Origin of the sequence: Klebsiella sp. WP8-S18-ESBL-06, from assembly GCF_014169755.1 — a bacterium.
Lineage (GTDB): Bacteria > Pseudomonadota > Gammaproteobacteria > Enterobacterales > Enterobacteriaceae > Kluyvera > Kluyvera ascorbata_B.
Genome location: NZ_AP022256.1, coordinates 4872499 through 4930169, shown reverse-complemented (window position 1 = coordinate 4930169; position 57671 = coordinate 4872499). Strand labels below are relative to the sequence as shown.

50 protein-coding genes and 3 rRNA genes (2 of these 53 only partly in view) are annotated in these 57671 nt (G+C 53.5%); 33 read left to right on the top strand and 20 right to left on the bottom strand.

What is annotated here, in order from left to right; genetic code table 11:
- The 3 genes from mnmG to asnC all read right to left on the bottom strand — a co-directional run.
- Positions 1–1112 carry the 5' portion of a tRNA uridine-5-carboxymethylaminomethyl(34) synthesis enzyme MnmG gene (gene mnmG, locus H7R76_RS23530; protein WP_106930099.1) on the bottom strand. The gene continues 778 nt to the left of window position 1, outside the view, so only the first 1112 of its 1890 coding nucleotides appear in the window; the start codon lies at positions 1110–1112; the stop codon falls past the left edge of the window.
- 381 nt (positions 1113–1493) lie between these two features.
- Positions 1494–1934 (bottom strand): FMN-binding protein MioC, encoded by a 441-nt coding sequence (gene mioC, locus H7R76_RS23525; protein WP_182966625.1) that lies wholly within the window; start codon positions 1932–1934, stop codon positions 1494–1496.
- 88 nt (positions 1935–2022) lie between these two features.
- Positions 2023–2481, bottom strand: coding sequence for a transcriptional regulator AsnC (gene asnC, locus H7R76_RS23520; RefSeq protein WP_035893632.1), 459 nt, complete (start codon positions 2479–2481; stop codon positions 2023–2025).
- A 151-nt stretch (positions 2482–2632) separates the two neighbouring features.
- Here asnC and asnA point away from each other — a divergent pair, with 151 nt between their 5' ends.
- A complete protein-coding gene (asnA, locus tag H7R76_RS23515) occupies positions 2633–3625 on the top strand; it encodes an aspartate--ammonia ligase (protein ID WP_106930095.1) in 993 nt (330 codons plus the stop codon).
- 6 nt (positions 3626–3631) lie between these two features.
- Here asnA and viaA read toward each other — a convergent pair whose 3' ends face one another.
- Positions 3632–5083, bottom strand: a complete 1452-nt coding sequence (gene viaA / locus H7R76_RS23510; protein WP_106930093.1) for an ATPase RavA stimulator ViaA — start codon at positions 5081–5083, stop codon at positions 3632–3634.
- Complete coding sequence (gene ravA / locus H7R76_RS23505) at positions 5083–6579, bottom strand: ATPase RavA (RefSeq protein WP_182966623.1); 1497 nt, start codon at positions 6577–6579, stop codon at positions 5083–5085. The genes viaA and ravA overlap by 1 nt, the downstream gene beginning before the upstream one ends.
- 219 nt (positions 6580–6798) lie before the next feature.
- On the opposite strand from ravA, the gene kup reads away from it, so the two are divergent.
- The 7 genes from kup to rbsR all read left to right on the top strand — a co-directional run bounded on the left by kup (position 6799) and on the right by rbsR (position 14699).
- Positions 6799–8667 carry a low affinity potassium transporter Kup gene (kup, locus tag H7R76_RS23500; protein WP_106930089.1) on the top strand — a complete coding sequence of 623 codons (1869 nt, stop codon included), beginning with the start codon at positions 6799–6801 and terminating at the stop codon, positions 8665–8667.
- A gap of 173 nt (positions 8668–8840) precedes the next feature.
- Positions 8841–9260: a D-ribose pyranase gene (gene rbsD, locus H7R76_RS23495; protein ID WP_106930087.1), complete on the top strand. Its 420-nt coding sequence runs from the start codon at positions 8841–8843 to the stop codon at positions 9258–9260.
- A gap of 7 nt (positions 9261–9267) precedes the next feature.
- Positions 9268–10773: a ribose ABC transporter ATP-binding protein RbsA gene (rbsA, locus tag H7R76_RS23490; RefSeq protein WP_106930085.1), complete on the top strand. Its 1506-nt coding sequence runs from the start codon at positions 9268–9270 to the stop codon at positions 10771–10773.
- A 5-nt stretch (positions 10774–10778) separates the two neighbouring features.
- Positions 10779–11744 (top strand): ribose ABC transporter permease, encoded by a 966-nt coding sequence (gene rbsC, locus H7R76_RS23485; RefSeq protein ID WP_106930083.1) that lies wholly within the window; start codon positions 10779–10781, stop codon positions 11742–11744.
- Between the two features lie 27 nt (positions 11745–11771).
- A complete protein-coding gene (gene rbsB, locus H7R76_RS23480; RefSeq protein WP_182966621.1) occupies positions 11772–12662 on the top strand; it encodes a ribose ABC transporter substrate-binding protein RbsB in 891 nt (296 codons plus the stop codon).
- 111 nt (positions 12663–12773) lie between these two features.
- Positions 12774–13703, top strand: coding sequence for a ribokinase (gene rbsK, locus H7R76_RS23475; RefSeq protein ID WP_106930079.1), 930 nt, complete (start codon positions 12774–12776; stop codon positions 13701–13703).
- 3 nt (positions 13704–13706) lie between these two features.
- Positions 13707–14699: a ribose operon transcriptional repressor RbsR gene (rbsR, locus tag H7R76_RS23470; protein ID WP_106930077.1), complete on the top strand. Its 993-nt coding sequence runs from the start codon at positions 13707–13709 to the stop codon at positions 14697–14699.
- A 2-nt stretch (positions 14700–14701) separates the two neighbouring features.
- On the opposite strand, the gene mdtD is transcribed toward rbsR, so the two are convergent.
- Positions 14702–16090 (bottom strand): multidrug transporter subunit MdtD, encoded by a 1389-nt coding sequence (gene mdtD, locus H7R76_RS23465; protein WP_182966619.1) that lies wholly within the window; start codon positions 16088–16090, stop codon positions 14702–14704.
- Between the two features lie 10 nt (positions 16091–16100).
- A complete protein-coding gene (locus tag H7R76_RS23460; protein WP_106930073.1) occupies positions 16101–16805 on the bottom strand; it encodes a FadR/GntR family transcriptional regulator in 705 nt (234 codons plus the stop codon).
- 474 nt (positions 16806–17279) lie between these two features.
- Between H7R76_RS23460 and H7R76_RS23455 the strand changes: the two genes are divergently transcribed.
- The 3 genes from H7R76_RS23455 to rrf all read left to right on the top strand — a co-directional run bounded on the left by H7R76_RS23455 (position 17280) and on the right by rrf (position 22169).
- Positions 17280–18819: ribosomal RNA gene (locus H7R76_RS23455) — 16S ribosomal RNA — on the top strand.
- A 233-nt stretch (positions 18820–19052) separates the two neighbouring features.
- Positions 19053–21959: ribosomal RNA gene (locus H7R76_RS23450) — 23S ribosomal RNA — on the top strand.
- A 94-nt stretch (positions 21960–22053) separates the two neighbouring features.
- Positions 22054–22169, top strand: a 5S ribosomal RNA gene (gene rrf, locus H7R76_RS23445).
- The 16S, 23S and 5S rRNA genes sit together here, the layout of an rRNA operon.
- 148 nt (positions 22170–22317) lie before the next feature.
- Here rrf and mobB read toward each other — a convergent pair.
- Complete coding sequence (gene mobB, locus H7R76_RS23440) at positions 22318–22827, bottom strand: molybdopterin-guanine dinucleotide biosynthesis protein MobB (RefSeq protein WP_106929242.1); 510 nt, start codon at positions 22825–22827, stop codon at positions 22318–22320.
- Positions 22824–23351, bottom strand: a complete 528-nt coding sequence (mobA, locus tag H7R76_RS23435; protein ID WP_374956753.1) for a molybdenum cofactor guanylyltransferase MobA — start codon at positions 23349–23351, stop codon at positions 22824–22826. The genes mobB and mobA overlap by 4 nt, the downstream gene beginning before the upstream one ends.
- Positions 23352–23477: 126 nt before the next feature.
- On the opposite strand from mobA, the gene H7R76_RS23430 reads away from it, so the two are divergent.
- From H7R76_RS23430 to dsbA, 3 genes are all read left to right on the top strand, one after another.
- Positions 23478–23747 carry a YihD family protein gene (locus tag H7R76_RS23430; protein WP_035892297.1) on the top strand — a complete coding sequence of 90 codons (270 nt, stop codon included), beginning with the start codon at positions 23478–23480 and terminating at the stop codon, positions 23745–23747.
- 75 nt (positions 23748–23822) lie between these two features.
- A complete protein-coding gene (locus H7R76_RS23425; RefSeq protein WP_106929246.1) occupies positions 23823–24809 on the top strand; it encodes a serine/threonine protein kinase in 987 nt (328 codons plus the stop codon).
- Positions 24810–24836: 27 nt separating this feature from the next.
- Positions 24837–25460, top strand: a complete 624-nt coding sequence (gene dsbA / locus H7R76_RS23420; protein WP_106929248.1) for a thiol:disulfide interchange protein DsbA — start codon at positions 24837–24839, stop codon at positions 25458–25460.
- A 15-nt stretch (positions 25461–25475) separates the two neighbouring features.
- Here dsbA and yihG read toward each other — a convergent pair whose 3' ends face one another.
- The gene (gene yihG / locus H7R76_RS23415) at positions 25476–26384 is read right to left on the bottom strand and encodes a 1-acylglycerol-3-phosphate O-acyltransferase, YihG family (RefSeq protein WP_106929250.1); all 909 of its coding nucleotides are present in this window, start codon (positions 26382–26384) and stop codon (positions 25476–25478) included.
- 396 nt (positions 26385–26780) lie between these two features.
- Between yihG and polA the strand changes: the two genes are divergently transcribed.
- Both polA and spfP read left to right on the top strand, forming a co-directional pair.
- Positions 26781–29582 (top strand): DNA polymerase I, encoded by a 2802-nt coding sequence (polA, locus tag H7R76_RS23410; RefSeq protein WP_182966617.1) that lies wholly within the window; start codon positions 26781–26783, stop codon positions 29580–29582.
- A 165-nt stretch (positions 29583–29747) separates the two neighbouring features.
- Positions 29748–29795, top strand: a complete 48-nt coding sequence (gene spfP / locus H7R76_RS25315; protein WP_071892919.1) for a small protein SpfP — start codon at positions 29748–29750, stop codon at positions 29793–29795.
- 159 nt (positions 29796–29954) lie between these two features.
- Here the strand turns inward: spfP and yihA are convergent, their stop codons facing one another.
- Positions 29955–30590, bottom strand: coding sequence for a ribosome biogenesis GTP-binding protein YihA/YsxC (gene yihA / locus H7R76_RS23405; RefSeq protein ID WP_106929254.1), 636 nt, complete (start codon positions 30588–30590; stop codon positions 29955–29957).
- A gap of 592 nt (positions 30591–31182) precedes the next feature.
- Between yihA and yihI the strand changes: the two genes are divergently transcribed.
- Both yihI and hemN read left to right on the top strand, forming a co-directional pair.
- Positions 31183–31701: a Der GTPase-activating protein YihI gene (gene yihI / locus H7R76_RS23400; RefSeq protein WP_106929256.1), complete on the top strand. Its 519-nt coding sequence runs from the start codon at positions 31183–31185 to the stop codon at positions 31699–31701.
- Between the two features lie 188 nt (positions 31702–31889).
- Complete coding sequence (gene hemN, locus H7R76_RS23395) at positions 31890–33263, top strand: oxygen-independent coproporphyrinogen III oxidase (protein ID WP_106929260.1); 1374 nt, start codon at positions 31890–31892, stop codon at positions 33261–33263.
- 69 nt (positions 33264–33332) lie between these two features.
- On the opposite strand, the gene H7R76_RS23390 is transcribed toward hemN, so the two are convergent.
- From H7R76_RS23390 to glnA, 4 genes are all read right to left on the bottom strand, one after another.
- On the bottom strand, positions 33333–33440 hold the full coding sequence (locus H7R76_RS23390; RefSeq protein WP_106929262.1) for a YshB family small membrane protein: 108 nt from the start codon (positions 33438–33440) through the stop codon (positions 33333–33335).
- A 113-nt stretch (positions 33441–33553) separates the two neighbouring features.
- Positions 33554–34966, bottom strand: a complete 1413-nt coding sequence (glnG, locus tag H7R76_RS23385) for a nitrogen regulation protein NR(I) (RefSeq protein WP_106929264.1) — start codon at positions 34964–34966, stop codon at positions 33554–33556.
- A 9-nt stretch (positions 34967–34975) separates the two neighbouring features.
- Positions 34976–36025: a nitrogen regulation protein NR(II) gene (gene glnL / locus H7R76_RS23380; RefSeq protein ID WP_106929266.1), complete on the bottom strand. Its 1050-nt coding sequence runs from the start codon at positions 36023–36025 to the stop codon at positions 34976–34978.
- Positions 36026–36231: 206 nt separating this feature from the next.
- Positions 36232–37641: a glutamate--ammonia ligase gene (glnA, locus tag H7R76_RS23375; RefSeq protein ID WP_064540489.1), complete on the bottom strand. Its 1410-nt coding sequence runs from the start codon at positions 37639–37641 to the stop codon at positions 36232–36234.
- A gap of 380 nt (positions 37642–38021) precedes the next feature.
- On the opposite strand from glnA, the gene typA reads away from it, so the two are divergent.
- The 5 genes from typA to fabY all read left to right on the top strand — a co-directional run bounded on the left by typA (position 38022) and on the right by fabY (position 42858).
- A complete protein-coding gene (typA, locus tag H7R76_RS23370; protein WP_106929270.1) occupies positions 38022–39845 on the top strand; it encodes a ribosome-dependent GTPase TypA in 1824 nt (607 codons plus the stop codon).
- A 133-nt stretch (positions 39846–39978) separates the two neighbouring features.
- The gene (gene yihX / locus H7R76_RS23365) at positions 39979–40578 is read left to right on the top strand and encodes a glucose-1-phosphatase (protein WP_182966615.1); all 600 of its coding nucleotides are present in this window, start codon (positions 39979–39981) and stop codon (positions 40576–40578) included.
- Complete coding sequence (locus H7R76_RS23360) at positions 40572–41438, top strand: virulence factor BrkB family protein (protein WP_106929274.1); 867 nt, start codon at positions 40572–40574, stop codon at positions 41436–41438. The genes yihX and H7R76_RS23360 overlap by 7 nt, the downstream gene beginning before the upstream one ends.
- A complete protein-coding gene (dtd, locus tag H7R76_RS23355) occupies positions 41435–41872 on the top strand; it encodes a D-aminoacyl-tRNA deacylase (RefSeq protein ID WP_106929276.1) in 438 nt (145 codons plus the stop codon). The genes H7R76_RS23360 and dtd overlap by 4 nt, the downstream gene beginning before the upstream one ends.
- A 44-nt stretch (positions 41873–41916) precedes the next feature.
- Positions 41917–42858: a fatty acid biosynthesis protein FabY gene (gene fabY / locus H7R76_RS23350; protein WP_181358030.1), complete on the top strand. Its 942-nt coding sequence runs from the start codon at positions 41917–41919 to the stop codon at positions 42856–42858.
- A gap of 23 nt (positions 42859–42881) precedes the next feature.
- Here fabY and H7R76_RS23345 read toward each other — a convergent pair whose 3' ends face one another.
- Positions 42882–43793, bottom strand: a complete 912-nt coding sequence (locus H7R76_RS23345) for an alpha/beta hydrolase (RefSeq protein ID WP_182966613.1) — start codon at positions 43791–43793, stop codon at positions 42882–42884.
- Between the two features lie 95 nt (positions 43794–43888).
- Here H7R76_RS23345 and H7R76_RS23340 point away from each other — a divergent pair, with 95 nt between their 5' ends.
- The 3 genes from H7R76_RS23340 (at position 43889) to H7R76_RS23330 (ending at position 45939) form a co-directional block, all read left to right on the top strand.
- Positions 43889–45109, top strand: a complete 1221-nt coding sequence (locus H7R76_RS23340) for an ISL3-like element ISKox3 family transposase (protein WP_000343760.1) — start codon at positions 43889–43891, stop codon at positions 45107–45109.
- A 213-nt stretch (positions 45110–45322) separates the two neighbouring features.
- Positions 45323–45571, top strand: coding sequence for a ribbon-helix-helix domain-containing protein (locus H7R76_RS23335; RefSeq protein WP_182968073.1), 249 nt, complete (start codon positions 45323–45325; stop codon positions 45569–45571).
- A complete protein-coding gene (locus H7R76_RS23330) occupies positions 45568–45939 on the top strand; it encodes a type II toxin-antitoxin system VapC family toxin (RefSeq protein ID WP_106929282.1) in 372 nt (123 codons plus the stop codon). The genes H7R76_RS23335 and H7R76_RS23330 overlap by 4 nt, the downstream gene beginning before the upstream one ends.
- Before the next feature lie 35 nt (positions 45940–45974).
- Here H7R76_RS23330 and fdhE read toward each other — a convergent pair whose 3' ends face one another.
- Genes fdhE through fdnG form a run of 4 tightly spaced genes read right to left on the bottom strand, consistent with a single transcriptional unit; the run spans position 45975 to position 51498 of the window.
- Positions 45975–46904, bottom strand: coding sequence for a formate dehydrogenase accessory protein FdhE (gene fdhE / locus H7R76_RS23325; RefSeq protein ID WP_106929284.1), 930 nt, complete (start codon positions 46902–46904; stop codon positions 45975–45977).
- Complete coding sequence (fdoI, locus tag H7R76_RS23320) at positions 46901–47536, bottom strand: formate dehydrogenase cytochrome b556 subunit (RefSeq protein ID WP_006179126.1); 636 nt, start codon at positions 47534–47536, stop codon at positions 46901–46903. The genes fdhE and fdoI overlap by 4 nt, the downstream gene beginning before the upstream one ends.
- Complete coding sequence (fdxH, locus tag H7R76_RS23315; RefSeq protein ID WP_106929286.1) at positions 47533–48435, bottom strand: formate dehydrogenase subunit beta; 903 nt, start codon at positions 48433–48435, stop codon at positions 47533–47535. Before fdxH ends, fdoI begins: the two co-directional genes overlap by 4 nt.
- Before the next feature lie 12 nt (positions 48436–48447).
- Complete coding sequence (gene fdnG / locus H7R76_RS23310) at positions 48448–51498, bottom strand: formate dehydrogenase-N subunit alpha (protein WP_182929733.1); 3051 nt, start codon at positions 51496–51498, stop codon at positions 48448–48450.
- Positions 51499–52157: 659 nt separating this feature from the next.
- Between fdnG and H7R76_RS23305 the strand changes: the two genes are divergently transcribed.
- The 7 genes from H7R76_RS23305 to H7R76_RS23275 form a co-directional block, all read left to right on the top strand.
- Positions 52158–53183 (top strand): YiiG family protein, encoded by a 1026-nt coding sequence (locus H7R76_RS23305; protein WP_182966611.1) that lies wholly within the window; start codon positions 52158–52160, stop codon positions 53181–53183.
- A gap of 493 nt (positions 53184–53676) precedes the next feature.
- Entirely contained in the window at positions 53677–54471 is a 795-nt protein-coding gene (fdhD, locus tag H7R76_RS23300) for a formate dehydrogenase accessory sulfurtransferase FdhD (RefSeq protein WP_374956754.1), read from the top strand.
- Positions 54472–54599: 128 nt separating this feature from the next.
- Positions 54600–54812, top strand: a complete 213-nt coding sequence (locus H7R76_RS23295) for a YdgH/BhsA/McbA family protein (RefSeq protein WP_106929291.1) — start codon at positions 54600–54602, stop codon at positions 54810–54812.
- A gap of 322 nt (positions 54813–55134) precedes the next feature.
- Positions 55135–55347, top strand: coding sequence for a YdgH/BhsA/McbA family protein (locus tag H7R76_RS23290; protein WP_106929291.1), 213 nt, complete (start codon positions 55135–55137; stop codon positions 55345–55347).
- Positions 55348–55739: 392 nt separating this feature from the next.
- On the top strand, positions 55740–56720 hold the full coding sequence (locus H7R76_RS23285) for a 6-phosphofructokinase (protein ID WP_182966609.1): 981 nt from the start codon (positions 55740–55742) through the stop codon (positions 56718–56720).
- An 11-nt stretch (positions 56721–56731) separates the two neighbouring features.
- A complete protein-coding gene (locus H7R76_RS23280; RefSeq protein WP_106929294.1) occupies positions 56732–57046 on the top strand; it encodes a PTS sugar transporter subunit IIB in 315 nt (104 codons plus the stop codon).
- On the top strand, positions 57039–57671 hold the start of the coding sequence (locus tag H7R76_RS23275) for a PTS sugar transporter subunit IIC (RefSeq protein ID WP_106929296.1). Its footprint extends 735 nt past the window's final position; the window shows 633 of its 1368 coding nt (coding positions 1–633); the start codon lies at positions 57039–57041; its stop codon lies off the right edge, out of view. Before H7R76_RS23280 ends, H7R76_RS23275 begins: the two co-directional genes overlap by 8 nt.

Genomic DNA, 57671 nt, shown 5'->3' with positions numbered 1-57671 from the left:
ATCTGGCCGGCAAAGAACAGGCCGTGGATATACTTGCTTTCCAGCGTTGGCTTCAGGTCACGCGGATCGAAGAAATCGTATTCAATGGCGTAGCCAGGGCGCACGATGCGCGCATTTTCCATCCCCTGCATGGAGCGGACAATCTGCATCTGCACATCGAACGGCAGGCTGGTGGAGATACCGTTCGGATAAATTTCGTTAGACGTCAGCCCTTCCGGCTCGAGGAAGATCTGGTGCTGATTACGATCGGCAAAGCGCATCACTTTATCTTCGATCGACGGGCAATAGCGTGGGCCGATCCCTTCGATCACGCCAGCATACATCGGGCTACGATCGAGGTTATTGCGGATGACGTCGTGGGTTTTCTCGTTGGTGTGCGTCACGTAGCACGGCATCTGACGCGGGTGCTGAGAGACATCGCCCAGGAACGAGAACACCGGCATAGGGTCGTCGCTGTTTTGCTGGCCCAGTACGCTGAAGTCGATAGTCCGTGCGTCAATGCGCGGCGGCGTACCGGTTTTCAGGCGGCTGACGCGCAGCGGCAGTTCACGCAGACGACGAGACAGCGGGATAGACGGCGGATCGCCCGCACGGCCACCGCTGTAGTTATCCAGACCGATATGAATTTTACCGTCAAGGAATGTCCCCACGGTCAGCACTACCGCTTTCGCGCGGAATTTCAGCCCCATCTGGGTGACAGCACCGACAACGCGATCGTTCTCGACAATCAGATCTTCTACCGCCTGCTGGAAGATCATCAGGTTTGGCTGATTCTCCAGTGCGGTACGCACCGCCTGACGGTAAAGCACGCGATCTGCCTGGGCGCGAGTGGCACGAACGGCCGGGCCTTTGCTGGCGTTTAGTATCCTAAACTGAATACCTGCATGGTCGATCGCCGTTGCCATCAGGCCGCCAAGCGCATCCACTTCTTTTACCAGGTGTCCTTTCCCAATGCCGCCAATCGCCGGGTTGCAGCTCATCTGCCCCAGAGTGTCGATATTGTGTGTCAAAAGCAGGGTTTGTTGGCCCATTCGCGCTGCGGCCATCGCGGCCTCAGTGCCTGCATGACCCCCGCCAATGATGATGACGTCAAAAGGATCCTGATAAAACATGGTGGTTTGCCTCGCGTACTGCGGTTTTTAAATGGATTGAAGTCCGGGCGTGGATTCTACTCAACTTTAGTCGATGGAGAAAGCGTCTGGATCCTGGGTATTAAAAAGAAGATCTTTTTATTTAGAGATCTGTTCTATTGTGATCTCTTATTAGGATCGGCAAGTCTTGTGGATAAGTACGATCCTGACATTAAGATCAACCGGTTAAGGCGGATCGTTTTCTGTGAATGATCGGTGATCCTGGACCGTATAAGCTGGGATCAAAGTGGAGGGTTATACACAACTCAAAAACTAGCCAACGGTTATTCTTTGGATAACTACCGGTTGATCCAAGCTTTTAACCAGAGTTATCCACATAAAAAAGTTCGATCTTTACAAATCTCAGAGCATTGGTTGCCACGATCGCAGCCATATTTCCGCCGGATCTTCCGGAATTTCATGTTCCAGTACGTTGATCCGCAGCGTCTCCCCGATCTGTTTTGCCCCGCAGGCTTTCAATTCGGCTTCCAGCTTATCGATCGCGCCGCAAAAGGTGTCATATTCGCGGCTACCGATGCCAATAGCCCCGAAGCGAATCTGAGAGAGATCCGGTTTTTGCTCATGCAATGCTTCATATAAGGGCAGAAGGTTGTCCGGAATGTCACCGGCACCATGCGTTGAGCTGACCACCAGCCAGATTCCTTCATGCGGAACCTCATCCAGCATCGGCCCGTGCAGTATTTCACTGGTCATGCCGGCGTCGTCCAGCTTTTCGGCCAGGTGTTCCGCGACATATTCCGCACTGCCAAGCGTGCTGCCGCTGATTAAAGTGATGTCTGCCATGCTCGCCCACCTTTATAGAGAGAGCGCATTGTACGCTGTGAGCGAGCTGGGATCTACCTGTGGAAAAATGTGGGATTAAAAAAAGCGATCAAGGCTTGATGGTACGCATGATCGGGTTCTGCAGAACGATCAGCGTTTCGGTGGACTGAATTTCATCAATTGTTTGGATCTTGTTGATAAGTACCTGCTGCAGCGCATCGATAGATTTACACATCACCTTAATAAAGATGCTGTAGTGGCCGGTGGTGTAATACGCCTCGGTGACTTCATCCAGGCTTTCCAGGCGTGCCAGCGCTGATGGGTAGTCTTTGGCGCTCTTGAGAATGATGCCGATAAAGCACCCTACGTCATAACCGAGTTGTTTGGGGCTGACGTCCACATGCGCGCCGGTGATGATCCCTGCCTGTTTCATCTTCTCTACGCGCACATGGATGGTCCCCGGACTCACGGCGAACTGTTTGGCCAATTCGGCGTAAGCGGTACGGGCATTGGCCATTAGCGCTTCCAGGATGCCGCGGTCCAGATTGTCGATCTGATAATTTTCCATAGGTTTTTCTTATGAAGATTAGTGATTCTTTCTATTCTAGCCTTTAATTTTGATGAATTAAAAGTGAGATGGGCTTTTTGTTGTTTGATTATTGAATTGTGGGCCGGTTTTGTTGCTTAATCAGTGGCAACAGGACGCAGGAGTAAAAATAATGAAAACCGCATACATCGCAAAACAACGCCAGATTAGTTTCGTTAAATCCTATTTTTCCCGTCAGTTGGAAGAGAAGCTAGGGCTCGTAGAAGTCCAGGCGCCGATCTTAAGCCGCGTGGGCGATGGGACACAGGACAACCTGTCTGGCTGCGAGAAGGCGGTTCAGGTGAAAGTGAAAACACTGCCAGACGCCCAGTTCGAAGTGGTTCATTCACTGGCGAAGTGGAAGCGTCAAACCCTGGGACAACACGACTTCAGCGCGGGCGAAGGGCTGTACACGCACATGAAGGCCCTTCGCCCCGATGAAGACCGACTTTCTCCGATTCACTCCGTTTACGTTGACCAGTGGGACTGGGAACGCGTGATGGGTGATGATGAACGCCATATCGGCACGCTGGAAAGCACCGTGAAGGCTATCTGGGCGGGTATTAAAGAAACAGAAACCGCCGTAAGCAAAGAATTTGGTCTGACGCCGTTCCTGCCAGAGCAGATTCACTTTGTACACAGCGAAACGCTGCTGAGCCGTTACCCGGGCCTGGATGCGAAAGGGCGCGAGCGCGCAATTGCCAAAGAGCTGGGCGCGGTCTTCCTGATTGGTATCGGCGGTAAACTGTCTGACGGCCAGCGCCACGACGTCCGTGCGCCGGACTATGATGACTGGAGCACTCAGGCCGCTTCCGGTTTTGCCGGGCTAAACGGCGATATCCTGGTGTGGAACCCGGTGCTGGAAGACGCGTTTGAGATTTCTTCCATGGGGATCCGCGTGGATGCGAAAGCGCTGAAACACCAGTTGCAGATCACCGGCGATGAAGATCGTTTACAGTTGGAGTGGCACCAGGCGCTGCTGCGCGGTGACATGCCGCAGACGATCGGCGGCGGTATTGGTCAGTCTCGTTTGACGATGCTGCTACTGCAACTGTCTCATATCGGCCAGGTGCAGTGCGGCGTATGGCCAGCCCAGGTTCGTGAAAGCGTCTCTGCTCTGCTGTAACCCAGTCTAACGCCGCCAGCGCCTCAGCAGGCGGCTTCTTAACCCGGTATCAAAGCGCCAGATATGATCGAAAATGCGCATGATCCCGGGTTTGCCGTGTGCGGACATCGCCACCGCGTGAAAACGATGCTGATGTTTCTGCTGCAGCTCCCCTACCTTTTTGACCACCTCATCCGGCAGCCGTTGGGCGATAAAATCAGAAATCACCACCGCATCGGCGTCCTGCCACTGCGGGTTTTGCAGATGCTCAATAATGGCGCGGAAACAGCTGGCCATGTCGGTGCCGCCGCGAAACCGCTGGCTCAAAAAGCGGATCGCTTGCTCCAGCCCCTGACGGCCAGTTAGCTCGTAGCGCACCACTTCGCTGGAGAACAGCATAATGTAGCAGCGGCGGTTGTCGGCCAGCGCCACCCGCATCAGCGCCAGGCAGAACGCTTTGGCGCACTGTTCGTTGAAGCCACCCATTGAGCCAGACGTGTCGACGCAGACAATAAACGGCCCGCGGGGCTGTTCGTCGACATCCTGGCGCACGACCGGACGTTCAGTGATTTTCTCTCGCCACGCGTCGCCGTGCAGCCGGTAGGTTAACAGCTGCTTTTCCACCAGCCGGCGATAGAACTCGTATTCCAGCTCGGTGATCCCAAGCGTCGCCAGCTCCGGCGGCAACAGGCGCAGAATGTCATCGCTTTGCTGGATGCCGTCGACCTGTTCCGGCACGGTCGACGGTTCACGAACCAGCGCACGGAACGTCTCCATCGGTGCGTCTTTTTTCGGCACAGATTTCGCTTCCCGTGAGCGACCAAGCTGCTCGGCCAGGCGCAGCAGCTCTGGCTGCTGGCTGAGAAACTCGCCGTATTTAACAATCAGCTGATAGTCGCCGCGCTTAAGCTGACCCGCGCTCATGTCCCAGAGTCGCCCGCCCGCGCTGTCGTTTTCCACCAGCAGCGGCTCCAGCTGGCCGCTTAGGGTCATACGTTCCTGCACTTCGCTCAGCAGCTGCTCGCGTTCTTCTTCCAGCAGCTGTTGGTTGAGCGAGGTGACCTGAACCACCAAGCTTAGCCGCCAGCGTTGTAGAAAAAGGGTATGAAGGGCTGGTGTAAAGGTGGTGTTGTTTGCCACCAGCTGCTGAGCTTGGCCGGCAAACGGCGACTGCACCCGAATCAACAGCGCCAGAATCTGCGGCAGTTGCACAATAAACTGGCTGGTGGAGAGAATCTGGCTCTGCTGGTAGCAGATAACCTCCTCTTCCAGCTCCTGCGGCACCGGCGCGCCCTTTAAGCGGTTTCTGAAGGTTTCACGCCAGCGGGGCAGATCGTCGGTAATGGCGCTTTTTAGTCGTGGGAATTTTTCAAAGAACACGGCCAGCTGCGGCGAAGCCAGCAGGGCGATGATCATCTCTTCGATCATCCCCTCTTCGCTGACCGCCAGCATGACGTTGAGCGTGTCGATGGTGAGCATTAAAGCTGCGCCTGCTTAATTTGCGCTGCGACGTCCTGCAGACTGGCTTCGATACGCCCCAGCCACTCTTCATTGATGAACAGGCATTTTTGCTGTTCGCTAAAGCGGTTGTGCTGCTGGTGCCATTCTTCCTCTAAGGCGAGCAGCTGCTGGCGGATTTCGCTCGGCATATTTTCCGTGCTGCCGGAGCCCGGCAGCGATAGCCGGGTACCCTGCAGACTGACGTCGCGCACCACCAGGTGCTGCGCAGCATCGACTTCCATATTCAGCGTTAGTGCAAAGCCGATGCCGTTCAGTTTGCCGCGAATTTCACCGCCTTTCTCCAGCCAGTTAGCCAGCGCCTGGCGCTCGAAGGTTATGTGAATGACTTCAATATCGTGCAGCTTCAGCGGCTGCTGCAGCAGTAGGGTGATCGTAGGCGATTGTACCTCCGGCGGCAGCTCGTAGTGCGGCTTGCGGCTGAACATGCCGCCCAGGCGGATGACTTTCAACGCCGTTTTGTCGCTTTGCTGTTGCTGAATTTGCAGGCGCTGTTGGGTAATCGCGCCCAGCTTATTGAGCATGGCCTGCTGCTGCCATGCATGTCCGGTCATCAAAATATCTATCTGTTGTTTAAGCAGATTCAGGCTTTCAGCATCGTGCCACAGGCACTCTTTGAGCAGGATCAGATCGATAGGTGCGATCGCATCTCGGCCGCTGAAGAAGGCGCAGGCCTGCAGCAGGCGGATCGCCTTTTTCCAGCGACGATCGGAAACATAAGGTGCGTTTGGCAGGTTATCCAACTGCTGGCGCAGGGTGAAAATAAGCTCAAACACCGCGTCCGGCAGCTTGACGTTGCCGATATCCTTCTGCCACTGGAAGTACTCTTCATCCGTTACCTGAAGACTGGCCGGGATCGGATTGTCGTTTTCGTCCTGCTGGCTAATCAGCATGGAGCGGAAATTGCCTTTGTCCTGCACTTTGTCGAGCCACAGACGAATCAGCATGCGGTCGTACAGTGCTTCCAGGCTGCTTTCGGCCTCCGGCAGTTCGTTCGATGCGGTAACCAGCAGACGCATGGGAATTTTTTCAACGCTGGCGCCGTTACGGAAATTGCGTTCGTTAATGGCGGTAAGTAAGGTGTTCAGAATGGCCGGGCCCGCCTTCCAGATTTCATCCAGAAACACGATCTCGGCTTCCGGCAGATAGCCAGCGGTCAGGCGCTCATAGCGACCTTCATCTTTTAACGCCTGGATAGAGAGTGGCCCAAACACTTCTTCCGGCGTGGAAAAGCGCGTCATCAGGTACTCGAAAGCGCGGGCGTGCTGGAAAGCAAATTTCAGGCGACGGGCTATCAGGCTTTTTGCGATGCCCGGAGGGCCAAGTAAAAAGACGCTTTCGCCGCTCAGCGCTGCCAGCAGGCACAGACGAATGGCATGACTACGTTCAAATAGCCCTTTCTCCAGCGCGCCGCTCAGCCGCGAAATTCTTTCTGCTAATAAATGTGGTTGGGCCATAATTAACTTGCGTCCTTTCGCCGTTTAATCAGCTAACTGGCTGAGTATAGACGTTTAAGTCTTTAGGTGAATAGCCTCAATACTACCTCGCAATTTCTTGAGGCAGGTTAATATGATGTGATTAAGGGGTACGATTTTGGCGTTAATCGTGCATACTGTGCGCTTTTCGTGGGCCAAGGGACTAGGCACACATTTGTTTCAAAAACGAAAGACTAGTCTATGAGCACTGATAAGAAACAATCTTTATCAGCGATTACACTCGCTGCAATTGGCGTGGTATACGGCGATATTGGTACCAGCCCTCTTTATACGCTTCGTGAATGTTTGTCTGGGCAGTTTGGTTTTGGCGTCGAACGTGACGCGGTTTTTGGCTTTCTGTCATTAATTTTCTGGCTGCTCGTTTTTACGGTTTCACTCAAATACATTACCTTCGTGATGCGGGCGGACAACGCCGGCGAAGGCGGGATCCTCACGCTGATGTCACTGGCCGGGCGTAACACCTCTGCGAAGACGACATCCATCCTGGTGATCCTTGGACTCATTGGGGGAAGCTTCTTCTATGGCGAAGTGGTCATTACCCCGGCTATCTCGGTGATGTCGGCGATTGAAGGGCTGGAAATTATCGCCCCCACGCTCGATACCTGGATTGTCCCCATTTCGATTATTGTTCTGACGCTGCTTTTTGCGATCCAGAAGCACGGTACCAGCATGGTCGGCAAACTGTTTGCGCCCATTATGCTTATCTGGTTCCTGCTGCTGGCGGTATTGGGCGCGCGGAGCATTATTGCAAACCCTGAAGTCCTGCATGCCCTTAACCCTTACTGGGCGGTGAACTTCTTCCTGCAATACAAAACCGTTTCTTTCGTGGCGCTGGGCGCGGTGGTGCTGTCGATCACCGGCGTGGAGGCACTGTATGCCGACATGGGTCACTTCGGGAAATTACCGATTCGCCTGGCCTGGTTCTCGGTGGTGCTGCCTTCGCTGGTATTGAACTACTTTGGTCAGGGCGCGCTGTTGTTAAAACACCCGGAAGCCATTAAGAACCCGTTCTTCCTGCTGGCCCCTGATTGGGCGCTGATTCCGATGCTGGTGATTGCCGCATTGGCGACGGTTATCGCCTCTCAGGCGGTTATCTCCGGGGTCTTCTCGCTGACTCGCCAGGCGGTGCGCCTGGGGTATCTGTCACCGATGCGCATTATTCACACCTCGGAAATGGAGTCCGGCCAGATTTATATCCCGTTTATCAACTGGCTGCTTTATATCTCGGTGGTGGTGGTGATCGTCAGCTTTGAGCACTCCTCAAACCTGGCGGCGGCGTACGGTATTGCGGTTACGGGGACCATGGTTCTGACGACGATTCTGTTCACCACGGTGGCGCGGAAGAACTGGCGCTGGAATAAGTTCTTTGTGGCGCTGCTGTTCGTGGCGTTTATGTGCATCGACATTCCGCTGTTCTCGGCGAATCTCGATAAAATCGTCTCCGGCGGTTGGCTGCCGCTGAGCCTGGCGCTGATCATGTTCACCATCATGACCACCTGGAAAAGCGAGCGTTTCCGCCTGCTGCGTCGGATGCATGAACACGGTAACTCCCTGGAGGCCATGATCGCCTCACTGGAGAAATCACCGCCGGTACGTGTGCCGGGCACCGCGGTGTATATGTCTCGTGCGCTCAACGTGATCCCGTTTGCTATGCTGCATAACCTCAAGCATAACAAGGTGCTGCACGAGCGGGTTATCCTGCTGACGCTGCGCACCGAAGATGCGCCGTACGTGCACAACGTTAGGCGCGTGCAGATTGAGCAGCTCTCACCGACCTTCTGGCGCGTGGTAGCCAGCTACGGCTGGCGTGAGACGCCGAACGTGGAAGAGGTGTTCCACCGCTGCGGCCTGGAAGGCTTAAGCTGCCGGATGATGGAAACCTCCTTCTTTATGTCGCATGAGTCGCTGATTGTCGGCAAGCGTCCGTGGTACCTGCGCCTGCGCGGCAAGCTGTACCTGCTGTTGCAACGCAATGCGCTGCGCGCGCCGGATCAGTTCGAGATCCCGCCGAACCGCGTTATCGAACTGGGCACCCAGGTCGAAATCTAACACTATCAACGCCCTCCCTCATTTTGACGGAGGGCGTTTTTTTATCCCTTTCTCATTGTTCGCGAAACGTTTCGATGGCGATCACATTTCTATAACCTGCCGATGGTTTTCTGCACGTTCTTAAGACTACACTGATAACAGCGAAACGTTTCGCTAGTGGAGCCAGAAAATAAATGAAGAAAGGTACGGTACTCAATTCTGAAATCTCATCGGTCATTTCCCGTCTGGGTCATACCGATACGCTGGTGGTGTGCGATGCGGGTTTACCTATCCCTCGCAGCACGGCGCGCATTGATATGGCGCTCACCCAGGGCGTTCCCACCTTTATGCAGGTGCTGGGCGTGGTGACGCAGGAGATGCAGGTCGAGGCCGCCATTCTCGCCGCGGAAATTCAACAGCATAATCCGCAGCTCCACGAAGCGTTGCTCAAACACCTTGAGCAGCTGCAGCAACACCAGGGAAATCGCATTGACGTTCGTTACGTCTCGCATGAGCAGTTCAAACAACAAACCGCAGACAGTCAGGCGGTGATTCGCAGCGGGGAATGTTCCCCGTATGCGAATATCATTCTCTGTGCTGGCGTCACCTTCTGAGGCCATCATGGACGCACTCTTACAACTCAAAGGGATCGATAAATCGTTCCCAGGCGTGAAGGCCCTTTCCGGCGCCGCGCTAAACGTCTATGCCGGTCGCGTGATGGCGCTGGTGGGCGAAAACGGCGCCGGTAAATCGACCATGATGAAGGTGCTGACCGGGATCTACACCCGCGATGCAGGTTCCCTTCTGTGGTTAGGTAAAGATACCACCTTCAACGGCCCGAAATCCTCGCAGGAAGCCGGTATCGGCATCATTCACCAGGAGCTGAACCTGATCCCACAGCTCACGATTGCCGAGAACATATTCCTCGGCCGTGAGTTCGTGAACCGCTTTGGCAAAATCGACTGGAAGAAGATGTATGCGGAAGCGGACGTCCTGCTGGCGAAGCTAAACCTGCGCTTTAAGAGCGACCGTCTGGTCGGGGACCTCTCCATCGGCGATCAGCAGATGGTAGAGATCGCCAAGGTGCTGAGCTTTGAGTCCAGGGTCATCATCATGGATGAACCCACCGATGCGTTGACTGATACCGAAACTGAGTCCCTGTTCCGCGTGATCCGCGAGCTGAAATCGCAGGGGCGCGGCATTGTCTATATTTCTCACCGCATGAAAGAGATTTTCGAGATTTGCGACGACGTTACGGTCTTCCGTGACGGGCAGTTTATTGCCGAGCGTGAAGTGGCAAGCCTTGATGAAGACCGTCTGATTGAAATGATGGTAGGACGTAAGCTCGAAGATCAGTACCCGCATCTGGATAAAGAGCCGGGTGAGATCCGCCTGAAGGTCGATGCGCTGTGCGGCCCTGGCGTGGATGGCGTTTCTTTTACGCTGCGTAAAGGTGAAATTCTTGGCGTTGCCGGCCTGATGGGCGCAGGGCGTACCGAATTAATGAAGGTGCTGTATGGCGCGCTGCCGCGCACCAGTGGTTACGTCACCCTCGACGGCCATGAGGTGGTCACGCGCTCGCCGCAGGATGGCCTGGCCAACGGCATTGTCTACATCTCCGAAGACCGTAAGCGCGATGGTTTAGTGCTGGGCATGTCGGTGAAAGAGAACATGTCGCTGACCGCGCTGCGCTATTTCAGCCGCGCCGGCGGCGGCCTGAAGCATAAAGATGAGCAGCAGGCGGTCGGTGATTTTATCCGTCTGTTCAACGTGAAGACCCCTTCGATGGAACAGGCTATCGGTCTGCTTTCCGGCGGTAACCAGCAAAAAGTAGCGATTGCGCGCGGTCTGATGACTCGCCCGAAAGTGCTGATCCTCGATGAGCCGACGCGCGGCGTCGACGTGGGGGCAAAGAAAGAGATTTATCAGCTGATCAACCAATTCAAGGCCGACGGTCTGAGCATCATTCTGGTCTCGTCCGAGATGCCGGAAGTATTGGGGATGAGCGATCGCATTATTGTGATGCATGAAGGGCATCTCGGCGGTGAGTTTTCACGCGAGCAGGCCACCCAGGAAGTATTAATGGCTGCCGCTGTGGGCAAGCTTAACCGCGTGAACCAGGAGTAAAAAAGATGACAACCCAGTCTGTGGCGGGTCGCCGCTATTTCACTAAAGCATGGCTGCTGGAGCAAAAATCGCTGATTGCCCTGCTGGTGCTGATAGCGATTGTGTCGACCATGAGTCCGAACTTTTTTACCGTCAATAACCTGTTCAACATCCTGCAGCAAACCTCCGTGAACGCGATCATGGCGGTCGGGATGACGCTGGTCATTTTAACGTCGGGGATCGACCTGTCCGTCGGTTCGCTGCTGGCGTTGACCGGCGCGGTCGCCGCGTCGATTGTCGGCATTGAAGTCAATGCGCTGGTGGCGGTTGCTGCCGCACTCGCATTGGGTGCCGCAATCGGGGCCGTTACCGGCGTTATTGTTGCAAAAGGGCGCGTACAGGCGTTTATCGCCACCCTCGTGATGATGCTGCTGCTGCGCGGGGTGACCATGGTGTACACCAACGGCAGCCCGGTGAACACCGGGTTTACCGATAACGCCGATATCTTTGGCTGGTTCGGTATTGGCCGTCCGCTGGGGATACCGACGCCGGTGTGGATCATGGCGATTGTTTTCCTGGCCGCGTGGTACATGCTGCACCATACCCGCCTGGGCCGTTACATCTATGCGCTAGGCGGTAACGAAGCAGCAACGCGTCTTTCCGGCATCAGCGTCAACAAAGTCAAAATTATCGTCTACTCTCTGTGCGGGCTGCTGTCGGCGCTGGCGGGGATTATCGAAGTGGCGCGTCTCTCCTCTGCGCAACCGACGGCAGGTACCGGCTATGAGCTGGATGCCATTGCGGCGGTGGTGCTGGGGGGGACCAGCCTGGCGGGTGGTAAAGGTCGTATCGTCGGCACGCTTATCGGTGCGCTGATTCTTGGTTTCTTGAACAACGGTTTGAATTTGTTAGGTGTTTCTTCTTATTACCAGATGATCGTTAAAGCAGTCGTGATTTTGCTGGCGGTGCTGGTGGACAACAAAAAGCAGTAACTAACGACACTACAGGACATCTTAAATATGAACATGAAAAAACTGGCTACCCTGGTTTCCGCGGTTGCGCTGAGCGCCACCGTCAGTGCGAACGCGATGGCGAAAGATACTATCGCGCTGGTTATCTCTACCCTGAATAACCCGTTCTTCGTCTCCCTGAAGGATGGCGCGCAGAAAGAAGCCGACAAACTGGGTTACAACCTGGTGGTTCTGGACTCGCAGAACAACCCGGCGAAAGAGCTGGCTAACGTTCAGGATTTAACGGTTCGCGGTACCAAAATTCTGCTGATCAACCCGACTGATTCCGATGCCGTGGGTAACGCCATCAAGATGGCTAACCAGGCTAAAATCCCGGTCATCACCCTGGACCGCGTAGCGTCTAAAGGTGAAGTCGTGAGCCATATCGCTTCTGATAACGTTCTGGGCGGTAAAATTGCTGGTGATTACATCGCGAAGAAAGCCGGTGAAGGCGCCAAAGTTATCGAACTGCAGGGCATTGCCGGGACCTCAGCAGCGCGTGAACGCGGCGAAGGCTTCCAGCAGGCCGTTGCTGCTCACAAATTTAATGTACTGGCCAGCCAGCCGGCTGACTTTGACCGTACTAAAGGTCTGAACGTGATGCAGAACCTGCTGACTGCTCACCCGGATGTGAAAGCCGTGTTCGCACAGAACGATGAAATGGCGCTGGGTGCACTGCGTGCGCTGCAAACAGCCGGTAAGTCCGATGTGATGGTGGTGGGCTTTGACGGTACTCCGGACGGTGAAAAGGCCGTTAACGACGGTAAACTGGCGGCAACTATCGCTCAGTTACCGGACCAGATCGGTGCTAAAGGCGTTGAAACCGCTGACAAAGTGCTGAAAGGCGAAAAGGTACAGGCAAAATATCCTGTTGACCTGAAGCTGGTAGTTAAGCAGTAATAAACGCGAATGCGATTCAGGCTCCAGAAGCCTGAGGGACAACATCAATAAAGAAAAGCAGGGCACGCGCCACCGGGATGCCGGTGGCGCATCTTACCGGACACTCTGAAAATGAAAACCGCAGGCAAACTCGTCGTCCTTGGCAGCATCAATGCCGATCACATTCTCAATCTTGAATCTTTCCCCCTGCCTGGCGAAACCGTCACCGGTAGCCATTATCAGGTTGCTTTTGGCGGCAAAGGCGCAAATCAGGCGGTTGCAGCCGGGCGCAGCGGTGCTGATATCGCGTTTATCGCCTGTACCGGCGATGACGATATTGGCGAACGTATCCGTAAGCAGCTCGTCACCGATCGCATTGATGTTGCACCGGTGAGCGCCATTAGCGGCGAATCTACCGGGGTCGCGCTGATCTTCGTTAACGGCGAAGGCGAGAACGTCATTGGTATTCACGCCGGTGCCAACGCGGCGCTGTCTACTGCGTTGGTGGAAGCACAGCGTGAACGTATTGCCAATGCAAATGCGCTGCTGATGCAGCTCGAATCCCCGCTGGACAGCGTACTGCTGGCCGCGCAGATAGCCCACCAGAACCAGACTACCGTGGTATTAAACCCGGCCCCGGCACGTGCGTTGCCGGATGCGCTGTTGTCGCTGGTGGATATTATTACGCCGAACGAAACCGAGGCTGAGAAGCTGACGGGCGTGCGGGTTGAAAACGATGACGATGCCGCGAAGGCTGCACAGGTGCTGCACAACAAGGGCATCGATACGGTGATTATTACCCTTGGCAGCCGTGGCGTTTGGGCCAGCGTTAAGGGTGAAGGCCGTCGCGTGCCGGGCTTTAAGGTCCAGGCCATTGATACCATTGCTGCGGGTGATACCTTCAACGGTGCTCTGATGACCGCGCTGCTGGAAAACACGCCGCTGGCCGAGGCGTTGCGCTTTGCGCATGCGGCAGCGGCCATTGCCGTAACGCGTAAAGGCGCGCAGCCTTCTGTGCCCTGGCGTGAAGAGATCGACGAATTTTTACGTCAGCAGGGGTAACGCTTGGCCACGATGAAGGATGTTGCTCGCCTGGCGGGCGTTTCCACCTCCACGGTATCTCACGTTATTAATAAAGATCGGTTTGTCAGCGATGCCATTACTGAGAAAGTTGATGCGGCGATTAAAGAACTGAACTACGCGCCGTCGGCGCTGGCGCGCAGCCTCAAGCTAAATCAGACCCATACCATTGGCATGCTAATCACTGCCAGTACCAACCCGTTCTATTCTGAACTGGTACGCGGCGTGGAGCGCAGCTGCTTTGAGCGCGGCTATAGCCTGGTACTGTGCAATACCGAAGGTGATGAACAGCGAATGAATCGCAACCTGGAGACGCTGATGCAAAAGCGCGTCGACGGGCTGCTATTGCTGTGTACCGAAACGCACCAGCCGTCGCTGGAGATTATGCAGCGCTACCCTTCGATTCCTTCTGTCATGATGGACTGGGCGCCGTTCGACGGCGACAGCGATCTGATTCAGGATAATTCGCTGTTGGGCGGCGACATGGCCACCCGCTACCTTATCGCGCGCGGGCATACGCGAATTGCCTGTATTGCCGGTCCGTTGGATAAAACGCCGGCGCGGCTGCGTCTGGAAGGGTATCGGGAAGCGATGCATAACGCGCAGTTGCCGATCCCGGACGGCTATGAAATTACCAGCAACTTCGAGTTTGGCGGCGGCTTTGACGCGATGCAGAAACTGCTGGCGCATCCTGAACGTCCGGATGCGGTCTTCGTCGGCAACGATGCGATGGCGGTGGGTGCTTATCAGGCGCTGTATCAGGCCGGACTGCGCATTCCTCAGGATATGGCGGTAATCGGTTATGACGATATCGAACTGGCGCGCTATATGACGCCGCCGCTGACCACTATTCATCAACCCAAAGATGAACTGGGCGAGCTGGCGATAGATGTACTCATTCACCGTATCACGCAGCCCGGGCAAAAACAGCAGCGTATGCAGCTGACGCCCGAGCTGGTGGTGCGAGGCTCGGTCTGAGACTAATGCTTTTCTTTTATCAGGTTGCGGCCATCCTTCGGCCGCAGCAGCATAAACATCAGCGCTGAAACTGCCGTAATCACGCCCATGGTGATAAAGGTGTAGTGGAACTGATCGATCGTCGAATCCACCATGCTCTGGTAGGAGCGAAGCACCGCGGCGCTGATGGCGACGCCTAAGCTGATTGATAGCTGCTGTGTCACCGCCAGCAGGCTGTTGCCGCCGCTGGCGTTGTCATCCGTGAGGTCGGCAAGCGTGATGGTGTTCATTGAGGTGAACTGCGTCGACATGGCCATCCCCAGCACGAACAGCGGCAGGATCAGTAGCCATACCGGCATGGATGGCGACTGCAGCGAGAACTGCGCAATCATCAGGCCGATGAATAATGTCACCCTTACCAGCGTTTTCCGATAGCCTAAACGGCGTAGCACCTGAGTGACCGTCGATTTTGCAATAATTGAGCCGATGGCCGTTGGCGCCATCATGCAGCCGGCAATCAGCGCTGGGTAGCCAAACCCGACTTGCAGCATCAGCGGCATCAGGAACGGTACGCAGCCGGTCCCCAGGCGGGTGGCCAGGTTACCGGCGATGCCGACAGAAAAGGTGCGCGTTTTAAACAGGCCCAGCGAGATGAGCGGCGTCGGGTGACGACGCGCGTGGCGGATATAGGCCAGCAGCAGAATCAAGCTGAACAACACGACCATCAACGCAACCCACCCCGACACAATCTGCTCGCCTAGCAGTTCCATGCCGATAGAGAACAGTACCAGGCTCAGCCCAAACAGCAGGAATCCGGCCAGATCGAAACGCCGCCGTGGCGTGGTGAAGTTCGGCATATATTTACGGGCGTACAGCATGCCGACGACGCCGATCGGAATGTTAATCAGGAATATCCAGTGCCAACTGGCCCAGGTGACGAACACGCCGCCAAGCACTGGGCCGAGAATTGGCCCAATTAACCCAGGCATCGTGACAAAGTTGAGCACCGGCAGCAGTTCGCTACGCGGGTAGGCGCGCAGGAGAGCCAGACGGGCAACGGGCATCATCATCGCGCCACCGATGCCCTGGATTACGCGGAAAACAACCAGTTCACCGAGCGAGGAGGAAAGCGCGCAGGCGAGTGAACCGAGCGTGAACAGGCTAACCGCAAGCATAAAGATACGTCGGGTACCAAAACGATCGGCCAGCCAGCCGCTCACCGGGATAAGCATGGCCACGGTAAGGGTATAGCTGATGATTGCCGACTGCATCGCCAGCGGTGAACGGTTGAGGCTATGCGCAATGGCGGGAAGCGCCGTATTCAGAATGGTGGCGTCCAGCGCCTGCATAAAGAAGGCCATCGCGGCTATCCACGGTAGCCCGGCCATACTCCGCGCTTTCTTTTCAGTCATGCATTGTCCTTTATACTGCGGCCAGGATGTGTGGCGCGTTTAATAACGCCTGGCAGGCCTGAAATGCGCCTGGACCATCGCCTTCCTGGATGGCATCCACGATGGCCTGGTGACTGGCCAGTTCAATCACTTCATCTTCAGTAATTGACGTGAAATAGATGTGGTACACGGAATGGAAGAGCCTGGCGAAGGACGTCAGGAACGGATTCGCGCTCATTTCATAGATATGTTCGTGCCAGGTGGTGTCGATATCGATCCATCGCTCACGGTCGAAGGATTTTTCCAGCGTTGCCATTTCCGCCATTAAGGTGTTCAGCTGCGCTTTCTGTTCGGCGGTGCCGAGCGTGGCGGCCAGCATACACGCCTGTGGTTCCAGGCTGCGGCGCAGTACCAGGAAGTGCTTCATGACGGCCTGGAAGTTATCGGTGGTTAGCCACCAGGAGATCAGCTCGGTATCAAGGAAGTTCCAGTGCGCCTGAGGCATTACGCGTGTGCCGATGCGCGGGCGCGGAAGCAGCATACCTTTTGCCGAGAGCGTTTTTACCGCCTCACGGACGGCGGTGCGGCTTACGCCGAATATCTCACCCAGCTCCATTTCACCGGGGAGGATGCTTTCCGGTGGATATTCACCGGTTAATATCTTCTGGGCTATTTTTTCCGCCAGGACCCAGGAGATGTTTTTTTGGGCTGCAAGTTGCTGTGCGCTAAGAGACATAAAGGCCATTCCTATTATTTATCTTTCTTTAGTATGCCATTTGACGTACTGGATCGGTGTTAAAAACAGCAGTCTGGGCTTTTTACGCTGTATTGATACACAATTTGGTGAAAAAAAAAGCGAGCGATAAATTATTTTGAATTTACGCTTGTCAGCCAGAATAAACTCCCTATAATGCGCCTCCACTGACACGGAACAACGGATTACAAGCCGCCGGGTCAGCGAGGTTCTCCTGAGAATCTCGGCAGAGAAAAGCGAAATTAAACGCTTGACTCTGAAAGAGGAAAGCGTAGTATACGCCACCTCAGCGACAGGCGCTAAAGCGCGTCGCAACTGCTCTTTAACAATTTATCAGACAATCTGTGTGGGCACTCGAAGATACGGATTCTTAACGTCGCAAGACGAAAAATGAATACCAAGTCTCTGAGTGAACACGTAATTCATTACGAAGTTTAATTCACGAGCATCAAACTTAAATTGAAGAGTTTGATCATGGCTCAGATTGAACGCTGGCGGCAGGCCTAACACATGCAAGTCGAACGGTAGCACAGAGAGCTTGCTCTTGGGTGACGAGTGGCGGACGGGTGAGTAATGTCTGGGAAACTGCCCGATGGAGGGGGATAACTACTGGAAACGGTAGCTAATACCGCATAACGTCGCAAGACCAAAGTGGGGGCCCTTCGGGCCTCACACCATCGGATGTGCCCAGATGGGATTAGCTAGTAGGTGGGGTAACGGCTCACCTAGGCGACGATCCCTAGCTGGTCTGAGAGGATGACCAGCCACACTGGAACTGAGACACGGTCCAGACTCCTACGGGAGGCAGCAGTGGGGAATATTGCACAATGGGCGCAAGCCTGATGCAGCCATGCCGCGTGTATGAAGAAGGCCTTCGGGTTGTAAAGTACTTTCAGCGAGGAGGAAGGCATTAAGGTTAATAACCTTAGTGATTGACGTTACTCGCAGAAGAAGCACCGGCTAACTCCGTGCCAGCAGCCGCGGTAATACGGAGGGTGCAAGCGTTAATCGGAATTACTGGGCGTAAAGCGCACGCAGGCGGTTTGTTAAGTCAGATGTGAAATCCCCGGGCTCAACCTGGGAACTGCATTTGAAACTGGCAAGCTTGAGTCTCGTAGAGGGGGGTAGAATTCCAGGTGTAGCGGTGAAATGCGTAGAGATCTGGAGGAATACCGGTGGCGAAGGCGGCCCCCTGGACGAAGACTGACGCTCAGGTGCGAAAGCGTGGGGAGCAAACAGGATTAGATACCCTGGTAGTCCACGCCGTAAACGATGTCTATTTGGAGGTTGTTCCCTTGAGGAGTGGCTTCCGGAGCTAACGCGTTAAATAGACCGCCTGGGGAGTACGGCCGCAAGGTTAAAACTCAAATGAATTGACGGGGGCCCGCACAAGCGGTGGAGCATGTGGTTTAATTCGATGCAACGCGAAGAACCTTACCTACTCTTGACATCCAGAGAACTTAGCAGAGATGCTTTGGTGCCTTCGGGAACTCTGAGACAGGTGCTGCATGGCTGTCGTCAGCTCGTGTTGTGAAATGTTGGGTTAAGTCCCGCAACGAGCGCAACCCTTATCCTTTGTTGCCAGCGGTTCGGCCGGGAACTCAAAGGAGACTGCCAGTGATAAACTGGAGGAAGGTGGGGATGACGTCAAGTCATCATGGCCCTTACGAGTAGGGCTACACACGTGCTACAATGGCATATACAAAGAGAAGCGACCTCGCGAGAGCAAGCGGACCTCATAAAGTATGTCGTAGTCCGGATTGGAGTCTGCAACTCGACTCCATGAAGTCGGAATCGCTAGTAATCGTAGATCAGAATGCTACGGTGAATACGTTCCCGGGCCTTGTACACACCGCCCGTCACACCATGGGAGTGGGTTGCAAAAGAAGTAGGTAGCTTAACCTTCGGGAGGGCGCTTACCACTTTGTGATTCATGACTGGGGTGAAGTCGTAACAAGGTAACCGTAGGGGAACCTGCGGTTGGATCACCTCCTTACCTTAAAGAAACGTTCTTTGAAGTGCTCACACAAATTGTCTGGTAAATGATGAACTTCTGAATGTACTTTCGAGTGCATTAAGAAGTTTTGCTCTTTAAAAATCTGGATCAAGCTGAAAATTGAAACGACACACTGTGTCTGTTCTCCGTAATAAGAACAGATAAGCGGTGTGTTCGAGTCTCTCAAATTTTCGCAGCACGATGGTGTTTTACGAAACATCTTCGGGTTGTGAGGTTAAGCGACTAAGCGTACACGGTGGATGCCCTGGCAGTCAGAGGCGATGAAGGACGTGCTAATCTGCGATAAGCGTCGGTAAGGTGATATGAACCGTTATAACCGGCGATTTCCGAATGGGGAAACCCAGTGTGATTCGTCACACTATCATTACGTGAATACATAGCGTAATGAAGCGAACCGGGGGAACTGAAACATCTAAGTACCCCGAGGAAAAGAAATCAACCGAGATTCCCCCAGTAGCGGCGAGCGAACGGGGAACAGCCCAGAGTCTGAATCAGCTTGTGTGTTAGTGGAACGGTCTGGAAAGTCCGACGGTACAGGGTGATAGTCCCGTACACCAAAATGCACAGGTTGTGAACTCGAAGAGTAGGGCGGGACACGTGGTATCCTGTCTGAATATGGGGGGACCATCCTCCAAGGCTAAATACTCCTGACTGACCGATAGTGAACCAGTACCGTGAGGGAAAGGCGAAAAGAACCCCGGCGAGGGGAGTGAAAAAGAACCTGAAACCGTGTACGTACAAGCAGTGGGAGCCTCTTTATGGGGTGACTGCGTACCTTTTGTATAATGGGTCAGCGACTTATATTCTGTAGCAAGGTTAACCGTATAGGGGAGCCGAAGGGAAACCGAGTCTTAACTGGGCGTTAAGTTGCAGGGTATAGACCCGAAACCCGGTGATCTAGCCATGGGCAGGTTGAAGGTTGGGTAACACTAACTGGAGGACCGAACCGACTAATGTTGAAAAATTAGCGGATGACTTGTGGCTGGGGGTGAAAGGCCAATCAAACCGGGAGATAGCTGGTTCTCCCCGAAAGCTATTTAGGTAGCGCCTCGTGAACTCATCTTCGGGGGTAGAGCACTGTTTCGGCTAGGGGGTCATCCCGACTTACCAACCCGATGCAAACTGCGAATACCGAAGAATGTTATCACGGGAGACACACGGCGGGTGCTAACGTCCGTCGTGAAGAGGGAAACAACCCAGACCGCCAGCTAAGGTCCCAAAGTCACAGTTAAGTGGGAAACGATGTGGGAAGGCTCAGACAGCCAGGATGTTGGCTTAGAAGCAGCCATCATTTAAAGAAAGCGTAATAGCTCACTGGTCGAGTCGGCCTGCGCGGAAGATGTAACGGGGCTAAACTGTGCACCGAAGCTGCGGCAGCGACACTATGTGTTGTTGGGTAGGGGAGCGTTCTGTAAGCCGTTGAAGGTGTCCTGTGAGGGGTGCTGGAGGTATCAGAAGTGCGAATGCTGACATAAGTAACGATAATGCGGGTGAAAAACCCGCACGCCGGAAGACCAAGGGTTCCTGTCCAACGTTAATCGGGGCAGGGTGAGTCGACCCCTAAGGCGAGGCCGAAAGGCGTAGTCGATGGGAAACAGGTTAATATTCCTGTACTTGGTGTTACTGCGAAGGGGGGACGGAGAAGGCTATGTTAGCCGGGCGACGGTTGTCCCGGTTTAAGCATGTAGGCGGAGAGTTTAGGTAAATCCGGACTCTTTTTAACGCTGAGGTGTGATGACGAGGCACTACGGTGCTGAAGTAACAAATGCCCTGCTTCCAGGAAAAGCCTCTAAGCATCAGGTAACATCAAATCGTACCCCAAACCGACACAGGTGGTCAGGTAGAGAATACCAAGGCGCTTGAGAGAACTCGGGTGAAGGAACTAGGCAAAATGGTGCCGTAACTTCGGGAGAAGGCACGCTGATATGTAGGTGAAGTGGTTTACCCATGGAGCTGAAATCAGTCGAAGATACCAGCTGGCTGCAACTGTTTATTAAAAACACAGCACTGTGCAAACACGAAAGTGGACGTATACGGTGTGACGCCTGCCCGGTGCCGGAAGGTTAATTGATGGGGTTAGCGGCAACGCGAAGCTCTTGATCGAAGCCCCGGTAAACGGCGGCCGTAACTATAACGGTCCTAAGGTAGCGAAATTCCTTGTCGGGTAAGTTCCGACCTGCACGAATGGCGTAATGATGGCCAGGCTGTCTCCACCCGAGACTCAGTGAAATTGAACTCGCTGTGAAGATGCAGTGTACCCGCGGCAAGACGGAAAGACCCCGTGAACCTTTACTATAGCTTGACACTGAACACTGGTCCTTGATGTGTAGGATAGGTGGGAGGCTTTGAAGCGCGGACGCCAGTTCGTGTGGAGCCAACCTTGAAATACCACCCTTTAATGGCTGGTGTTCTAACGTAGACCCGTAATCCGGGTTGCGGACAGTGTCTGGTGGGTAGTTTGACTGGGGCGGTCTCCTCCTAAAGAGTAACGGAGGAGCACGAAGGTTAGCTAATCCTGGTCGGACATCAGGAGGTTAGTGCAAAGGCATAAGCTAGCTTGACTGCGAGAGTGACGGCTCGAGCAGGTGCGAAAGCAGGTCTTAGTGATCCGGTGGTTCTGAATGGAAGGGCCATCGCTCAACGGATAAAAGGTACTCCGGGGATAACAGGCTGATACCGCCCAAGAGTTCATATCGACGGCGGTGTTTGGCACCTCGATGTCGGCTCATCACATCCTGGGGCTGAAGTAGGTCCCAAGGGTATGGCTGTTCGCCATTTAAAGTGGTACGCGAGCTGGGTTTAGAACGTCGTGAGACAGTTCGGTCCCTATCTGCCGTGGGCGCTGGAGAATTGAGGGGGGCTGCTCCTAGTACGAGAGGACCGGAGTGGACGCATCACTGGTGTTCGGGTTGTCATGCCAATGGCATTGCCCGGTAGCTAAATGCGGAAGAGATAAGTGCTGAAAGCATCTAAGCACGAAACTTGCCCCGAGATGAGTTCTCCCTGACTCCTTGAGAGTCCTGAAGGAACGTTGAAGACGACGACGTTGATAGGTCGGGTGTGTAAGTGTAGCGATACATTGAGCTAACCGATACTAATGAACCGTGAGGCTTAACCTTACAACGCCGAAGATGTTTTGGCGAAATTGAGACGATTTTCAGCATTGATTACAGATTACATCAGAACGCAGAAGCGGTCTGATAACAGAATTTGCCTGGCGGCCGTAGCGCGGTGGTCCCACCTGACCCCATGCCGAACTCAGAAGTGAAACGCCGTAGCGCCGATGGTAGTGTGGGGTCTCCCCATGCGAGAGTAGGGAACTGCCAGGCATCAATTAAGTGAAGAAGCCCATCCTGACGGATGGGCTTTTTTGCGTCTGTATTTCCGGATAATCATGCTGCAGGCGCTGATAAGCGCAGCGCCCTCAGGCACACCTGGCGCACATCGCCGGATGGCGGCGTGAACGCCTTATCCGGCCTACGATTTTGCTTCCAGCCACGCCACAATAAACGCGACTATTTCCGGCACATTATTCAAATTCAGTACCGGCACACCAACGTTCAGCGGAATATCGCTGGCCACTGCAATCGTATGTTCATCGATCGTCAACTCGCTTACTGCATGTCCAGCATCCTGGCGAAACAGTAAAATCTTAGCGACGGCTTCGTGCTTAAACCCCTCCACCAGCACCAGATCCAGCGTTGATGCGTCCATCCTGCTGACCAGAAAAGCCAGGTCCAGCTCCGTTTCTTCAGGGGTTTCGGTCATTAGCGCCCAGCGTTGCCTGCTCGCAACCAACGTCTGTGCAGCACCTGCCTTACGGAGCTCATAACTATCCTTACCGGGTTTATCAACATCCATATTGTGATGGGTATGCTTAATAAGACCTGGACGAATACCGCGTAGACAAAGCTCCGGTATGAGCTTTTTCAACAGCGTTGTTTTTCCCGTACCGCTCCATGCGGCAATTGCTAACAATGGGATCATGTTCTTTCCTGATGGGTCTGCAGATCTTCCAGCGTATTAATATTGCGGAATGCGGCTTTCATGTCGCTAAAATCGACGGAATGCCCGCCAACCTGGCGCATAAACACCATTACGCGACGTTCTCCGCGGGCAAGATAATCCTCAATCAACGGGGCCAGGCTGCGATGAGCCAGCGCCACGGCAGGGTGATCGCGATCGCCATCATGAACCCAAACTACGGGGGCATGGTGACGCTGTGTGACCAGCCGTTCGACGAGCCGAGCAGGAATAAAGGGCGTATCACAGGGGCAAAATAAAAACCATTCAGCGGAAGTTTGCTGCATAGCCGATAACAGCCCAGCCAGTGGACCCGGGAAGTCTGATAGCGTATCAGTTATGACGGTCAAACCGCTCTGATGATAGATATCCAGATTACGATTCGCACTGATGATCATGTTGTTCACCTGTGGGCGCAGACAATCAGCCACATGTTGCCACAGTGGCTTCCCGTTAAGCAGCATTAAGCCTTTATCCTGCCCGCCCATTCTGGAGGCCTTACCCCCTGCCAGCACCACGCCGGTTATCTGGCTCTCTGCATTCACCAATATCGCCTCTTTTATTGTGGGGATTACCCTGCTAACGTGTCTCTATCAAGCGTAAGGAGCACGACCATGAAATGTAAACGTCTGAATGAAGTTATTGAACTCCTCCAGCCGGCCTGGCAGAAAGAGCCAGAGCTGAATTTACTGCAATTTTTGCAGAAACTGGCGAAGGAGTCAGGCTATGACGGCGAATTGGCCGATTTAACGGATGATATTCTGATCTACCATCTGAAAATGCGCGACTCGGCGAAAGATGCGGTCATTCCGGGTATTCAGAAAGATTACGAAGAAGACTTTAAAACGGCGCTGCTGCGCGCGCGCGGCGTGATTAAAGAGTAAAAGGTTGTAAGCAGAGCCGCTGAAATCCGCATGAAATGATATCCTGAACCATTCGTATCGTTATCGGATGCCAGGATGAACGACAAGGCTTTCACTTTCCAGACCCTCCACCCGGATACCATTATCGATGCCCTTTTTGAACAGGGCATCCGGGTGGACTCTGGTCTCACCCCACTTAACAGCTACGAGAATCGGGTTTATCAGTTCCAGGACGAAGACCGCCGCCGGATGGTGGTCAAGTTTTATCGCCCGGAACGCTGGTCGGCCGCGCAGATTCTTGAAGAGCACCAGTTTGCGCTGGAGCTGGCTCAGGATGAGGTGCCCGTTGCAGCCCCGCTCATCTTTAATGACCAAACCTTACTGACCCACGAAGGCTTCTACTTTGCCGTTTTCCCAAGCCTGGGAGGGCGTCAGTTTGAGTCAGATAATCTGGATCAAATGGAATGGGTGGGGCGTTACCTCGGGCGTCTGCATCAAACCGGGCGCAAATCCCGCTTTACCGCTCGTCCGTCGATTGGCGTGAAAGAGTACCTGATTGAGCCGCGCGCGGTGTTTGAGCAGTCGGCGTTGATCCCTGCTGGTTTAAAAGACCGTTTCCTGAAGGCTACCGACGATCTTATTGATGCCGTTATGGGCCTCTGGCACGGCCGGTTCGATGCGCTGCGCCTGCACGGTGATTGCCATGCCGGAAATATCCTCTGGCGCGATGGCCCGCTGTTTGTCGATCTCGACGATGCGCGCAACGGCCCGGCGGTACAGGATTTATGGATGCTGCTTAACGGCTCCCTTGCCGAGAGACGTATGCAGCTAGAGACAATTGTTGAGGCTTATGAAGAGTTCAGCCGCTTTAATTCAGACGAATTGCCGCTGATCGAGCCTTTACGTGCAATGCGGTTGGTTTATTATCTTGCCTGGATAATCAGGCGGTGGGATGACCCTGCATTTCCGAAAAATTTTCCCTGGTTAACCGGGGAAGATTTCTGGCATCGGCAGATCGCTACTTTTGTGGAGCAGGTGAAAGTCCTCCAGGAACCGCCGCTTCAGTTAACGCCAATGTATTAATTCAACACAGTCAGGAGAGAGTGAGTTATGAAAAAGGTTTGGCTTGCGCTGGCAGGTATGATTCTGGCATTCAGCGCATCCGCTGCACAGATTACCGACGGCAAACAGTATATTACGATCGATAAGCCGGTTGCAGGCGAGCCGCAGGTGCTGGAGTTCTTCTCCTTCTACTGCCCGCATTGCTATCAGTTTGAAGAGGTTCTGCACGTTTCTGACAACGTGAAGAAAAAGCTGCCGGAAGGCACCAAAATGACCAAATACCACGTTGAGTTCCTGGGCCCGCTGGGCAAAGACCTGACGCAGGCGTGGGCAGTGGCGATGGCACTGGGCGTTGAAGATCAGATCACCGCGCCAATGTTTGAAGCCGTGCAGAAAAACCAGACCGTGCAGACCGTGGCGGATATCCGCAAAGTGTTCACCGATGCGGGCGTGAAGGGCGAAGATTATGACGCCGCCTGGAACAGCTTCGTGGTGAAATCGCTGGTCGCACAGCAGGAAAAAGCCGCGTCCGACCTGCAGCTGCAGGGCGTGCCGGCGATGTTTGTTAACGGTAAATATCAGCTGAACCCGCAGGGCATGGACACCAGCAATATGGATGTCTTTGTGGCGCAGTACGCGGATACCGTGAAACAGCTGGTTGAGAAGAAGTAAAAATAAAAACGCCGGTCAGTGACCGGCGTTTTTATATTCTGCTTTGATTGTTTTTATCTGCTGGTCTTTCTCTTCCCATATGCCGTTCAGCCAAAGCTGGAAGCGACGTTTAAAGTTCTTATCCCCAACGTAGTCACCGTGCAGTTCTGAATCGATAGGGCGCAGATTAACGCGCACCACGATACGCGTCAGCCTGCCGCTCAACATATCGTAAAACGGCGTCTTGTCGTTTTCCGGATAGCACAGCGTGACATCCAGCATCTTATCAAACTGCGACCCCAACACGTTCAAGGCCATCGCAATCCCTGCGGCCTTCGGCGGCAGCAAATGCTGATACGGTGAGCGCGTCTGACGGCGTTTCTCCGGTGTGAAGCGTGAACCTTCAACAAAGTTAACGATAGTCGTCGGGTGCGCGCGGAATTTCTCACATGAACGACGGGTTGTTTCCACGTCTTTACCGCGACGCTCGGGGTGGCGAATCAGGTAGCTGCGCGAGTAGCGGCGCATAAACGGCATATCCAGCGCCCAACATGCCAGGCCCATAAACGGCACCCAGGCCAGCTGCTGTTTGAGAAAGTATTTGTTCATTGGGATGTGCTTACGGAAGAGCACGCACAGGACAACGATATCGGCCCAGCTATGATGATTGCAGATCAGCAGATACCAGTTTTTCTTGCTGAGCGATTCAAGCCCCTGAATATCCCACTTTAGCCAGGGGTTGAGATGCAGAAGCGCGGCTAACCCTTCACACCAGCAGTACATCATGAAATTGCAGAACACCGAGACCGAGCGCCAGATAACCGGGATGGGTAAAATGAGTTTTATGAGCCCGGCGATAATAATCGGCACGGAGCATAAAATCGTCACTAAAATGGTGAGTGCGATACTGATGGGTAGCGTTATCGCCGCGAGCAATCTCGACATAGTGTTTCTATTCAGATAGTTAGTTGTTTAACGTGCACGCATAAAAGGGCACAAGGGGCTGATTTTATCAGAAAACGCACCAAATGACGGGTCTTACTGAAACAGAAAAATCACCGGCATCTCTATCCACACAGTGTGAATTATCACCAGATCGCACTCTTAGTCTGCGATCTTTTCATAATACATTGAAAATTAATAATTAATTTTTATTTAACCGACGGTTATATATCATTTGTTATCAGTAAAATAAAACTATTCACAAAGTTATCCACAATTTTATTTGCGTGCGATCGTGAAGATCTCTAAATCTTTTCGCGTTATTTTGGCGAAAAATTCATGTTTTCATGCCGTCTGTGGCATCCTTTACCCATAATCTGATAAACAGGCACGGAAATTATGGTTCAGATCCCAGAAAACCCCCTTATCCTCGTTGATGGATCCTCTTATCTCTACCGGGCATACCACGCGTTCCCACCGCTGACTAACCGGGCGGGCGAGCCGACAGGCGCTATGTACGGGGTGCTGAACATGCTGCGCAGCTTGATCCTGCAATACCAGCCGACGCATGCCGCGGTGGTGTTTGATGCGAAGGGGAAAACCTTCCGTGATGAACTGTTTGAGGACTACAAATCCCACCGGCCGCCGATGCCGGACGATCTGCGCGCGCAGATTGAACCGCTGCATACCATGGTGAAAGCGATGGGTCTGCCGCTGCTGGCCGTTTCCGGCGTGGAAGCGGACGACGTCATCGGTACGCTGGCGCGCGAAGCTGAAAAAGCAGGCCGTCCGGTGCTTATCAGCACCGGTGATAAAGATATGGCGCAGCTCGTCACGCCGGGTATTACGCTTATCAACACCATGACCAACACGATCCTTGGCCCAGACGAAGTGGTTACCAAATACGGTGTGCCGCCGGAGCTGATTATCGACTTCCTCGCGCTGATGGGCGACTCCTCGGATAACATCCCTGGCGTACCTGGCGTGGGTGAGAAAACCGCGCAGGCGCTGCTACAAGGGCTTGGTGGCCTGGACACGCTGTACGGTGAACCGGAAAAAATTGCCGGGCTTACTTTCCGCGGCGCAAAAACGATGGCGGCGAAGCTCGAGCAAAATAAAGATCTGGCTTATCTCTCTTACAAACTGGCGACCATTAAAACTGACGTTGAGCTGGAGCTTGGCTGTGAACAGCTGACCGTTGCGCAGCCGGCGGCGGATGAGCTGCTGGCGCTGTTTAAGAAATACGAGTTTAAACGCTGGATCACCGACGTTGAGTCCGGCACCTGGATGCAGGCTAAAGGCGCTAAACCGGCAGCGAAACCCGCAGGTAAAGCGGTCGCTGCGGACGTTGAGGTTGAGGTTGAGGTTGAAGAAACGGCGGCAACGCTCTCGGCGGAGAATTACGTCACTATCCTCGATGAAGCGACGCTGGTGAGCTGGATTGAAAAGCTGAAGAAAGCGCCGCTGTTTGCTTTTGATACGGAAACCGACAGCCTCGACAATATTTCCGCCAATATGGTGGGCCTGTCGTTCGCCATCGAGCCAGGGGTAGCGGCTTATGTGCCTGTGGCCCATGACTATCTGGATGCGCCAGAGCAAATCTCGCGGGAGCGAGTACTTGAGCTGCTCAAGCCGCTGCTGGAAGATGACTCGCTGCTGAAGGTGGGGCAAAACCTGAAGTACGACCGCGGTATTCTGGCCAATTACGGCATTGAACTGCGCGGTATTGCTTATGACACGATGCTGGAATCTTACACGCTGAATAGCGTCGCCGGGCGTCACGATATGGACAGCCTCTCCGACCGCTGGCTGAAGCACAAGACGATCACCTTTGAAGAGATTGCCGGCAAAGGTAAGAACCAGCTCACCTTCAACCAGATTGCGCTGGAAGAAGCCGGGCGCTATGCGGCGGAAGATGCTGACGTAACGTTACAGCTACACCTGAAGATGTGGCCGAAGCTGCAAAAGAACGAAGGCCCGCTGCGTATCTTTAACGAAATTGAAATGCCGCTGGTGCCGGTTCTCTCCCGCATCGAGCGTAACGGCGTGAAGATCGATCCCGCCGTGCTGCACGCGCATTCGCAGGAGATTGCCAAACGTCTGGTTGAGCTGGAGCAGAAAGCCTACGAGATTGCTGGCGAAGAGTTTAATCTCTCCTCACCGAAACAGCTGCAAACTATTTTGTTTGAAAAACAAGGCATTAAGCCACTGAAAAAAACGCCGGGCGGCGCGCCGTCCACGTCGGAAGAGGCGCTGGAAGAGCTGGCGCTGGACTACCCGCTGCCGAAGGTGATCCTTGAATACCGCGGGCTAGCGAAGCTGAAATCAACCTATACCGATAAGCTGCCGCTGATGATCAACCCGAAAACCGGCCGCGTGCACACCTCTTATCACCAGGCGGTTACCGCTACCGGGCGCTTGTCATCAACCGATCCGAACCTGCAAAACATTCCGGTACGTAACGACGAAGGGCGCCGTATTCGCCAGGCGTTTATTGCGCCGGAAGATTACGTCATTGTCTCCGCCGACTACTCGCAGATTGAGCTGCGTATTATGGCGCACCTTTCGCGCGACGCAGGCCTGCTGAAGGCCTTTGCCGAAGGGAAAGACATTCACCGCGCCACCGCAGCAGAAGTCTTCGGCCTGCCGCTGGAGAGCGTGACCGGCGAACAGCGCCGTAGCGCCAAGGCGATCAACTTTGGTCTGATCTATGGTATGAGTGCCTTTGGCCTTGCTCGCCAGCTGAACATTCCGCGTAAAGAAGCGCAGAAGTATATGGATCTCTACTTCGAACGTTATCCTGGCGTGCTGGACTATATGGAGCGTACGCGTGCGCAGGCGAAAGAGCAGGGCTATGTCGCTACGCTTGATGGCCGTCGTCTTTACTTGCCGGATATTCAAGCCAGCAATGCCGCACGTCGTGCTGGTGCAGAGCGCGCGGCGATAAATGCCCCAATGCAGGGGACCGCTGCGGATATCATTAAGCGGGCGATGATTGCCGTTGACGGCTGGCTGGAAGCTGAGAAACCGCGCGTGCGAATGATTATGCAGGTGCACGATGAACTGGTCTTTGAAGTGCATAAAGACGATGTTGAGGCGGTGTCGAAGAAGGTGCATGAGCTCATGGAAAACAGCACCACGCTGGACGTACCGTTGCTGGTGGAAGTGGGCAGCGGTGAAAACTGGGATCAAGCTCATTAAGTGTTCAATGAATAACGGCGCTTTATGTAAGTAAGCAACATAACTTATCTAATTTTGTGATGAACATTAGAATTTGTTATGTAACAACTGAAAAAAAACTACAAAAAGTGCTTTCTGTCGGCCGTAAAAAAGAGTAGAGTTAATCGCGTAGGGTACAGAGGTAAGATGTTCTATCTTTCAGACCTTTTACTTCACGTAATCGGATTTGGCTGAATATTTTAGCCGCCCCAGTCAGTAATGACTGGGGCGTTTTTTATTGGGCGAAAGAAATGTTTTGCCACAGTTGGCCTGGCGTGAAAAAGACGGGTAGGGACGAAAGAGAATGTGCCCGGAACAGGGCGCTAGGCGCCGCAATCCGGGACATAGAGCGGGTTACTCTGCGGCTGCTTCCGTTTCTTCCTGCGGAGGAATGTCGTTAAACCAGCTGTCCAGTTTCTGACGCAGTTTATCCACGCCCTGCTTTTTCAGTGAAGAAAATGCTTCGACCTGCACATCGCCGTTAAAGGCAATTGCCGCCTCGCGCACCAGATTCAGCTGCGCTTTACGCGCGCCGCTGGCCAGCTTGTCTGCCTTGGTTAACAGCACCAGAACCGGGATTTCGCTGGCGACGGCCCACTCGATCATCTGCTGGTCGAGGTCCTTCAGCGGATGGCGGATATCCATCAGCACCACTAATCCTTTCAGGCACAGACGTTTTTCCAGGTATTCACCCAGCGCACGCTGCCACTTGATTTTCATCTCTTCCGGTACCTGAGCGTAGCCATAACCCGGCAGGTCGACAAGGCGTTTGCCGTCGGCGACTTCAAACAGGTTAATCAGCTGCGTACGACCCGGCGTCTTTGAGGTGCGGGCCAGGCTTTTCTGGTTGGTCAGCGTATTCAGGGCGCTGGATTTCCCCGCGTTGGAGCGTCCGGCGAAGGCCACTTCGATTCCGGTATCGGAAGGCAAGTGGCGGATATCTGGCGCGCTGGTGACAAAGTGCGTCAGTTGATAGTTCCAGTTAGTCAAAACGGTCGTCTCCGTTAAATCAGGCAATGGGGGCGATTATACCCGATCGGCAAAAAAAGGCTGGATTTCCTCCACTCCCCTCAACTGTAAGCCAATGCCCTTACGTTTGTAAGACATTTGCTCTATTCGCTATGGGACATTGAGGAGAAAATATTGCTTATATTATGTTCAAATTATTTAAAATCATAATATTACATGCGAGCAATAATCTCATTTGTAAGACTTTCACTCATTTGTTGCTTGTTAGTTTAACTCAACGCGGTAAAGTAGCACCCATCGGCAAGGGTGCCAGAAGGATTTAGACTCAGGATGAGGGGTCAGGAACGCCAGGAGGCGAAGACCTACGGAATCTGTCAGGATGACCAACGTCTGGAGACGTTACGCAAGGAAAGGGAACAATAACAGGGACTGTTATAGAGCTAACGGATAAACAGGGTGCGTTGAAAGCAAACACGGAATGTAGAACCCGTAATGGGTTGTGAGTCAGGAAAAAAGGCGACAGATTACTCTGTCGCCTTTTTTCTTTGTTTGCTTTCTGCTAGATTCCGCCTCAATTCTATACTGAATAAAACGGCTTAAAAGATCAGACATCATGAAAAAACCAACCTCTGCGCCGCGCAGTAAAGCGCCAGGCAAACAGCGTCGCAAAACGCGTGAAGAGCTGAACCAGGAAGCTCGCGACCGTAAACGTGACAAAAAGCACCGTGGCCATGCGCCGGGCAGCCGCGCCAGCGGCAGTGACGGTGCATCGGGCTCCAATAAACAGAAGCAGCAAAAAGATCCTCGTATTGGTAGTAAAAAACCGATCGCACTGGGCGTCACCGACGCGCCGGTCGTTAAGCAGCACAAACCGAAGAGCGAGAAACCTATGCTTTCACCGCAGGCTGAGCTGGATATGCTGGAGACCGATGAGCGCCTGGACGCGCTGCTGGAACGTCTGGAAGAAGGCGAAACCCTGACTGCTGAAGAGCAAACCTGGGTTGACGCGAAGCTGGACCGCATTGATGAACTGATGCAGCAACTCGGCCTCTCTTATGATGATGACGAAGAAGAAGAAGAGGAAGAGGAAGAGAAAGAAGACATGATGCGTCTGCTGCGAGGCGGAAAGTAACGTTTGCACCCGATTGGCCTGCCCGTCCTGCTTATAACCCTTTTGGTTATATGTTATCTGGGGTGGTTATTCGTTAAACTACGACGGTTGTCGCGGCGTCAAAACTGGCTGCGCAACCGGCTAACGCTGCGTCATGCGGCCAGGCCGGCAAGCCGTCGTCGTTCTCGACACCATCGCAAGGAGTGAGCATGTCTGTGCAGTTAATCGACTGGGATCTGGCCCTGATCCAGAAATATAACTATTCCGGGCCACGCTATACCTCGTACCCGACGGCGCTGGAATTCTCAGACGCCTTTGGCGAAGCGGAGTTTCAGGACGCCGTTGCGCGTTACCCAGAGCGGCCGCTGTCGCTGTACGTACATATCCCGTTCTGCCATAAGCTCTGCTACTTCTGCGGCTGTAATAAAATCGTCACCCGCCAGCAGCATAAAGCTGACCAGTATCTCGACGTTCTGGAGCAGGAGATTCGCCAGCGTGCGCCGCTGTTTACCGGCCGCCACGTCAGCCAGCTGCACTGGGGCGGCGGCACGCCAACCTATCTGAATAAGGCGCAAATCAGCCGCCTGATGACGTTACTGCGCGCGCATTTTCACTTTGATGCTGACGCCGAGATCTCCATTGAAGTCGACCCGCGAGAAATTGAACTCGATGTGATTGACCATCTGCGTGCTGAAGGTTTTAACCGCCTGAGCATGGGCGTCCAGGACTTCAATAAAGAGGTACAGCGGCTAGTGAATCGCGAGCAAGATGAAGATTTCATCTTTGCGCTGCTCAATCACGCCCGTGATATCGGCTTTACCTCGACCAACATTGACCTGATTTACGGCCTGCCGAAGCAGACGCCGGAGAGCTTTGCCTTTACCCTCAAGCGCGTGGCTGAGCTGAACCCGGATCGGCTGAGCGTGTTTAACTACGCGCATCTGCCGACGCTGTTTGCCGCCCAACGCAAGATTAAAGATGCCGATCTGCCGTCGGCGCAGCAGAAGCTGGATATCCTGCAAGAGACCATCGCCTCGCTGACGCAGGCAGGCTATCAGTTCATTGGCATGGATCACTTTGCGCGCCCGGACAACGAGCTGGCCGTGGCACAGCGGGAAGGCGTACTGCACCGCAACTTCCAGGGCTATACCACCCAGGGCGATACCGACCTGCTGGGCATGGGTGTTTCTGCCATCAGCATGATTGGCGACTGCTACGCGCAGAACCAGAAAGAGCTGAAGCTGTATTATCAGCAGGTGGCTGAGCAGGGGAATGCCCTGTGGCGCGGTATTGCTTTAACCCGCGATGATTGTATCCGTCGTGACGTGATTAAGGCACTAATCTGCAATTTCAGCCTTGATTTCGCGGCAGTAGAAACACGATGGGATCTGAATTTCGGCGACTACTTCGCCGAGGATCTGGCGCTGCTGGCTCCGCTGGCGAAAGATGGGCTGGTGGATATCGATGAAAAGGGCATTCAGGTAACCGCTAAAGGCCGGCTGTTGATTCGCAACATCTGCATGTGCTTTGACGCTTATCTGCGCCAGAAGGCGCGTATGCAGCAGTTCTCGCGGGTGATTTAGTGTTGATATCGCCCGGTGGCGCTACGCTTACCGGGCCTACAGGCCGGATAAGCGCTAGCGCCATCCGGCTTAGCTGAACAGCCCTACCAGCGCCGCGCACAGCACGGCGGCCATCGCCGTTTGCGGTGAGTGGCTGGCCGCACCGCTCGATACCAGATTAATCAATGACTCAAGCATTTTCGTCCCCCCGTGGATTGCCGGGCAGCATAATACTTAACTCATCGGAACAGTAAAGTATAAAATTGCAGCAACTTGCGCCAATCGCACAATATTTACACTTCACCCTGTTCTTACTCCATTCCGAGCTCTTTCAGCTTACGCGTCAGGGTATTACGCCCCCAGCCGAGCAGGCGTGCGGCTTCCTGTTTATGCCCCTGCGTATGGCGTAACGCGGTGGTCAGCAACGTGCGTTCCATTTCAGGCTGAGCTTCTGAAAGCAGGTTTTGATGACCGGAGCGCAGCGCGCGATCGGCCCACTGCGCCAGCAGCGTCGCCCAGCTATCCGGCAACGAGGAGGCGTTAGTGCTGTCGGGCAGGCTCGCTTCAAACAGCTCGCCCGGCAGATCCTGAATCAGCACCTCTTGCCCGGCGGCCATCACCGTCAGCCAGCGGCAGGTGTTTTCCAACTGGCGTACGTTGCCAGGCCAGGCCAGACGCGTTAAGGCCGCTTCGGTTTCCGGATGCAGCAGTTTAGCTTCCACGCCCAGCTCACGGGCGGCGACCTGCAGGAAATGGTGCGCCAGGCGCGGAATATCTTCCCGACGCTCGCGCAGCGGCGGCAGATGGACGCGAATAACGTTCAGACGGTGGAACAAATCCTCGCGGAACTTGCCTTCCTGCACGCGTTGCTCAAGGTTCTGGTGGGTGGCGGCAATAATACGCACGTCGACCTTCACCGGGGCGTAGCCGCCGACGCGATAGAACTGGCCGTCTGCCAGCACGCGCAGCAGACGGGTCTGGACGTCCATTGGCATATCGCCAATTTCATCGAGAAACAGCGTGCCGCCGTCGGCCTGCTCAAAGCGGCCCTGGCGCACGGTATTGGCGCCGGTGAAGGCCCCTTTTTCGTGACCAAAGAGCTCGGACTCTATCAGATCTTTTGGAATGGCCGCCATGTTCAGCGCGATAAATGGTGCCTTAACGCGGGGGCTATGGCGGTGCAGGGCATGAGCGACCAGCTCTTTACCGGTACCCGATTCGCCGTTAATCAACACGCTGATGGAAGAGCGTGAAAGGCGACCAATGATGCGGAATACGTCCTGCATCGCCGGGGCTTCGCCGATGATATCGGTGGTCGGGCCGTCAACCTGAACGTTGCGTGGCTGCTGCTGTTCCTGATAGTGGCTGATGGCGCGTTCAACCAGCGCCACCGCCTCATCAATATCGAACGGTTTTGGCAGGTAGTCGAAGGCACCTTGCTGATAGGCGCTGACGGCGGCGTCCAGATCGGAGTGTGCCGTCATTATGATGACCGGAAGCATCGGATGGCGCTGCTTGATTTGCGTCAACAGCGCCAGGCCGTCCATGCCGGGCATACGAATATCGGACATCAGTACGTCGGGGGTTTTGCTGGCCAGCGCGTCCAGCACCTCTTTCCCGCCTTCAAATGTCGTGCAGGTTAGCCCTGCGCCGGTGAGCGCGCGTTCAAGCACCCAACGGATGGAGCTATCGTCATCAACAACCCAGACTATCCCTCGTTGCATAAACACACCTTATTTTTTAATTGGCAGGAAAACCGAAAACTCGGTATGGCCTGGCCAACTGGTAAATTCAATTTTGCCGGAGTGCTGGTCGATCAGGCTGCGCGCGATCGACAGACCCAGCCCGGTGCCACCTTCGCGCCCGCTGACCATCGGATAAAACAGCGTATCCTGCAAATGTGATGGAATGCCGGGGCCGTTATCTTCGACATCAATGCGGGCGGCCAGGCGGTAGCGAACGCCGTGCAGCGTTAACTGAAAAGCAGTACGGGTGCGCAGGACAATTTCGCCGCCTTCTGGCCCCAATGCCTGAAGGGCATTACGCACGATATTAAGCAAAACTTGCTCAATCTGGTCGGGATCGTGCGGTAATTCCGGCAAGCTTGGATCGTAGTCGCGCACCAGCTTGACGTTTTCCGGCAGCTCCATCGACACCAGCTTCACTACCCGTTCGGCCACTTTATGAATGCTCTCGGTCACATGCGTACCGGGATGCTGGGGGCCAAGCAGGCGATCGACCAGATTACGCAGGCGGTCGGCCTGTTCGATAATCACGTTGGTGTATTCGGTGAGCGCTGGGTCGGGTAGCGCTTTGCTGAGCAGCTGCGCTGCGCCGCGCAGGCCGCCAAGCGGGTTTTTAATCTCGTGTGCCAGCCCGCGGACCAGATCGCGTGCGGCAATCTGCTGGGCGTGCTGGAGCTGTTCCTGGCTCAGGCGACGCTGATTATCCATGGGTGCCATCTCCAGCAAAATAAAGCCGTCAGGCAGCCGCTGGGCGGTGAGCGAAAGAATGTGCGAACGACCGTCGATGACCAGCGTCACTTCGTTATCGGTGAACCCCTGGCCGGTTTGCAGGCTCTCCTGCATTAAACCGACGTTAAGCGAGAAATAGCTCAACAGTTCGGGAAGCGGAGTACCGAAAAGTTTACGCGCGCTCTGCGCCAGCAGCTGCTGCGCCGCCGGATTGGCGTAGTGAACGGCGAGGTCGTCATCGACCAACAAAATGCTGTTGATTAACGAGTTAAGGATCTGCCCAGCATCGGGCAGTGCGCCTGTTGCCATTTAGCAGTCTCCTGAAAAGGCTTGCACTGTTTTAGTGCAGTATAGCTTTTTACGGATAAAAAGCGCGGAAGATCAGGTTGTTGGTGGAGAAAAAAGCCCATCCTGAGATGGGCTGAAAGTTTCCACGGCAACTCAATTCCAGATTGTCGCGCCAGCGCCCATCGGCAATGACGCGACCTCATCCAGACAGTACAACTCAAAACGTCTTAGACGCTGTAGTACAGTTCGAACTCAACCGGGTGCGGAGTCATGCGTACGCGGTCGTTTTCTTCCGTGCGCAGCGTGATGTAAGCGTCGATAGCTTCATCAGTGAATACGCCGCCAGCCGTCAGGAACTCGCGATCTGCGTCCAGTGCCTGCAGCGCTTCTTCCAGAGAGCCTGCAACCTGTGGGATCTCTTTCGCTTCTTCCGGCGGCAGGTCGTACAGGTTTTTATCCATGGCTTCGCCCGGATGGATTTTGTTCTTGATACCGTCAAGGCCAGCCATCAGCAGCGCGGCGAAGCACAGGTACGGGTTAGCCGCCGGGTCCGGGAAGCGCACTTCGATACGACGCGCTTTCGGAGATGCAACCACCGGAATACGGATGGAAGCAGAACGGTTACGCGCAGAGTAAGCCAGCATAACCGGCGCTTCGTAACCCGGGACCAGACGCTTGTAGGAGTTGGTGGTCGGGTTCGCTAGGGCGTTGATCGCTTTCGCGTGTTTGATGACGCCGCCGATGTAGTACAGCGCCTGCTCAGACAGACCCGCATATTTGTCACCGGAGAACAGGTTTACGCCGTTCTTGGACAGGGACATGTGGCAGTGCATGCCGGAACCGTTATCGCCAAACATTGGTTTTGGCATAAAGGTCGCGGTTTTACCGAAACGGTGCGCAACGTTGTGCACAACGTATTTGTAGATCTGAATTTCGTCCGCTTTCTTGGTCATGGTGTTGAAGCGGGTCGCGATTTCGTTCTGGCCAGCGGTTGCCACTTCGTGGTGATGCGCTTCAACCACCAGGCCCATCTCTTCCATGATCAGACACATGGTAGAACGGATGTCCTGTGAGGAATCAACCGGAGGAACCGGGAAGTAACCGCCTTTCACGCCAGGACGGTGACCTTTGTTACCGCCTTCGTATTTGGTGGAGGAGTTCCATGCGCCTTCGATATCGTCGATAGCCACGTGGGAACCGGAGATAGATGCGCCGAAGCGGATGTCATCAAACAGGAAGAATTCTGGCTCTGGCCCGAACAGAACGGTGTCTGCGATGCCGGTAGCGCGCAGGTACTCTTCAGCGCGTTTCGCGATAGAGCGCGGGTCGCGGTCGTAGCCCTGCAGGGTGCCTGGTTCCAGGATGTCACAACGAATAATCAGGGTAGACTCTTCAAAGAACGGGTCGATGAGAGCGGTAGATGCGTCCGGCATCAGAACCATGTCTGATTCGTTAATGCCTTTCCAGCCGCCGATGGAGGAGCCGTCAAACATTTTGCCTTCTTCGAAGAATTCGGCATTAACCTGATGGGCAGGAATAGTGACGTGCTGTTCTTTACCTTTGGTATCGGTAAAGCGCAGATCGACAAACTTCACTTCATGCTCATTCAGCATCGTCAAAACGTGTTCAGCGGACATACTTTACATCTCCCGGATTTGTCATTGTCGTCGTGGTAACGAGGTCTTCAATCACTGCTTAAAAGTGGCGGTGTTGCCGTGAAAAATATAAAGCGAAATCTGTGCCAACTTTTAAATCACCCCCAAAAGGCGTTATCATGCGCACCATAGTGCAAAATGGCTGCACCATGATAGTCTTTTTGCACCATTATAGTGCTTATACGCGAGCGTTGAGCACCATATTGGTGCAAATTGTGATTAGGTGCCCTTTTTATGCTCCGTGAAAGCGATCACAAAGAAACTCTGCGATACTTGTTTGCGGAGGATCTCTGTGATCCTGTTTTGTAGTGCGATTAATCCGTGTACAATAACGCGCTATTTCTAATGCCCGAGGCAAAGTTGTGATCGAAAATTTGCGTAACATCGCCATCATTGCTCACGTTGACCATGGTAAAACGACCCTGGTTGACAAGCTGCTGCAGCAATCCGGTACGTTCGACGAACGTGCTGAAACTCAAGAGCGTGTGATGGACTCCAACGATTTGGAGAAAGAGCGTGGGATTACCATCCTCGCAAAAAACACCGCTATCAAATGGAATGACTACCGTATCAACATCGTTGATACCCCGGGGCACGCCGACTTCGGTGGTGAAGTTGAGCGCGTTATGTCCATGGTTGACTCCGTGCTGCTGGTAGTTGATGCCTTCGATGGCCCGATGCCGCAAACGCGCTTCGTGACCAAAAAAGCATTTGCCCACGGCCTGAAACCGATTGTTGTTATCAACAAGGTTGACCGTCCGGGCGCGCGTCCTGACTGGGTTGTTGATCAGGTCTTCGACCTGTTCGTTAACCTCGACGCGACCGACGAACAGCTGGACTTCCCGATCATCTACGCTTCGGCGCTGAACGGTATTGCCGGTCTGGATCACGAAGACATGGCTGAAGACATGACCCCGCTGTATCAGGCGATTGTTGACCATGTACCGGCTCCGGACGTTGACCTTGACGGTCCGTTCCAGATGCAGATCTCCCAGCTGGACTACAACAACTACGTTGGCGTCATCGGTATCGGCCGCATCAAACGCGGTAAAGTGAAACCGAACCAGCAGATCACTATCATCGATAGCGAAGGCAAAACCCGTAACGGTAAAGTCGGTAAAGTCCTGACCCACCTGGGTCTGGAACGTATTGACAGCACCCTCGCGGAAGCGGGCGATATCATCGCGATCACCGGTCTGGGTGAGCTGAACATCTCCGACACCATCTGCGATCCGCAGAACGTCGAAGCGCTGCCGGCACTGTCCGTCGATGAGCCGACCGTTTCTATGTTCTTCTGCGTTAACACCTCTCCGTTCTGTGGTAAAGAAGGTAAATTCGTTACCTCTCGTCAGATCCTTGACCGCCTGAACAAAGAGCTGGTGCACAACGTAGCGCTGCGCGTTGACGAAACCGAAGACGCTGATGCGTTCCGCGTTTCTGGCCGTGGTGAACTGCACCTGTCCGTTCTGATTGAAAACATGCGTCGTGAAGGTTTCGAACTGGCGGTTTCCCGTCCGAAAGTTATCTTCCGTGAAATCGACGGCCGCAAACAAGAGCCGTACGAAAACGTCACGCTGGACGTCGAAGAGCAGCACCAGGGTTCTGTCATGCAGGCACTGGGCGAGCGTAAAGGCGACCTGAAAAACATGAATCCAGACGGTAAAGGTCGCGTACGTCTCGACTACGTGATCCCGAGCCGTGGTCTGATCGGCTTCCGTTCAGAGTTCATGACCATGACTTCCGGTACCGGTCTGCTGTACTCCACCTTCAGCCACTACGACGATATTCGTCAGGGTGAAGTGGGCCAGCGTCAGAATGGCGTACTGATCTCCAACGGCCAGGGTAAAGCAGTTGCGTTCGCACTGTTCAGCCTGCAGGACCGCGGTAAGCTGTTCCTGGGTCACGGTGCTGAAGTTTATGAAGGCCAGATCATCGGTATTCACAGCCGTTCTAACGACCTGACTGTAAACTGCCTGACCGGTAAGAAACTGACCAACATGCGCGCATCCGGTACGGATGAAGCTGTTGTTCTGGTTCCGCCAATTCGTATGACTCTGGAACAAGCTCTGGAATTCATCGATGATGACGAACTGGTTGAAGTGACGCCGCAGTCTATTCGTATCCGTAAACGTCACCTGACGGAAAACGATCGTCGTCGCGCAATGCGCGGTGCAAAAGAAGAGTAATCTCGCTTTTGTCACGACCTGAAACCCCGCCTTATGGCGGGGTTTTTCTTTTTGAAATAGAGAGCGTTTGTTCATAGTCAAAGCCCGACTTTCCCGCTAGAGTGAAATTTCCACGGCGCGAACGGAGGCAAAAATGCTCTATATCTTTGATTTAGGTAATGTGATTGTCGACATTGATTTCAACCGTGTTTTGGGCACGTGGAGCGATCTTGCCCGCGTACCGCTGGCCCGGCTGAAGCAGAACTTCACCATGGGGGAAGCATTTCACCAGCACGAACGCGGTGAAATATCTGATGAAGCTTTCGCAAAGGCAATGTGCCATGACATGGATTTGCCGCTCAGCTATGAACAGTTTGCTCACGGCTGGCAGGCGGTATTTGTTGAACTCCGTCCTGAAGTCATCGATATCATGAAAACGCTGCGGGAACAGGGGCATTGTGTGGTCGTACTCTCCAATACGAACGCGCTGCACACCACGTTCTGGCCGGATGAATATCCGCAAATCTATGCCGCTGCCGACCATGTTTATCTTTCTCAGGAGATGGGCATGCGTAAACCGGAAGCGCGTATTTATCAACGGGTACTTGAGCTGGAAGGTTTTTCTGCCGCCGATGCGGTCTTTTTTGACGATAACGCCGATAATATAGAGGGTGCTAACCAGTTGGGTATTACCAGCGTGCTGGTCACAGGGAGAGAAACCCTGCCCGACTATTTTATGAAGTCGTTATGTTAAAAACCGTTCATCAAAAATGTATTCATCATACCCGGCCGCTGGTGGCGTGGAGTAAATTCCTCTGGCGGCGTATCGAAGAAGATAATATGACGACGCTGGCGGGCAATCTGGCCTACGTGTCGTTGCTTTCGCTCGTGCCGCTGGTGGCGGTCATTTTTGCCCTGTTTGCGGCGTTCCCGATGTTTTCTGAAGTGAGTTTGCAGATTCGTCACTTCGTGTTTGCTAACTTTCTTCCCGCGACGGGCGACGTCATTCAGCGCTATATCGAGCAGTTCGTCGCCAACTCGAATCGCATGACCGCCGTGGGCGCCTGCGGGCTGATTGTTACCGCGCTGCTGCTGATGTATTCCATCGACAGCGCGCTGAATACCATCTGGCGCAGCAAGCGCGTACGGCCAAAAGTATATTCTTTTGCCGTTTACTGGATGATCCTTACGCTCGGGCCGCTGTTGGCCGGGGTCAGTCTGGCAATCAGCTCTTATTTACTGTCGCTGCGCTGGGCCAGCGAACTGCACGGCGTTATCGATAATGTGCTGCGCGTATTTCCGCTGCTGCTGTCCTGGCTCTCTTTCTGGCTGCTTTACAGCATCGTGCCAACGACCCAGGTACCGAACCGCGATGCGGTTATTGGGGCACTGGTCGCCGCGCTGCTGCACGAACTGGGTAAGAAGGCCTTCTCCCTGTACATCACCGCGTTCCCCTCGTACCAGCTGATTTATGGCGTGCTGGCGGTGATCCCCATTTTGTTTGTCTGGGTCTACTGGACGTGGTGTATCGTCTTGCTTGGCGCAGAAATAACTGTCACTCTCGGTGAATACCGAAAACTGAAAACAGAACAACAAGAAGCAGACGAACCATGATTGCATTAATTCAGCGCGTTACCCGCGCCAGCGTGAGCGTGGCGGATGAGGTCACGGGGGAAATAGGTCCAGGGCTACTGGTGCTCCTCGGCGTAGAGAAAGATGACGATGAACAGAAAGCGAATCGTCTGTGCGAGCGGGTGCTTGGCTACCGTATCTTCAGCGATGCCGAAGGTAAAATGAATCTGAACGTTCAGCAGGCAGGAGGCAGCGTGCTGGTGGTGTCACAGTTTACGCTGGCGGCCGATACTGAACGCGGTATGCGGCCGAGCTTTTCTAAAGGCGCTGCGCCGGACCGCGCTGAAGCGCTCTATGAGTACTTTGTGCAGCGCTGTCGCCAGCAGGAGATGCACACGCAAACGGGACGATTCGCTGCGGATATGCAGGTGTCGCTGGTCAATGATGGCCCCGTGACATTCTGGTTACAGGTATGAACCCACTTCCCGGTAGAACGCGGGGGGCAAAAGAGAGCGCGATTATGTACCATCTCCGAGTACCGCAAACGGCAGAAGAGTTAGACGAGTACTATCAGTTTCGCTGGGAAATGCTGCGTAAACCGCTGCACCAGCCAAAAGGCTCCGAACGCGACGCCTGGGATGCCATGGCGCACCATCAGATGGTGGTCGATGAACAGGGAAAGCTGGTCGCCGTCGGGCGGTTATACATTAATGCGGATAACGAAGCGTCTATCCGCTTTATGGCCGTACATCCCGACGTGCAGGATAAAGGGCTGGGAACGCTGATTGCGATGACCCTGGAGTCCGTTGCGCGTCAGGAAGGGGTTAAACGCGTCACCTGTAGCGCACGTGAAGATGCCGTGCCGTTCTTTTCCAAGCTAGGATTCAAGAACGAAGGGGAGATTACTACCCCGCAGACCACCCCCGTTCGCCATTTCCTGATGATTAAACCCGTTGCCTCGCTGGACGATATTCTGCACCGCGGCGACTGGTGTGCACAGCTACAGCAGGCCTGGTACGATCATATTCCGCTCAGCGAGAAGATGGGCGTGCGCATCCAGCAGTACACCGGGCAGAAATTCATTACCACCATGCCGGAAACTGGCAACCAGAACCCGCACCATACGCTGTTTGCTGGCAGCCTCTTTTCGCTGGCAACACTCACCGGCTGGGGGCTTATCTGGCTGATGCTGCGTGAGCGCCACCTGGGCGGCACTATTATTCTGGCCGATGCTCATATCCGCTATCGAAAACCTATCGCCGGTAAACCGACCGCCATTGCCGACCTCGGCTCGCTTAGCGGCGACCTGGACCGACTGGCCCGAGGACGCAAAGCGCGTGTGCAGATGCAGGTTGAGCTGTTCGGCGATGACACCCCCGGTGTGGTGTTCGAGGGGACCTATATCGTGCTGCCTGCGAAGCCATTCGGGTCGTACGAAGAAGGCGGTAACGAAGAGGAGTAGGGTATCTCCCAGCCTCGCTATCTTCAGTGGCCTGCCACCCTGCGGGCCACATCCTCCATTGCATCCCGCGCCGCCTGGCTCACGCCGCCAAGCTGGAAAAATCCGTGAATAACGCCATGATAGCGCAGGCAGGTGCAGGTTACGCCCTGTCGGGTTAGCCGTTCATACAGCGCCTCACCTTCATCGCGGAGCGGATCGTATTCGGCGGTAATGATATGCACCGGCGGAAGGCCGTTAAAATCGTCGCGCCAGAGTGGGCTAGCTTCCTGGTCCAGTGGATCGTTTCCCTGCAGATACATCTCAAAACCTGAAAGTAGCGTATCGCGAGTAATAATGTAGTCCTGGCCATTGCTGATGTAGCTGGCAAAGCTGGCGGTAGCGTCGAGCATTGGGTAAATCAGCATAAGCTTTGACGGCGTCCATGCCGCGTTGGCTTTTAGGCGTAGCGCGGTGACCAGTGCCAGATGGCCGCCAGCGCTATCGCCAGCGAGCGTGATATGCTGGCGGTCGATACCAAGCTGCTGAGCATATTTATAAACCAGGTTCGCGCCACGCTCGGCGTCATCGTGAGCGGCGGGGAAAGTGTGTTCTGGTGCCAGACGATACTGCACCGCAATCACCCGGCATCCACTGTGCCAGGCAAGCTGACGTAGCTGATTGTCGTGCGTGATAAACCCACCGCTGACAAAACAGCCGCCATGAAAGTAGAGAATGCAGGGGAGTGATGATGTTGAATTTAGCGGCGAAATGACGCGAAATGTCATCCCTTCCAGCACGATATCTTCTGATTTGACGCGAATCTCTTTCTCCCCTGCCAGCGCCGTGCTAGCAATATACCCCTTCCTCCGGTCATCAATATTCTGCTCGCGTGAAGAAGGGCGACCCGCCGCAATAAACTCAGCAACTAACTGCGCAATGCCGTTTTCCAATGCCATGATGATGTCCTTTTCGCTGTATAAACATGGGTCTTCCCTTGTTGTGGTGGCTGAAGGCATGATAATGGTGTATTTAATCGCCAGAGGTCACCGCCATGGACGAAAAGTCCCTCTACGCTCATATTCTCAACCTGTCCGATCCGTGGCAGGTAAAGTCCCTTTCTCTCGATGAAAATGCCGGTTCTGTTACTGTCACTATTGAGATCGCTGAAAACACCCGGCTAGCCTGTCCGACCTGCGGTAAATCCTGTTCTGTTCACGATCACCGTCATCGTAAATGGCGCCATCTTGATACCTGCCAGTTCACCACTATTGTTGAAGCCGATGTTCCACGAATTATGTGTCCGGAGCATGGCTGCCTGACGTTGCCTGTTCCGTGGGCTGGCCCCGGAAGCCGGTATACGTTGCTATTCGAATCGTTCGTTCTCTCATGGCTGAAAATCAGCACCGTTGATGCTGTCAGGAAGCAACTTAAGCTCAGTTGGAATGCGGTTGACGGCATTATGACCCGGGCAGTTAAGCGAGGTCTTGCCCGGATAAAAAAGCCATTATCCGCCCGTCATATGAATGTGGATGAGGTCGCCTTTAAAAAAGGACATCGTTACATAACGGTGATCTCCGATCGCGATGGTCGGGCGCTGGCCTTAACGGATGATCGCGGCACAGAGAGTCTTGCCGGCTATCTTCGCACGCTCACTGATGGGCAGTTGCTGGCTATCAAAACGCTCTCAATGGACATGAACGCGGGCTATATAAGAGCAGCGCGTATCCACTTACCCAGTGCGGTTGAGAAAATCGCCTTTGACCGCTTCCATGTGGCGAAGCAACTGGGCGAGGTAGTTGATAAAACCCGTCAGAATGAACATCCGCACCTCCCTGTTGAAAGCCGACACCAGGCAAAAGGAACCCGCTTCCTGTGGCAGTACAGCGATAAGTGGATGACCGAATCCCGGCAGGAAAAGCTGATGTGGCTGCGTGCACAGATGAAGCTGACGAGCCAGTGCTGGGCGCTGAAAGAGCTGGCAAAGGATATCTGGAACAGGCCATGGAGCGAGGAAAGACGGAGTGACTGGCAGAGATGGTTGGCGCTGGCGGCTAACAGTGACGTTCCCATGATGAAAAATGCCGCGAAAACGATAGGAAAAAGGCTGTACGGGATCCTGAATGCGATGCGACACAGTGTCTCAAACGGAAATGCGGAGGCACTTAACAGCAAGATCAGGCTGCTGAGGATAAAAGCCAGGGGATACCGAAACCGGGAGCGCTTTAAACTGGGGGTGATGTTCCACTACGGAAAGCTGAATATGGCGTTCTGAGCCTTCCCACCATGATCGGGGAAGACCCATAAACATACAGCTTTATAGCCTGGTTTATCGCGAATGGAAACGGGAAATTGGGTGGGGTAGTGATTGTGGATAGCGGCTCGCAAAAACGAACGATTTCTTAATTTCAGTCTATAACCATATTTAAAATGTGTGTATCTTGTTCGCTTATTGAGCATGGATGATATACTTGATGCATATATGAGCATGATGGTGGAAAGGGACATGGGCAGAATACTTCTCGATTTGTCGGACGAGGTGATTAAGCGCCTCGACATACTTAAACAGCAGCGAAATCTGCCTCGTGCGGAACTGCTGCGTGAAGCCGTTGAGCAATATCTTGAAAAGCAGAGTCAGGCTGAGCTCACTATTTCTGGCGCGCTTGGCATCTGGCAAGGGTGTGAAGAAGATGGCGTTGAGTATGAAAGAAAACTTCGGGAAGAGTGGCCGCGATGAAAAGACCCGTTCTTTTTGATACCAATATTTTAATCGATCTCTTCAGCGGGCGGATGGAGGCGAAGCGGGCGATGGATTCCTACCCTCCGCAACATGCGATAAGCCTGATCACCTGGATGGAGGTCATGATAGGGGCAAAGCGCTTTCATCAGGAGCAGCGAACGCGAATAGCCTTGAGCGCATTCGAAATTATTGGTGTGACAGAAGAAATTGCTGAGCAGAGTGTGAATCTACGGCAGGAGTACGGCATGAAGCTGCCCGATGCGATTATTCTGGCCACTGCGCATGTTCATCGCCGGGAACTGGTGACGCGTAATACAAAGGATTTTGCGAGGCTTCCGGGCGTGATTTTACCCTACGCGCTGTAAACCGGGCCAAAAACAGCCCGGTTTAACGCGGGAAATTACTCCCCTTCACCCGGGAACAGGAACGGGTTGATAGAACTACGGGCGAACCCTTCTTGTTCCATCCGCGCGTCCAGCACCAGTGAGGCGAGGTCGTCGGCTACGGCTTCCACTTTCGGGTCTTTTTCCTGATACAGAATCTTCAGGTAAGTCCCGCAGTCGCCGCAGCTTTCGGCTTTAATGGCCGCCTGCTCGTTATCCAGCGACCAATAGTGGAGGTCACGGCTCTGCTCGCAGTTGCTGCACTTCACGCGCACCACGTGCCACTCGGTTTCACACAGGTTGCAGTGCAGGTAGCGCAGCCCCTGGGTGGTGCCGATTTGCACCATGCTGGAAACCGGCATCGAACCGCATACCGGGCAGTACTGGCGTTGTTCGCCGTATTCCGCACGGGCTTTACCCGGAATGAGGCTGGCCATCTGCGCCCAGTACAGCGACAGCGCAGCCCAGATAAACGGCGCTTTATCGCTGCTGACGGAAGAGAAGTCAGAGGCAAACAGCGCGCTGGCCATTTGCTCCAGCTCCTGTTCGGAGGCTTTTTCCAGGTTCTCGATAACCGCCAGCGCCGGGCCGCTCATTTCCGGCTTCAGTTCGGCAATCATGGACTGCAGCAGCGTGTGCCAGTGCTTGTCGCGCGGCAGAACGTGAATATCCAGCGGCGGCTTGCCCTGGTCATTCGCTTCTTTGAGGCGCGCGGTGAGATCCATTTTCAGCGGGTGGTCGTACAGCACCACTTCCTGAGCGTGGGCAATCAGCGCGGCAAAGCGCAGGTAATCACCCAGCGGGTTGTTCTCTGCCAGCTCGCGCAGACGCTCTGCGCGGCGGTTGTAGAGGTTTTTGAGTCTGGGGAACAATAACGGCGGAATGACTTCCGCCGTACGTTTCTCGCTCGAACCCAGCTCATCTTGCGGGATTATGCGAATACTCATTCAGATGACTTTTCCTGTTTCTGGCGGACTTCACGGTACCAGCGCGGGTGATGTTTCTTCGCCCACGTTTTGGTAACCCATCCCTCCACCATCGCGGTAATGGTGCCTTTCACCCAAAGGGCGGCGTAGATATGCACCATGATAACCACAATTAACGCCACTGCGGCAAATGAATGCAGCATGAGCGCAAATCGGATCACCGGGATTGAGAAAGCAGGCGCAAAGTACGGACGCCAGATAATCACGCCGCTCACCAGCAGCAGCACCAGGAAGATAATCGCCGCCCAGAATACGCATTTCTGGCCGAAGTTATAACGCCCGGTGTCACCTACTTCCTCGTTGACGACGATCTTACGAATATTCTTCGCCCAAAAGATATCATCCCGATTGATTAGATTGTGGTGCCAATAGCGGAAAAACATGATGATAAACGACGCAAACATGATAACGCCGACAAACGGGTGCAGAATACGCGCCAGCTGTGGTGTGCCCATGATTTGCATTAACCAGTTGAAGGATGGGAAGAAAAATCCCAGCCCGCTTATCGCCGCCAGCATGAAGCAGAAGGCGGTGACCCAGTGGTTGATGCGTTCCGGCGCCGTATAGCGCACGATGGTGTCACGTCTTTTCATTTGCGCACCTCGTCGTCTTTTTCATGCAGATTGTCTTCTTCCTCTTCCGCACGGTTCGGACCGACCCCGACGTAGTGGAAGATGCTCGCGGCGAACGTAGCAGCAAAGCCGATAGCGGCCAGCGGTTTCCAGACGCCTTTCCAGAACTTCACGGTGGCGCTGATTTCCGGGTTTTCCGGCAGGCCGTGGTACAGGTTCGGCTTGTCGGCATGGTGCAGAACGTACATTACGTGTGTTCCGCCAACGCCCGCCGGATCGTACAGACCTGCGTTATCATAGCCACGGGTTTTCAGCTCGGCGACGCGCTCGCCCGCCAGCGTTTTCATATCCTCTTTGGAGCCAAAGTGGATAGCGCCGGTTGGGCACGTTTTCACGCAGGCCGGCTCTTGCCCGACGGTTACGCGATCGACGCATAGCGTACACTTGTAGACGCGGTTGTCTTCCGGGTTCAGTCGCGGCACGTTGAACGGACAGCCGGCGATGCAGTAGCCGCAGCCAATGCACTGTTCAGACTGGAAGTCGACGATGCCGTTGGCGTACTGAATGATTGCACCTTCCGACGGGCACGCCTTCAGGCAGCCCGGATCGGCACAGTGCATACAGCCGTCTTTGCGGATGAGCCATTCCAGTTTGTCGTTCTGTTCCACTTCCGAGAAACGCATCACCGTCCAGGATTTGGCGGTCAGATCGGCGGGGTTGTCGTACACCCCGACGTTGCTGCCGATTTCATCACGGATATCGTTCCACTCCGAACACGCCACCTGACAGGCCTTACAGCCGATACAGGTGGTGACGTCGATGAGCTTCGCCACCTCTTCCTGGTGATCCCGCGCCTGAGGCGCGGGGGTGAAACCGTTAGTGGCGGAACGACGGATAATGTCTTGCGATTGATAAGCCATAGGTCGTCTCCGTTACACCTTTTCCACGTTCACGAGGAAGGACTTAAATTCCGGCGTCTGCGTGTTCGCATCACCGACGAATGGCGTTAACGTGTTGGCAATAAAGCCTTTCTTCGCCACGCCTTCGTAGCCCCAGTGAATTGGAATACCGATGGTATCGATATCCTTGCCGTCTACTTTCAGCGTGCGGATACGCTTGGTCACCACCGCCTTGGCTTTAATATAGCCGCGGTTAGAGGAGACCTTCACGGTATCGCCATGGGCGATGCCGAGCTTATCTGCCAGCTTTTCACCGATTTCCACAAACTGTTCCGGCTGGGCGATGGCGTTAAGCAACGCATGCTTGGTCCAGTAGTGGAAGTGCTCGGTCAGACGATAAGTGGTGCCGACATACGGGAATTTCTCCGCTTTGCCCAACGCTTCCTTGTCGCCTTTAAAGATACGGGCGGCAGGGTTAGAAACCACGTTCGGGTGCAGTGGGTTAGTTCCCAGCGGTGTTTCAAACGGCTCGTAGTGTTCCGGGAACGGACCTTCGGCCATCTTATCGAGGGCGAACAGACGCCCCATCCCTTCCGGCTGCATGATGAACGGCCCGACGTTGCTGCCCGGCGCTGCGGTACTGTAGTCCGGAATGTCCACGCCGCCCCATTTCGCACCGTCCCATTTCAGGAGCTGGCGTTTTGGATCCCACGGGTTGCCCTGCGGGTCAGCGGAAGCACGGTTATAGAGAATACGGCGGTTAAGCGGCCAGGCCCAGGCCCAGCCCAGCGTGTTACCCAGGCCTGACGGGTCGGCGTTATCGCGACGCGCCATCTGGTTACCTTCCGGCGTCCAGCTACCGGCAAAGATCCAGCAGCCGCTAGCGGTCGTACCGTCATCGCGAAGCTGTGCGAACGAGCTCAGTTGCTGCCCTTTTTTGACGATAACCGCACCGGTCGCCGGGTCGATAATATCGGCCAGCGCTTTACCGTTGCTCTCCATCGCCACTTCCTCAGACGCAGGTTCTTCCGGCGTTGAGTAGTTCCAACTCATGTTGAGAACCTGCTCAGGAACCGGGCCGCCTTCTTCGGCGTACATCTTACGCAGGCGCAAGAAAATACCGGCCAGGATCTCACCGTCAGTCACCGCATCCCCCGGGGCATCGGCGCCTTTCCAGTGCCACTGCAGCCAGCGACCGGAGTTGACGATAGAACCGTTCTCCTCAGCGAAGCAGGTCGATGGCAGACGGAACACTTCCGTCTGAATTTTCGATGGATCGACATCGTTCGATTCACCGTGGTTCTGCCAGAAGGTTGATGTCTCGGTATTGAGCGGATCGATAGTCACCAGGAACTTCAGTTTCGACAGTGACGCGACGATCTTATTCTTGTTCGGGAATGAGGCGACCGGGTTAAAGCCCTGGCAGATATAGCCGTTGACCTTGCCCTGGTTCATCATCTCGAAGTACTGCAGCACGTCGTACCCTTTGTCCCACTTCGGCAGCCAGTCAAAGCCCCAGCTATTTTCCGCCGTTGCTTTATCACCGTAGAAGGTCTTCATCATTGAGACGAAGAATTTCGGGTAGTTGCCCCAGTAGTTCACCTGCCCGTCCAGCAGCGGTTTTGGCGTGTTGGCGGCGAGGTAGGTTTGCAGGTCGGCCTGTTTCTCGCTTGGCAGCGTCATATAGCCCGGCAGGCTTTGTGACAGCAGGCCCAGGTCAGTCAGGCCCTGAATGTTGGAGTGGCCGCGCAGGGCGTTCACGCCGCCGCCTGCCATCCCCATGTTGCCGAGCAGCAGCTGAATCATCGCCATGGTGCGAATGTTCTGCGCGCCGACGGAGTGCTGCGTCCAGCCCAATGCATACAGGAACGAGGCGGTTTTATCGTGAGCGCTGGTTTCTGCGATGTATTCACAGACTTTCAGGAAGTCCGCTTTCGGCGTACCGCAAATCTGCTCAACTACGTCAGGCGTATAGCGGGAAATATGCTGTTTCAGCAGGTTCCAGACGCAGCGCGGGTGGGTGAGGGTGGTATCGCGTTTGGCGTGACCGTTTTCGTCCAGCTCGTAGTTCCACGACGTTTTATCGTACTTACGGGCTTCCGGGTCATAGCCGCTGAACAGACCATCATCGAAGCTAAAATCTTCGCGCACGATAAGGCTGGCGTTGGTATAGGCCTCGGTGTATTCGCGGTTGAATTTTTCGTTATTCAGCAGGTACAGCATGACGCCTGACAGGAAAGTAATGTCAGTACCGGAGCGAATAGGGGCGTAGAAATCCGCCACTGATGCGGTTCGCGTAAAACGAGGATCGATCACAATCAGCTTCGCGCCGTTGTGAATTTTGGCTTCCATCGCCCAGCGGAACCCGACCGGGTGTGCTTCTGCGGCATTACCGCCCATCACCACGATGAGGTTGGCGTTCTTGATGTCGACCCAGTGGTTGGTCATCGCACCGCGACCAAATGTTGGAGCAAGACTTGCTACCGTTGGTCCGTGTCAGACACGCGCCTGGTTGTCGACCGCGAGCATACCCAGCGCGCGGGTGAATTTCTGCGTTAAAAAACCGGTTTCGTTACTGGATGCAGAGGCGCACAGCATACCGGTGGTCAGCCAACGGTTGACGGTGGTGCCGGCATCGTTTTTCTCAATAAAGTTGGCGTCACGGTCGGCTTTCATCAGCTTCGCGATGCGATCGAACGCGTCGTCCCAGCTGATTTTCTGCCATTTGTCGGAGCCTGGCGCGCGATATTCAGGATATTTTAAACGGCTTTCTGAATGGATAAAGTCCACCAGACCTGCGCCTTTCGGGCACAGCGCACCGCGGTTTACCGGGTGATCCGGATCCCCTTCGATGTGGAAAATTGAGGCCTTCGCGTTTTTTGCGCCGTCGCCGAGGCTATACATTAAAAGCCCACAGCCGACAGAGCAGTAAGTGCAGGTGTTACGGGTTTCACGGGTACGCAGCAATTTATACTGCCGTGTTTCCGCGAGTGCGATGCCTGGGGCAAAGCCCAGGGCTGCTGCCGTGGTTCCTGCCATACCGCCAGCGCAGATCTTAAAGAACTGCCTTCTGCTGACCTGCATGGTTAGCTCCTTGTTTCGACATTGTCATTGCTTGTAGTTGTTCTTCGCCAACGAGTGGCAAAGATGCTGAATAATGCGATGCCCTCAGTTCCTGGAGGGCTTTAAATCAGAATACCACAATATCGGTAGGCTTGTTCCAATGCGGTTAATGACAGGTGAATGGATTTTGCTGGCATTAACAATGAACTGTGATGTTGATCACGATTCAGACGAAATGAAACTTCGCTTTAGCGCGGCATCAACAGGTTTAACCACAAGGGATTACCTCTGCCTTTATTGGCCTGTTTGGCGCAATGCGCGGCGAAATAAATCAAGGTTGTACGTTATTTCACTACTAACTTAATCCACAATAAGCCTCAGTTCCCACGTAGCTGTGGTGGAATAGATACCCCGTATTGTCGCGGGTTTCCAGCCGATCTAGCGGCGAGATGGCGCTGTGGTGTCGAGATTTTATTTGCCGTTTCTGCGGCCACCACGCTGGCGGTTTGACGGTTTAAACCCATTCATAAAGATTAATTGGTGGTAGGTTATTATTGATTATTTTTATATTAGTCACAATGAAAGTTTAATTAAGAATTTATTGTGATTAATACGTATCGTTAATTTTCCTTTTGGTTAAAATATTTACTGTCAATATTATTAATTTATAGGATGTTATAATGAAACGGAGTTTACTATCATCAATTATTATTGCCGTGTTGATGACCACCGGATTAACGGCTTGTGATAATAAAACTGAAACTGAGCTTGCCCCTCAGGGGACGCCGTCTGTAGAAAACCAGTCATCAACTCCGGCTGAGGCAGTAGACAGCAATGACGTGCTTAATCAAAAACTGAATGTTTATATCGATTGTTATAATAATCTCCAGAATGGCATTTATCGTGCTGTTGATCGATACGCAAACACGTTCGAAGACTTCCGCACCGGCCCTACAGGCAATGAAGCCGATCCTTCGCCATTAATACCTGTTTATCCAGCAGTTATCGCAGATTGTCGTCAAGATATTAAAGCTGCCTCTGAATTAAAACCTGCGTTTGCATCTCTGGACGCCGCAGCGTTGGCCTTTATTAAGATAGCCGCGCCGTTGGCCGAAACGATCAATAAAATGAATAAATATTATGATCAGGATGATTTTAAGGACGACGCTTTTGCTGGCGCTAAAGAGTTCCATAAAACTTTTATAAAACAGTTTGATGAATTCGATTCTATTGCCCAGAAATATATTGGTGAGATTACCGTGATGAGTAAGCAGCATGCGGTTAATGAAATTAAGGTAACCGAGAAGGAAGAGGGGGAATCCATTAAGTATTATACGCTTCTGACGATGCAGGAAGCTGAAAATATTAATGATGCGGTTGTGGATGATTCTTTTGATGTCGAATTAGTTGCTAAAAAGCTTGCTGAATTTGAAAGCCATACACAGCAGTTAAATGAGCAGGTAACAGCTAATATCGATAAGCACCGCAGCTTCCCTGGCTTTATTTCCGAGCTGGAGAAATTCCAGGGGAAAGCTAAAAAACGCCTTCGTCGTGTACGAGATAAAGTCGCTTATACCCAGTTTGAGCAGGGTCAGTTAAGCGACGGTAGCGGCGATCTCGTTGATGGTTCATATCAGTCAGTGGTTAAGGCTTATAACGAACTCATTAGTACCTATAACAGTCATCACCTTGAGCGTGAATACTGAAGTGCTAATGGTGCCCGCTCTTACAAAATTACTCGGGCTTATACCAGTAACCGCGTGCACATGACCGCAGAAGCGAACCAATAAGCGATAAGCCGCGCCTACGGGCGCTTAGACTTGAACCCCGTGTTTTTAATGGGGTTATTATTTTGTCGTAATCGCAAGTCGCTTTTATCACGCCATTACGGTTTTTTGCCTGCCTGAGCCCGCTATGCGCCTTCCCGACTCCACCTTCAGGACTGGTAATCAGGTGTACCGGGTCAATGGTGGTCAGTCCGTAGATCAAGTAGAGACAGAAGTGATTAGAGGGTGTTTGCTGTGACTGTGACGACGGTCCGAAAGCAAAAACTGCAATTGTGCGTTATTGCACCACAAAGTTGATCCATAATAAGCCTCAATTCCCTCATGTTGTGATGGAATAGACGTCCCTTATTTTTCGCCGTTCAGAGTATTTGCCGTGTTTAATGTTAATGAAGAAGTCGACACCTCGTTGCAGCTGGTTGGCGCAGCCGAGCGTACCGTCTTCAGAAGGCCACAGATTATGCAACCCACCATGGATATTCTTGCTGAAGAAGTTCCCGTTGCGCTGGTCTACAACGGCATTTCACACGTGGTCATGATGGCGACGCCAAAAGATCTGGAAGCATTCGCCATTGGCTTTTCGCTGTCGGAAGGCATCATTGAACATCCGCGTGAAATCTTCGGTATGGATGTCGTGCCTGCTTGTAACGGTATGGAGGTTCGCATCGAGCTCTCCAGCCGTCGCTTTATGGGGCTAAAAGAGCGCCGCCGCGCGTTGGCCGGGCGCACAGGCTGCGGCGTGTGCGGCGTCGAACAGCTCAACGATATCGGCAAACCTATCAAGCCGCTGCCGTTTAGCCAGACTTTCGATCTGGCCCATCTCGATTGGGCGTTAAGGCACTTAAATGACGTTCAGCCGGTAGGCCGTGAAACGGGCTGTACTCACGCGGCTGCGTGGGTGATGCCGTCCGGTGAGCTGGTGGGCGGCCATGAAGATGTTGGCCGCCACGTTGCGCTGGATAAACTGCTGGGCCACCGGGCAAAAGAAGGGGCGCTTTGGCAGAAGGGGGCGGCGCTCGTTTCCAGTCGCGCCAGCTATGAAATGGTGCAGAAATCCGCCATGTGCGGCGTCGAAATTCTGTTTGCCGTTTCTGCCGCCACCACGCTGGCGGTCGAAGTGGCCGAGCGCTGCAACCTGACATTGGTCGGGTTCTGTAAGCCGGGAAGGGCAACGATTTATACCCATCCGCAGCGTTTAATTGGCGGTTAAATATTAATCAGTATTTTTGAGTGAGAACAACAAATCCTTCCGCTTTTTGTTGATCAAGATGTGACCTATTATTTATCACATCAAGGCACAACGCCTTATCCAAACAACTAAGTGAAAGGGTTTATATCATGAAAAGCATCAAAACTTTTGTCGCAGTTATGGCTCTTGCCGCTTCCTTCGGTACTTTTGCTGCTCAGACCGTTACCGCGACCGCCTCCACCATCGACGGTGCTGAAGCAAAAATTGCGGCTCAGGCTGAACAGGCAGGTGCAAGCTCATACAAAATTACCCAGGCATACACCGGTAATCGCGTGCACATGACGGCAGAACTGACCAAATAAGCGATACGCCACAGTCGAAAGAGCGCCCTCGGGGCGCTTTTTTTGTTTCTGACGGGGCGTTATGCAAATGACCCGGGCGCTTTTGGCCTGCGGTTGAAAATGATTAAGCCCAGCTTGTGCCACCAACAGTCGCTTGCCGTCCGTCGACAAGGGGGGTTGGAAGTGAAGATGTTAACTAATAGTTCGATGTGTGAAAATAAATCAATTAATTTGAATGAGAACAGCAAATCATTCCGCTTTTTGTTGATCGAGATGTGACCTATTATTTATCACATCAAGGCACAACGCCTTATTCAAACAACTAAGTGAAAGGGTTTATATCATGAAAAGCATCAAAACTTTTGTCGCAGTTATGGCTCTTGCCGCTTCCTTCGGTACTTTTGCTGCTCAGACCGTTACCGCGACCGCCTCCACCATCGACGGTGCTGAAGCAAAAATTGCGGCTCAGGCTGAACAGGCAGGTGCAAGCTCATACAAAATTACCCAGGCATACACCGGTAATCGCGTGCACATGACGGCAGAACTGACCAAATAAGCGATATGCCACAGTCGAAAGAGCGCCCCCGGGGCGCTTTTTTCTTTTCTAGCGTCATGCCGGCGCTTGTCTCCTCCTCCTCCTTTGCGTAAAAAAAAGCGATATTTATCACATTTCCTTTATCGTATATTTCCCCTTCAGGTTTGCTAAATCATTGTGCAAATAATGGTTATTATCTGCAAAAATAACTCATTGATAATTAAAGATTTAAAATAATAACTGTTAAAAAGATCTCACTTTTAAAATGAGATTTTAATCACAAAAATCATCTCCATTGAGCACACGTCAATGTTTGAGTGGGTCTAAATTATCCTTATTTTGTGATCTTCATTGCAAATAAGAACCTTGAAGTCAGGGAAAAATGTTTTCACGGGAAAGCGTGAGGGCAGAAGATGAAAATTGGTATTGTCATTAGCGGTGGAGATGTCTCTGGTATTAATAATTTTATTTTCCAGATTGCCAGGCTCGCCAATGCGCAGATCACGCTATTTAATGGCGGGATACCCGGTCTGCTAGAAAAAAATCATCATGAGATTGCCTTGCGCGACCTGATTGATTTCTCTATCGCGTCCATTCCAATTATTGCTTCTGGGCGAACCAGTCGTAAGCTTCAGCGTAGTGAATATGAGGTTATTGCCAGAAAAATAAAATCATTACGTCTTGATGTGCTGATCATGGCTGGAGGCGATGGAAGTTTGCAATTTCTCAATACGCTAAGCGAGTTTGATATTAACTGCTTTGGCGTTGGCATGACTATCGATAATGATGTTTACGGTAGTGACTATACGATCGGCTTCTCCACTGCCTGTGAGCAGATTATTAAGGAGGTTTCACGACTGCGAAACACCGGAAGAGCACTTCCTGGCCGCGTATTTATGGTCGAAATATTAGGGGGCTACTGTGGTGAATTAACCTTACAGTCTGCAATTAAAAGTAATGCTGATATCGCTCTAATTCCGGAGTCACAAATACCGCTGGATGTGCTCGCCGAGCGCGTGAAGCAAAAGCTGGTAGAGCAGAATAGCGTCATTATTTTATGCTCCGAAGGCTACACGCGGGAGTACTCCCCCGGATTTCAGGGCGCCATTGATACGATGATCAAGCAGCTTGAACCACGTATTGGCGTACGCATTCGTAAGACGATTGTCGGCTACGGCTTGCGTAACGGCGATCCTACCTGTGAAGAAATTTATCAGGGTACGATTATGGCCAGCGAGGTGGTACGTTGCATTCAATCAGGGATGAAAAATAAAGCCATTATTATTAACTCCAGCAATAAACCTATTCCGATCGATCTTCTTAGTATGAAAAAACGTCTGGTTGATACCGAAGGACACTATTACAAACTTGCCAAACAACTCAATATTATTTGAGGAGACCCTACATGCTTAAAATTCTTTGCGTATGTGGCTGCGGCCTCGGTTCAAGCTTTGCTATTGAAATGACGGCGAAAGCTGTCTTAAAAAAACTGGAAATTCCTGCGCATATTGAACATACCACTGTTTCTGAGGCTGGCGCATTTAAGTCTGACATGATCCTGACCCAGAAAACGTTTGCTGATATTTTAACGGCTGACGCCAGTGAGGAAGAGATCAAACGAGTCGTAATATTAAATAAATTGACTGACAAAGATGAGGTTGAGAGAAAGATTGTTGCTTTTTTAAATGAGCGTAATTTACAGGTAGCCGATTATGAATAGTTTCGTTGAGTTTATCGTTAAAGATTTGCTCGGCCAGGCTTCGATACTGATCGCCTTTATTGCAATGCTGGGTCTGATTTTACAGAAAAAATCGCCGGGCAAGACGGCGGAAGGGACGTTTAAAACGCTGTTAGGTTTTTTAATTATGATGGCGGGAATAAACATTATTGTCGCCACGTTAACGTTCCTGAATGATATCTTCACCCAGGGTTTTGGCATGAAAGGCTATATTACCGATGTTGCCGCTATTGCCGGTCTGGCGAATCGAGAGCTTGGGTCCGAAGTCGCATTGACGTTAATGGTTATTTTTGCCGTTAACATCATTATTGCGCGCCTGACGCCGCTGAAATATATCTTCCTGACCGGCCAGGCCCTGCTGTGGATGGCGACCATCGGCGCGGTGATTGGCTATAAGGCCGGCCTGACGGGGCTACCGTTGATTCTGACCGGCGGCATTTTTGGCGGCGTGATGGCGGTATTAATGCCAGCGCTGGCACAGCCGGTAGTCAGGCGTATTACCGGCTCAGACGACGTGGCGCTGGGGCATTTCTGTACTATCGGCTATCTGGTCCAGGCCGCGGTGGCGAAGGTCGTTGGGAAAGGCTCGCGTTCTACTGAAGACCTT

What these genes read in the sequence shown, in the direction of transcription:
- mioC (WP_182966625.1), bottom strand. Translation starts at nt 1,934, where the DNA reads ATGGCAGACATCACTTTAATCAGCGGCAGCACGCTTGGCAGTGCGGAA.
- asnC (WP_035893632.1), bottom strand. Translation starts at nt 2,481, where the DNA reads ATGGAAAATTATCAGATCGACAATCTGGACCGCGGCATCCTGGAAGCG.
- asnA (WP_106930095.1), top strand. Translation starts at nt 2,633, where the DNA reads ATGAAAACCGCATACATCGCAAAACAACGCCAGATTAGTTTCGTTAAA.
- viaA (WP_106930093.1), bottom strand. Translation starts at nt 5,083, where the DNA reads ATGCTCACCATCGACACGCTCAACGTCATGCTGGCGGTCAGCGAAGAG.
- ravA (WP_182966623.1), bottom strand. Translation starts at nt 6,579, where the DNA reads ATGGCCCAACCACATTTATTAGCAGAAAGAATTTCGCGGCTGAGCGGC.
- kup (WP_106930089.1), top strand. Translation starts at nt 6,799, where the DNA reads ATGAGCACTGATAAGAAACAATCTTTATCAGCGATTACACTCGCTGCA.
- rbsD (WP_106930087.1), top strand. Translation starts at nt 8,841, where the DNA reads ATGAAGAAAGGTACGGTACTCAATTCTGAAATCTCATCGGTCATTTCC.
- rbsA (WP_106930085.1), top strand. Translation starts at nt 9,268, where the DNA reads ATGGACGCACTCTTACAACTCAAAGGGATCGATAAATCGTTCCCAGGC.
- rbsC (WP_106930083.1), top strand. Translation starts at nt 10,779, where the DNA reads ATGACAACCCAGTCTGTGGCGGGTCGCCGCTATTTCACTAAAGCATGG.
- rbsB (WP_182966621.1), top strand. Translation starts at nt 11,772, where the DNA reads ATGAACATGAAAAAACTGGCTACCCTGGTTTCCGCGGTTGCGCTGAGC.
- rbsK (WP_106930079.1), top strand. Translation starts at nt 12,774, where the DNA reads ATGAAAACCGCAGGCAAACTCGTCGTCCTTGGCAGCATCAATGCCGAT.
- mdtD (WP_182966619.1), bottom strand. Translation starts at nt 16,090, where the DNA reads ATGACTGAAAAGAAAGCGCGGAGTATGGCCGGGCTACCGTGGATAGCC.
- H7R76_RS23460 (WP_106930073.1), bottom strand. Translation starts at nt 16,805, where the DNA reads ATGTCTCTTAGCGCACAGCAACTTGCAGCCCAAAAAAACATCTCCTGG.
- mobB (WP_106929242.1), bottom strand. Translation starts at nt 22,827, where the DNA reads ATGATCCCATTGTTAGCAATTGCCGCATGGAGCGGTACGGGAAAAACA.
- mobA (WP_374956753.1), bottom strand. Translation starts at nt 23,351, where the DNA reads ATGGGCGGGCAGGATAAAGGCTTAATGCTGCTTAACGGGAAGCCACTG.
- H7R76_RS23430 (WP_035892297.1), top strand. Translation starts at nt 23,478, where the DNA reads ATGAAATGTAAACGTCTGAATGAAGTTATTGAACTCCTCCAGCCGGCC.
- H7R76_RS23425 (WP_106929246.1), top strand. Translation starts at nt 23,823, where the DNA reads ATGAACGACAAGGCTTTCACTTTCCAGACCCTCCACCCGGATACCATT.
- dsbA (WP_106929248.1), top strand. Translation starts at nt 24,837, where the DNA reads ATGAAAAAGGTTTGGCTTGCGCTGGCAGGTATGATTCTGGCATTCAGC.
- yihG (WP_106929250.1), bottom strand. Translation starts at nt 26,384, where the DNA reads ATGTCGAGATTGCTCGCGGCGATAACGCTACCCATCAGTATCGCACTC.
- polA (WP_182966617.1), top strand. Translation starts at nt 26,781, where the DNA reads ATGGTTCAGATCCCAGAAAACCCCCTTATCCTCGTTGATGGATCCTCT.
- yihI (WP_106929256.1), top strand. Translation starts at nt 31,183, where the DNA reads ATGAAAAAACCAACCTCTGCGCCGCGCAGTAAAGCGCCAGGCAAACAG.
- hemN (WP_106929260.1), top strand. Translation starts at nt 31,890, where the DNA reads ATGTCTGTGCAGTTAATCGACTGGGATCTGGCCCTGATCCAGAAATAT.
- H7R76_RS23390 (WP_106929262.1), bottom strand. Translation starts at nt 33,440, where the DNA reads ATGCTTGAGTCATTGATTAATCTGGTATCGAGCGGTGCGGCCAGCCAC.
- glnG (WP_106929264.1), bottom strand. Translation starts at nt 34,966, where the DNA reads ATGCAACGAGGGATAGTCTGGGTTGTTGATGACGATAGCTCCATCCGT.
- glnL (WP_106929266.1), bottom strand. Translation starts at nt 36,025, where the DNA reads ATGGCAACAGGCGCACTGCCCGATGCTGGGCAGATCCTTAACTCGTTA.
- glnA (WP_064540489.1), bottom strand. Translation starts at nt 37,641, where the DNA reads ATGTCCGCTGAACACGTTTTGACGATGCTGAATGAGCATGAAGTGAAG.
- yihX (WP_182966615.1), top strand. Translation starts at nt 39,979, where the DNA reads ATGCTCTATATCTTTGATTTAGGTAATGTGATTGTCGACATTGATTTC.
- H7R76_RS23360 (WP_106929274.1), top strand. Translation starts at nt 40,572, where the DNA reads ATGTTAAAAACCGTTCATCAAAAATGTATTCATCATACCCGGCCGCTG.
- dtd (WP_106929276.1), top strand. Translation starts at nt 41,435, where the DNA reads ATGATTGCATTAATTCAGCGCGTTACCCGCGCCAGCGTGAGCGTGGCG.
- fabY (WP_181358030.1), top strand. Translation starts at nt 41,917, where the DNA reads ATGTACCATCTCCGAGTACCGCAAACGGCAGAAGAGTTAGACGAGTAC.
- H7R76_RS23345 (WP_182966613.1), bottom strand. Translation starts at nt 43,793, where the DNA reads ATGGCATTGGAAAACGGCATTGCGCAGTTAGTTGCTGAGTTTATTGCG.
- H7R76_RS23340 (WP_000343760.1), top strand. Translation starts at nt 43,889, where the DNA reads ATGGACGAAAAGTCCCTCTACGCTCATATTCTCAACCTGTCCGATCCG.
- H7R76_RS23335 (WP_182968073.1), top strand. Translation starts at nt 45,323, where the DNA reads ATGATGGTGGAAAGGGACATGGGCAGAATACTTCTCGATTTGTCGGAC.
- H7R76_RS23330 (WP_106929282.1), top strand. Translation starts at nt 45,568, where the DNA reads ATGAAAAGACCCGTTCTTTTTGATACCAATATTTTAATCGATCTCTTC.
- fdhE (WP_106929284.1), bottom strand. Translation starts at nt 46,904, where the DNA reads ATGAGTATTCGCATAATCCCGCAAGATGAGCTGGGTTCGAGCGAGAAA.
- fdoI (WP_006179126.1), bottom strand. Translation starts at nt 47,536, where the DNA reads ATGAAAAGACGTGACACCATCGTGCGCTATACGGCGCCGGAACGCATC.
- fdxH (WP_106929286.1), bottom strand. Translation starts at nt 48,435, where the DNA reads ATGGCTTATCAATCGCAAGACATTATCCGTCGTTCCGCCACTAACGGT.
- H7R76_RS23305 (WP_182966611.1), top strand. Translation starts at nt 52,158, where the DNA reads ATGAAACGGAGTTTACTATCATCAATTATTATTGCCGTGTTGATGACC.
- H7R76_RS23295 (WP_106929291.1), top strand. Translation starts at nt 54,600, where the DNA reads ATGAAAAGCATCAAAACTTTTGTCGCAGTTATGGCTCTTGCCGCTTCC.
- H7R76_RS23290 (WP_106929291.1), top strand. Translation starts at nt 55,135, where the DNA reads ATGAAAAGCATCAAAACTTTTGTCGCAGTTATGGCTCTTGCCGCTTCC.
- H7R76_RS23285 (WP_182966609.1), top strand. Translation starts at nt 55,740, where the DNA reads ATGAAAATTGGTATTGTCATTAGCGGTGGAGATGTCTCTGGTATTAAT.
- H7R76_RS23280 (WP_106929294.1), top strand. Translation starts at nt 56,732, where the DNA reads ATGCTTAAAATTCTTTGCGTATGTGGCTGCGGCCTCGGTTCAAGCTTT.